Here is a 57,671-nt window from a genome sequence, read left to right on the forward strand (position 1 = left end):
TGGCGTTGATGGTCATCGAGGTGTTCATCTGCTCCAGGGGGATGTCCTGGAACAGCCGCCGCATGTCACCGAGGTGCGAGACCGGCACGCCGACCCGGCCGACCTCGCCGCGGGCGAGGATGTGGTCGGGGTCGTAGCCCGTCTGCGTCGGCAGGTCGAAGGCCACGGAGAGCCCTGTCTGCCCCTTGGCGAGGTTACGCCGGTACAACTCGTTGGACGCCTCGGCCGTGGAGTGGCCGGCGTACGTGCGCATGAGCCACGGCCGGTCCTTCACTCTTTGCCCCTGCTCGGACACCCTCTGCCCGTCGGCTGTCTGACGCTCTGTCATGGTGGACCTCAGACGTTCCGGAAGCGGTTGATGGCGTCGATGTGCTGGGCGCGCTTCTCGTTGTCGCGGACTCCCAGGCCCTCCTCGGGCGCCAGCGCGAGGACGCCGACCTTGCCCTGGTGGAGGTTGCGGTGCACGTCGTAGGCGGCCTGCCCGGTCTCCTCCAGGGAGTAGACCTTGGAGAGCGTCGGGTGGATCTTGCCCTTGGCGACGAGCCGGTTGGCCTCCCAGGCCTCGCGGTAGTTCGCGAAGTGCGAGCCGATGATCCGCTTCAGCGACATCCACAGGTAGCGGTTGTCGTACTCGTGCATGTAGCCCGAGGTCGAGGCGCAGGTGGTGATGGTGCCGCCCTTGCGGGTGACGTAGACCGAGGCGCCGAAGGTCTCGCGGCCGGGGTGCTCGAAGACGATGTCGATGTCCTCGCCGCCGGTGAACTCGCGGATGCGCTTGCCGAAGCGCTTCCACTCCTTCGGGTCCTGGGTGGTCTCGTCCTTCCAGAACTTGTAGCCCTCGGCGCTGCGGTCGATGATCGCCTCGGCGCCCATCGAGCGGCAGATGTCCGCCTTCTGCTCGCTGGAGACGACACAGATCGGGTTGGCGCCGCCGGCGAGCGCGAACTGCGTGGCGTACGAGCCCAGTCCGCCGCTCGCGCCCCAGATCAGGACGTTGTCGCCCTGCTTCATGCCGGCGCCGTTGCGGGAGACCAGCTGCCGGTAGGCGGTGGAGTTCACCAGGCCCGGGGCGGCGGCCTCCTCCCAGCTCAGGTGGTCCGGCTTCGGCATCAGCTGGTTGGACTTGACGAGCGCGATCTCGGCGAGGCCGCCGAAGTTGGTCTCGAAGCCCCAGATGCGCTGCTCGGGGTCGAGCATCGTGTCGTTGTGGCCGTCGCTGGACTCCAGCTCGACGGACAGACAGTGCGCGACGACCTCGTCGCCGGGCTTCCAGGAGTTGACTCCCGGGCCGGTGCGCAGGACGACGCCCGCGAGGTCCGAACCGATGATGTGGTACGGGAGGTCGTGGCGCTTGCTGAGGTCGCTGAGCCGCCCGTAGCGCTCCAGGAAGCTGAAGGTCGACACCGGCTCGAAGATCGACGTCCAGACCGAGTTGTAGTTCACGGAGGACGCCATGACGGCGACCAGGGCCTCGCCCGGACCGAGCTCCGGCACCGGCACGTCGTCCAGGTGGATCGACTTGCGGGGGTCCTTGTCGCGGCTGCTGAGCCCGGCGAACATCTCCGTCTCGTCCTTGTGCACGGTGATCGCGCGGTAGGACTCGGGGAGCGGAAGAGCGGCGAAGTCGGCGGACGTGGCCGTCTGCGACTGAATCGCGTCCAGGATTTCCTTCACGGTGTTGCCTCCGGCGATACGCGTTCCGAGGGAGAAACGCTGAGGGGTACGTCGGTGCTGCTGCTGAGGGGTGTGCCGTCGGTCCGGCGGAGGTGGTGCTGTGGCAGCGCTGTGGTTGGCGCAGGAGGTTGCCTGTGACGCAGGCGTCCGGGCGCGCAGGCCATGGGGCTTGCGGGGACAGCCGGCGTACGCATGGTCTCTGCACGCCGGCCGCCCGGACTCCTTCAACGTATGGCACGCCGTGTCACCTGACAAGGCACGGAGTGCCAGAAGTTGCGCTCAGGTGAAATCTTTACGTAACACGTGAGCGATGATCGATCAGATCGGCAGGCAAAACGCTCAAAGCAGGGCACAAAAAACGCCGGACACGCTCGAAGCGAGCGTGTCCGGCGTGCGGTCGGAGAAAGGGGCCGTCCTCGGGTGGCCGGCCGCTACGACCGTTCCTTGAGGGCTTGTTCGATGGTGCGCATCACCTGGTCCAGCGGAGCGTCGACCCGGGCGACGGTCACCAGGACGTCCCCCTCGGTGAAGGACGAGGCCGGCGCCGTTCGCGGCGCGGTCTCCCGTCCCGCGCCGATCCCGGTGCCGAAGGTCTTGCGGACGATGGCGAAGGCGTGGTCCAGCTGGGACTCCACGTCGCCCTGGCCGCCGGCCCGCAGCCAGCGCCGCAGGACGTGGTTGTGGGCCGTGACCACGGCCGACGCGGCCACCTCCGCGAGCAGCGGATCGTCGTTGGCGTCGTCGTCGTGCGCGTGCTCGTCGAAGTGGCCGAGGAGGTAGCGGGTGAAGAGCCGCTCGTAGCGGGCCACCGAGGCGATCTCGGCCTCGCGCAGCGTCGGCACCTCGCGGGTCAGCTTGTAGCGCGAGACGGAGATCTCCGGCTGGGCCGCGTACATCCTCATGACTTCCTTGATGCCGCGGCACACGGTGTCGAGCGGATGCTCGTGCGCGGGGGCCGCGTTGAGCACCGCCTCGGCCCGGATCAAGGTGTCGTCGTGGTCGGGGAAGATCGCCTCTTCCTTGGAGCGGAAGTGGCGGAAGAACGTGCGGCGGGCCACGCCGGCCCGGGCCGCGATCTCGTCGACGGTGGTCGCCTCGTACCCCTTGGCGGCGAACAGCTCCATGGCCGCGGCCGCCAGTTCCCGGCGCATCTTGAGGCGTTGGGCCGCCGCGCGACTGCCCGCGGCGCTCTCCGGCGCGTCGGGCGTGGCTGGCGTGCGTGAGGACCTGGCGGGCTGGGGCATGCCCCGAACGTACTGCATGTGCGCAGGGGAGCGCGCATGTCCGGGGATCCCCCCGCCCGGGAAGGGCGGGGGGTGTCCGGCGTGGCCCAGCAGTCCGCCCCAGTCGGCGTCCTCCGCGAACCGGTCGCCCGTGTCCTCAGCGGCGGGCATATTCGCGGAAGCCGCGGCCCGTCTTGCGGCCGAGGCAGCCCGCGGCCACCAGGTGCTCCAGAAGCGGCGCGGGGGCGAGACCGGGGTCCCGGAACTCGCGGTGCAGGACCTTCTCGATGGCCAGCGAGACATCGAGCCCGACCACGTCGAGCAGCTCGAAGGGTCCCATCGGGTAGCCGCCGCCCAGCTTCATCGCCGCGTCGATGTCGTCCAGCGAGGCGTAGTGCTCCTGCACCATCTTGATCGCGTTGTTCAGGTACGGGAACAGCAGCGCGTTCACGATGAAGCCGGCCCGGTCACCGCAGTCCACCGGGTGCTTGCGGATCTTCGTGCAGACCTCGCGCACGGTGGCGTGCACGTCGTCCGCGGTCAGCACGGTCCGCACGACCTCGACGAGCTTCATCGCCGGGGCCGGGTTGAAGAAGTGCATGCCGATGACGTCCTGCGGGCGCGAGGTGGCGCGGGCGCAGGCGACGACCGGCAGCGAGGAGGTGGTGGTGGCGAGGATCGCGCCGGGCTTGCAGACCTTGTCGAACGTGCCGAACAGCTGCTGCTTGATCTCCAGGTCCTCGGCGACCGCCTCCAGCGCGAGGTCCACGTCCGCGAAGTCGTCGTAGCTGCCGGTCGGCGTGATCAGGTCCAGGGTCTTCGCCGCGGCCTCGGCCGTCATCCGGCCCTTGTCGACGGAACGGGCCAGCGACTTGCCGATCCGGGCCTTGGCCGTCTGCGCCTTCTCCTCCGTACGGGCGGCGAGGACGACCTCGTACCCGGCCTTCGCGAAGACCTCGGCGATCCCGGAGGCCATCGTGCCGGAGCCGGCCACACCCACCGAGCGGACCGTGCGTCCCTCCGCCAGGACGGCGCCCTCCAGCGGCGTCAGCGCGTCCCGCACGACGGCGTCGCTGCCCGGGGCCTCGTACGAGTAGAAGCCGCGGCCGGACTTGCGCCCGGTCAGGCCCGCCTCGCTGAGCTGCTTGAGGATGGGCGCGGGGGCGTGCAGGCGGTCGTGCGACTCGGAGTACATCGCCTCCAGGACGGTCCGCGCGGTGTCCACGCCGATCAGGTCAAGCAGCGCGAGCGGCCCCATGGGCAGTCCGCAGCCGAGCTTCATCGCCGCGTCGATGTCCTCGCGGGAGGCGTACTTCGCCTCGTACATCGCGGCGGCCTGGTTGAGGTAGCCGAAGAGCAGTCCGTCGGCGACGAAACCGGGGCGGTCGCCCACCGCGACCGGCTCCTTGCCGAGCTCCAGGGCCAGATCGGTCACCGCGGCCACGGCCGTCGGCGCGGTCAGCACCGAGGAGACGACCTCGACGAGCTTCATCGCGGGCGCCGGGTTGAAGAAGTGCAGGCCGAGGACGCGCTCGGGGTGGGCCGAGTCGGCCGCCAGACGGGTCACGGACAGCGCGTTGGTGCCCGTGGCGAGGATCGCCTCGGGGCGCACGACGGCGTCGAGCGCCCGGAAGACCTGCTGCTTGATGTCGTACGACTCCGGGGTCACCTCGATGACCAGATCGGCGTCGGCGGCGGCCGCGAGGTCGGTGAAGGTGCGGAAGCGGGCGAGGGCGTCGGTGCGCTCCGCGTCGCTCAGGTGCTCGCGGCGCACGGCGCGGGCGGTGGAGGCTTCGAGGGTGGCCACGGCCTGGGCGGCCGCGGCCTCGCTGATGTCGATGCCGATCACGTCACGGCCGGCCCGGACCAGGACCTCGGCGATGCCGGTGCCCATGGTGCCGAGGCCGACGACGGCGACGGTCTTCAGCGGGGACAGAGGGGTGTCGGACAGGGGAGTGGCCATCGCGGGACTCCAGAAATTGGTGACGACTGAGGAGCGCACGCGGGTACGCCGACAGGCGCACACCGTGCGGAGGTTGCGGGTGTTTCCGGGCTGACGAGCGCACACGCCCGGTGCCGTCCCCGAGCGCCGTCGAACGGGCGCCCATGGGGGTGAAAGCCGACCGGCCCTGTCCCGGAGCCATGCCGTACTGAGAGGTACCTGAAGTACCGAACCGACTGCTCTCACGGTGGCTGCGTCACCAGGCCACCGAGAGGTGAGACACGAGTGGGTAACTCGCTCGTCTGAGCTTAACCCGCCGGTAACGAGCGCGCCAGCCCCCGACTTTGTGATGTACGTCCCCGCACCTCACGGGCTTGCCTAAGCTCGGCCCCATGGACGAAGCGTTGCGATCACTCACGGAGCGTCTGCGCGCCGAGGCCGGGGCCGGATCCTCGGCGGCCTACGAACGTCTGGCGGGGACGGAGGATCCCGATGTGCTGGCCGCGGCGCTGACCGAGCCCGGACAGCCGCTCTGGGCGCGGGAGTTGGTCGCCTTCCGGCTCGGCACCGCGGGGGACCGGCGGGCCTTCGAGGCGCTCGTCCTGCTGCTCAACCACCGCGATCCGCAGCGCTGCGCGTCCGCCGCCCAGGCCCTGGCCCGGCTCGCCGACCCGCGCACCGCCCGCGCCGCCGCGGCACTCGCCACCAACGAACTGCGCGTCGCGTACGCGCTCCAGCCGGTACGGCTCCTGGTCGAACTGCGCGCGCCCGAGGCCGTGCCCGCGCTGATCACCACCCTGGAGCGCAGGCTGCGCCCGCACGACCCCTACCGCAAGGTCGCCCTCGCGTGCGCGGAAGGTCTCGGCGTCCTGGGCGACACCCGCGCGCGAGGGGTCCTGAACGAGGCACTGGCCCACCCGGCGCTCGCGGAGACGGCGGTGCGCGCGCTCAACCGGCTGGCCGGGGCCCACCGGGCCTAGAACGTGTCCGCCGCCCTAGGGTCTGCGGGCCGGGCCGCCGTTCGTGAGCACGCGCGCGTAGCGCAGCTCGGGCACCGCGACGCCGGCCACCTCGAAGGGCTCCTCGGCGCCGTCGGGGCCGAACCCGGCTCTCTCGTAGAAACGGCGGGCCGAGGTGTTCTCCTCCAGGACCCACAGCAGCATGCGCTCGTGTCCGGCGGCCGAGCAGCGGTCCACCGACTCCCGCAGCAGGGCCTGCCCGATCCCCTGGCCCAGCGCGTCCGGGTGGACATAGATGGCGTACAACTCGACGTCCCCGGAGCGGACTTCGGCGTCCCGGTGCGGGCCGTGGCAGGCCCAGCCGACCACCGATCCGGCGCGCTCCGCGACCAGGTTCACGACGGACCCGTCGTCCTGCCGGAGGCGGTCGCGCCGCCGCGCCGCGTCCTCGGCGACGCTGAGTCTGTCCAGATACGACTGCGGCATCAGGCCCCTGTACGCGGCCTGCCAGCCGCGCACCCGGATCTCCGCCACGCGCGCGCAGTCGGCGAGGGTCATCTCACGGACCCCCAGCCTGTCGGGGGCGGTCGTCGGCTCGTTCATGGGTCCATCGTGGACCATGGGTCCGACAACGCCCCCGACGGGCGTGCGTGCGGCGGAGGTTCAGCCCCGGTAGCCGAGCAGTCCGTGCAGCGTCGAACCCCGTGAGGAGGAGGACGCGGCCTTCGCCGTCAGCGGCTTCGGGTCGGGCAGCGTCTGGCACACCGCGTCGGCCTCACCGCTGCCGCGCGGCACGGTGCCGTCGGTCAGATAGGCGGCCAGGTACTTGTCCAGGCAGGCGTTGCCGCTCAGCGTGATGCCGTGGTTGCCGCCGCCCTGCTCGACCACCAGGCTGGATCCGCGCAGCTGGTGATGGACGTTCACCCCTCCCTCGTAGGGCGTGGCCGCGTCGTTCGTCGCCTGGAAGAGCAGCGTCGGCGGCAGGTGGCGGTTGGAGATGTCCACCGGCTGGAGCGAGTCCGTGGGCCAGAACGCGCACGGGGCGTTGTACCAGGCGTTGTTCCAGGCCATGAACGGCGCCTTGTCGTACACCGCCCAGGTGTCCCGGCGCCACCGGCGCCAGTCGCGCGGCCAGGACGCGTCACGGCACTGGACCGCCGTGTAGACGCTGTAGCCGTTGTCGCCCGACGCGTCGACGGCCCCGAAGTTCTCGTACGCCTCGACGAGCGCGTCCGAGTTCTTGTCGTTCGCATAGGACGCGAACGCCTCGGCGAGGTAGGGCCAGTAACCGTTGTAGTAGCCGCCCGGGATGAAGGTGTCCTCCAGCTCGGAGGCGCCCACCTTCTTCTGCGCGGGGTTCTTGGCGAGCGCCGCGCGCATCGCGTACCACTTGGACTCGACCACGGACGGGTCGGTGCCGAGCTTGTAGGCGGCGTTGTTCTTGGCGACCCACGCCAGGAACGCCAGATGGCGGTCGTTGAAGGCGTAGTCCTGGCCGATGTTGTCGTCGTACCACACGCCGTCGGGGTCGACGATGGAGTCGAGGACCAGTCTGCGGACCCGCTGCGGGTAGAGCTTGGCGTACACGGCTCCCAGGTAGGTGCCGTACGAGTACCCGAAGTAGTTGATCTTCTTGGCGCCCAGGGCGGCGCGGATCGCGTCCATGTCACGAACCGCGCTCACCGTGTCGAGGTACGGCAGCAGCTTCGCGTACTTCGTCCGGCACGCCTCGGCGAAGTCCTCGGCGCGGGCGAGGTTGGCCTTCTCGACGGCCCTGGAGCTCGGCACGGTGTCGGGACGGACCGGCTTGAAGTGGCCCGGCTTGCAGTCCAGCGCGGGCCTGCTCGCGCCGACCCCGCGCGGGTCGAAGCCGATGACGTCGTACTGCGCCGCCACGGCCTTGGGCAGCGCGGAGGCGACGAAGCCGGCCAGGGTGAGCCCGCTGCCGCCGGGCCCGCCCGGGTTCACCAGCAGCGGCCCCTGGAACGTCTTCGCGGTGTGCGGGACACGGGACAGGGCGAGGGTGATCCGCTCGCTGTAGGGGTTCGTATGGTCGAGCGGCACCTTCAGGGAGGCGCATTGGAGCGTCGGGTAATCGCTGGTGCCGCACTTCTTCCAGACGGGTTTCGCGGTCCGGGTGGTGCGCGGTGCGGCGGCGGGGCCGGTGCTCGCGTCGGCGGGGATCGAGGTGATCATCCCGGCCAGCACGACGGCCGCCCCGCACAGAGCGGCTGCGCGTTTTTTCACAAGGCCTCCCAGGACGGAGGATTCTGAGCCGTGCACGCCACGGCCTTCGCCGTATCGTGCCGGAGGGAGGTCCTGGACGAACGTGTTCCGGTGAGACTCGACCCGATTGGATGGCGGGATGCGCTCGGATGCCGTCATGGTCGCGTCCGGGTGACCTCAAGGATCCGGGGTTCCAGGGACGGTGCGCGACCGGCCTCCGTGACGGTCCGTCATCGGCCTTCAGAGCAGCGTCAGCTGGGTCGGACCGGGTGCGGCGGGCGCCGGTGCGGTCGCGGGCTCGGGGACCGTGATCCGGCGCGGCATCTCCGCGCGCGCGGGGCCGATCCCGTACTCCTGGGCCAGCTCGTGGACCTGACGGGTGATCCGGCGCTGATACCACTTCGGGGCGTACGCGCCCTCCGCGTACAGCCGTTCGTAGCGCCGTACGAGATGGGGGTGGTGGTGTTCCAGCCAGGCCATGAACCATTCGCGGGCGCCGGGCCGCAGATGCAGGACCAGTGGGGTCACCGACGTGGCCCCCGACGCCGCGACGGCCCGGACGGTGGCGCGCAGCTGGGCGGGGTGGTCGCCCAGGAAGGGAATCACCGGGGCCATCAGGACGCCGCAGCCTATGCCGTGGTCCGTCAGCGCCCGGACGACGTCCAGGCGGCGCTCCGGTGCCGGTGTGCCCGGCTCCACCGTGCGCCACAGCTCGGTGTCGGTGAAGCCGACGGACACCGATATCCCGACGTCGGTGACCTCGGACGCCTGCTTCAGCAGATCGAGGTCGCGCAGGACGAGCGTGCCCTTCGTCAGGATCGAGAAGGGGTTCGCGTGGTCGCGCAGGGCCGCGATGATGCCCGGCATGAGCCGGTAGCGGCCCTCGGCGCGCTGGTAGCAGTCGACGTTGGTGCCCATCGCGATGTGGTCGCCGTGCCAGCGGTACGAGGCGAGCTGGCGGCGCAGCAGTTCCGGCGCGTTGACCTTCACCACGATCTGCGAGTCGAATCCGAGTCCGGTGTCGAGGTCGAGATAGCTGTGCGTCTTGCGGGCGAAGCAGTACACGCAGGCGTGTGAGCAGCCTCGATAGGGGTTGACCGTCCACTCGAACGGCATGCGGGAGGCCCCCGGCACCCGGTTCACGATCGAGCGGGCCCGGATCTCGTGGAAGGTGATCCCTTTGAACTCGGGGGTGTCGAACGTCCTTGTCGTGACCGCGTCCGCGCCGAACAGGGCGGCGTCCCGGGCGGAGCTGTCGGCAACGTCCGCTGTCAGGTTCTCCCAGCGCATGGCGCCTCCTAGGTAGCACTGGAGAGAGAATAGAACACATGTTCCCTTGATCGTGCGAACTGTTTCCCGTGTCGCCCCGCCGGTGCCGCCCGCGCCTACGGGCACCCCGATTTGGGCGGCCGGGCCGCCGGGTGGTTGGCTGGCCGCACACCCCGAGGAACCAAGTGCTGGAGGAAGTGCCATGGCGCAGGTCGAGGCCACGACGGAGCGGGTCATCGCGGCGGACGCGGAAACGGTGTTCGACGCCCTCGCCGACTACGACGGCAGGCGGCCCGAACTGCTGCCCGAGCACTTCAGCGAGTACGAGGTGCGCGAGGGCGGCGACGGTGAGGGCACCCTCGTCCACTGGAAGCTCCAGGCCACCAGCAAGCGTGTCCGCGACTGCCTGCTCGAGGTGAGCGAGCCCACCGACGGCGAGCTCGTCGAGAAGGACCGCAACTCCTCCATGGTCACCACCTGGCGTGTCACCCCGGCCGGTGAGGGGAAGTCCCGCGTCGTGGTCACCAGCGTCTGGAACGGCGCCGGCGGCATCGGCGGCTTCTTCGAGCGGACCTTCGCGCCCAAGGGCCTCGGCCGCATCTACGACAGCCTGCTCGCCAACCTCGCGGCGCAGACCGAGAAGTGACCCCCGCTCCCCGGAGCGCGTGAGCGCCCGGGGACCCAGGTGCGGCCGTCGGATCGTCACTTGACGGCGGCGGCCGTCAAGAGGCCCCGCCCGAGGGCGTGTTGTGCCCTCACCGTTTCGGGTGGATCTCCGCCCGGTGTCGCACTATGCCGTAACTCGTCACGCTTGCCAGGAGTTGTCGCGATGGGCGGCAATTGTGCGGCAGGTGCGGCGAGGAGAGCGGACACGTGGGCGGGATCACTCTGGTGCAGGACGAACCGGCCCTCGCACCCGTGCGGGACCCCGCTCCCACGGCCCTCGAACCCCTCCGGCCGACTCCGCGGCAGGTGCGCCTGATCTTCTGCGGGCTGATCCCGGCCCTGCTCCTCGCCGCCCTCGAGCAGATGATCGTGGCCACCGCCCTCCCGAAGATCGTCGGAGAACTGCACGGCCTCGACCGGATGTCCTGGGCGATCACGGCCTATCTGCTCACCTCCACCGTCGCCCTCCCCGTCTACGGCAAGCTCGGCGACCTCTACGGCCGCAAGGGCGTCTTCCAGTTCGCCATCGCCGTCTTCGTCGTCGGCTCCGCGCTCGCCGGACGGGCCCGGACCATGGACCAGCTGATCGCCTTCCGCGCGGTCCAGGGACTCGGAGCCGGCGGCCTCATGATCGGCGTGCAGGCGATCATCGGGGACATCGTGCCGCCGCGCCGACGCGGCCGGTTCATGGGACTCATCGGCGCGGCCTTCGGCCTGGCCTCGGTCGCGGGACCCCTGCTGGGCGGCTACTTCACCGACCATCTGTCCTGGCGCTGGTGCTTCTACGTCAACGTGCCCTTCGGACTGCTCACCCTGGCCGTCGTCACCGTCGTGCTCAGGCTGCCCAGGCCCGCCGTCCGCGGACGGGTCGACGTCCTCGGCGTACTGCTTCTCGCCACCGCGTCGACCTGCCTTGTCCTGCTGACCAGTTGGGGCGGCACCGAGTACGCCTGGAGCTCGCGCGTCGTGCTCGCCCTGGCGGCCGGAACGCTCGCCGCCACGGCGCTCTTCCTCGTCGTCGAGCGCTTCGCGGTCGAACCCCTCATCCCGCTGCGGCTGTTCAGGGACCCCGTCTTCAACGTCACCGCACTCGTCGGCCTGGTCGTGGGAGCCGCGCTCTTCGGAGCCGCCGGATACCTCCCGACCTTCCTCCAGATGGCCGACGGCGCCGGAGCCACGGAGTCCGGGCTGCTGATGCTGCCCATGATGGGCGGCATCGTCGTCGCCTCCGTCGTCTCGGGCCAGGTGATCAGCCGTACCGGCCGCCACAAGGTCTTCCCGGTCCTCGGCTGCGCCCTCGCGGCCGTCGGCATGTGGCTGCTCTCCCGCCTCGACGCCGGCACACCCCGGCTGCACTACAGCGTCTGGATGGCGGTCCTCGGCGTCGGCATCGGCATGGTCATGCCGGTCCTGGTGGTCGCCGTGCAGAACTCCGTCAGGCCGGCCGACCTCGGCATCGCGACCAGCGCCAACACGTACTTCCGCCAGATCGGAGGCAGCGTCGGCGCCGCCGTCTTCGGCACGCTCTTCGCCCACCGGCTGGCCGACGCGCTCGCCGGCCGCCTCCACGGGCGCGCGGGCGGGGCGGCCCCGGACCCCGAGTCCATCACCCCACGGCTCGTCCACGCGATGCCCGCCGCCCTGCGCGACCGGTACATCGGCGCCTACGTCGACGCCATGCCGCGGATCTTCCTCTACCTCGTGCCGGTCCTCGTCCTCGGCCTGCTCATCGCCTGCTTCCTCAAGGAGAAACCCCTGGTGTCCCACGACGCATCCACCTCCGACCCGGAAGCCGCGCGCACGAACGACCGGGTCCCGCAGGCCCGTTCGGGACACTCGGCCGGCATTCCCGTCTGCGGCACGGTGCAGCACCCCGACGGCACCGCCGTGCCCTGCGCCGCGCTCACCCTCATCGACATCGGGGGACAGCAGATCGGACGGGGCGCCAGCGCGGTGGACGGCCGGTACGCGCTGTCCACGCCCGGATCCGGCTCGTACGTGCTGATCGCCGCGGCCGGGGGCCACCAGCCGCAGGCCGTCTCGGTGACGGTCGGCGAACGGCCCGTGGAACTCGACGTCGTGCTGGGCGGCGCGGGGCTGCTCACCGGCAGCGTGCTGACCGCCGACGGCACCCCCGTGCGCGAGGCCACCGTCACCCTGACCAACGCGCACGGCGAGGTGGTGGCCACCACCCGCAGCGGACGCGAGGGCGGTTACGTCATCACGGACCTGGTGGCGGGCGAGTACACCCTCGCCGCGGGCGCCCCCGCGTTCCGCCCGGCCGCGCTCCCGGTGACCGTCCAGGCGGCCCGCGAGACCCGCCAGGACGTCGAACTCGCCGGCGGCGCCGTGCTGCGCGGCACGGTCAGGGCGAGCGGCGGGCGGCCTGTGGAGGACGCCCGCGTGACGCTCCTGGACGCCGCCGGGAACGTGGTCGACACCCTCACCACCGGCCCGGACGGGACCTTCCGGTTCATCGACCTGTCGTCCGGCGAGTACACCGTCATCGCGGCGGGCTATCCGCCCGTCGCCACCGTGCTCCAGGTCGCCGGCGGCGACCGCACGGAACGCGACCTGCACGTGGGGCACGAGGACTGAGACGACACGGCGCCCGCGTGCCTGAGGCTGCGCGCGGGGTCAGTGCGCCGGAACCTGTGCGCGGAGTCTGTGCGCCGGAACCCGTGCGCGGGAGTCTGTGCGCCGGAGGCGCCCCCGTCGCGTTCAATTCCCGTGTTGCCGCACATCGTGACCGGCCACCGCCGTACGGTGGTGGGGGCGGCACAGATCTTGCGGAGCCGTGGGGAGAGAGGGCCTGGGCCATGGACCGTGGCACCGAACCGGGCACGGCCGCCGGAGCCGGGGACGGCGCGGCGGGGCACACCGCCCACGGCCGCATCCCGCTGGCCGTGGTGGTCGTGGACCGCGACGGGCTCGTCTCGCACTGGAGCAGCGGCGCACGGCGGCTGTTCGGCGTCGCCAAGGAAGAGGCACTGGGCCGACAGGCGGTGGACCTGCTGCCCGTCTCCGGTGCCTTTCCCGAGGCCGCGGACGCCGTCCCCTTCGGCAGCCGCGCCACGTACGACGGACTCGGGCCCGGCCTGGAGTCCTCGCTTGACGGACGGCTCTCCTATCCCGCCGCCGGACGCGCCCGGCTCGGCGCGGCCGGTCCCCGCCGGATCGACGTCCTGTGGTGGGCCTACCCGCTCGTCGGCCCCGGCCCGGAGCGCCTGCTCGTGCTCGCCGCCGACGCGGCCGCGATGCGGCACGAGGACGACGACGTCTCCTTCGAACGCATCGCGCCGGGCTTCGCGCTGCACACCGACTTCCCCGGCGCCGAGGAACTGGCCCGCGGGCTCCCCGACATCCTGCCCAGCATGAGTGTCGGCGAGAGCGCCCGCATCGTCGCCCAGGTGCTGGAACTGGGCTACCCCGTGCTGGAGTTCAGCCAGAACGACCGGGTGCCCGTCACCCCCGACTGGGGCGTGCCCCGGCGCGCGGAACGCACGGCGCGCCGCGAACGGGCGCTCCGCACGGCCGTGTCCGGCGCTCCCGGGCCGCATGACCTCCCGGACGACGAGCGCGAGGCCATCGAGTACGTGGCGGTGCGGGAGCGCCTGGAGTTCCTGAACGAGGTCAGCGGGCGCATCGGGACCTCCCTCGACCTGTCGCGGACCATCCAGGAGGTCAGCCGGGCCGTCGTGCCCCGCTTCACGGACGTGGCCGGCACCTATCTACGCGAACAGGTCGTCGCCGGTGAGGGCTTCCCCGAAGGCGTCCCCGACACGACCACGATGTGGCACCGGGTCGCCCTGGAGCACACGGACGAGCCGGGCCGCTGGGACGACGTCGTGCCGGTCGGCGAGGCCATGCCCTTCCCCGCGCACACACCGTTCTTCCAGTGCATGACCACCGGCGAGCCCGTCCTCGTGCCGCGCATCAGCGAGCCGATGGGGCACATGATCGCCGCGCAGTTCGAGAAGCGCGACATCAGGCCGCTCATCACCCACCGCTCCATGCTGGTCGTGCCCCTCAAGGCCCGTCAGGTCGTGCTCGGGTTCATGATCCTGCTCCGCCATCCCGAGCGCGTCGAGTTCAACGACATGGACCGGGCCACCGGCGCCGAACTGGCCGCCCGCGCGGGCCTGGTGCTCGACAACGCGCGCATGTACACCTATCAGGAGAGCGTCGCCGAGACGCTCCAGGACAGCATGCTGCCGACCATCGAACCCCGCATGGCCGGCTGCGACATCGCCACCCGCTATCTACCGGGAACGCTCCTCGGGCGCGTCGGCGGCGACTGGTTCGACGCGGTGAAACTCCCCGGCTCGCGCACCGCCCTGGTCGTCGGGGACGTCATGGGCCACGGCCTCAACTCGGCAGCGATGATGGGCCAGTTGCGCACCGCCGTCCAGACCATGGCGGCACTGGACCTGCCGCCCGCCCAACTGCTGCGCAACCTGGACGACCTCGCCCAGCGCCTGGGCGACGGCTACCTCGCGACCTGTCTGTACGCCGTGTACGACCCGATCGCCGGACTGCTGCACCTGGCCAACGCGGGCCACATCCCGCCGGTCCTGGTCCGCGCGGCGGACGGCCGAAGCGAGCTGCTCGACCTGCCGACCGGAGCTCCCATCGGGGTCGGCGGAGTGCCCTTCGAGGCGATCCGGGTCCGGGTGGAGCCGGGCGACCGGCTGGTGATGTGCACCGACGGACTGGTCGAGGTGCGCGGCGAGGACATCGGTGTCGGCCTCGCCACCCTGTGCGAGTCCGCGGCCCACCCGGCCGCCTCCATGGACCAGGCCTGCGACACCATCATCCGCGCGCTCAACACACGCGGCGGACGCAAGGACGACGTCGCCCTGCTGATGGCCCGCCTGAACGGGATCGAGCCGGAGGCCGTCGCCGAATGGAGCCTGAGGCTCGATCCGGCCGAGGCCGGCCGGGCGCGGGCCGTGGTCCGTGAGCAGCTGCACGCGTGGGGTCTGACGGGCCTCGCGGACAACGCGGAGCTGATGGTCGGCGAGCTCGTCACCAACGTCGTACGCCATGCGCACACCCGCGGGATCGGGCTGCGGCTCGTGCGCGGCGACACCCTGCTGTGCGAGGTGGACGACGACGACCACACCCTCCCGATCCTGCTCAGCGCGGGTCCCGGCGACGAGTTCGGACGCGGACTGCGGATCGTCAGCGTGCTGTCCCGCGCATGGGGTGCCAGCCGCACCGGCGCGGGCAAGACCGCGTGGTTCGAACTGACGCTCCCGCGCGGCTGATCCGTTCGTCCCGCGCCGGCGCGGCGGAGCGAGCCCGGCGCACGAAGGGGTACGGGGTTCGAATGAGCCGTGAAGGTATGCGCCGGCCGCTTGTCGCCGCACTCCGGGCGCGGTAGACCGATCAGGCCCGCCGGGTCCCGGCGGGCGCGGTCGCGACCCCGGGGAGCGGGCATGAGCGTGAGCAGTCGGTACAGAGGAGCCTGGGAGGGCTTCTGGAGCGAGGCCCCCGACGGACCGGGCGGGGTCCTCTGGGACGCCGAACCCGCCCTCACGGCCGCGGTCCACCTCGCCCACTTCGAGCCGCACCTGACGGCGCCCGATCTGCCCCTGGTGGACGTCGGCTGCGGCAACGGCACCCAGACCCGGTTCCTGGCCGACCGGTTTCCGCGAGTCATCGGTACCGACCTCGTGGCCGCCGCGCTCGATCACGCCCGCGCCGCCGACCCGGCCGGGCAGGCCGGGTACCGGCTGCTCGACGCGGCGGACAAGACCGAGACCGAGGCGCTGCACGCGGAGCTGGGCGACGCCAACGTCTATATGCGGGGCGTGCTCCACCAGTCCGAGCCGGACGACCGGCAGCCGCTGGCGGACGGACTGGCCACCCTGGTGGGCGACCGGGGCCGGGTCTTCCTCGTTGAGCTCGCCGAAGCCGCCGGTTCCGTCCTGCGCGCGATGGCCCAGAGCCCGGACGGCCCTCCGGCCAAGCTGGCCCCGGTGTTCCGGCACGGCATCGCCCCGGGCGAGGTCGAGGACGCGGCGGTCCCCGAGCATCTGCGCCAGGCGGGCCTGACGATTCTCGCGAGCGGCGAACTCCCGCTCTTCACGACCGAGCACACGCCCGACGGCACCCTCATCGAACTTCCCTCGCGGTGGCTGGTGGCCGGCCGCCCCGGGTGACTCAGCCGGTCCGGCCCGGCAGGAGTTGTCCACAGGCTCTGCCGGGTCCGGGCCGAAGCGCGTACGGTTTCGGCATGAAGATCCTCATCAGCGCCGACATGGAAGGCGCCACGGGTGTGACCTGGCCGGCCGACGTGTTGCCGGGGACTCCCCAGTGGGAGCGGTGCCGCGCGCTGTTCACCTCGGACGTGAACGCGGCGGTGCTCGGCTTCTTCGACGGCGGCGCCGAAGAGGTGCTGATCAACGAAGCCCACTGGACCATGCGGAACCTCCTCCTCGAACGGCTCGACGAGAGAGCCGAGATGCTCACCGGGCGGCACAAGGCGCTGTCCATGGTCGAGGGCGTGCAGCACGGGGACGTGGACGGCGTCGCGTTCGTCGGCTATCACGCGGGAGCGGGCATGGAGGGCGTCCTCGCCCACACCTATCTCGCGAACTCCGTCACCGGCGTGTGGGTCAATGACGTACGGGCCAGCGAAGGCCTGCTCAACGCCCATGTCGTCGCCGAGTACGGCGTGCCGGTCGTGCTGGTCACCGGTGACGACGTGGCCTGCGAGGACGCGCTGGGATATGCGCCCGAGGCGCTGAAGGTCGCCGTGAAGGACCATGTCTCGCGGTACGCGGCCGTGTGTCGCACCCCGGCCAGGACCGCCGCGGACATCCGGGCCGCGGCCAAGGAGGCCGCGGCGCTGGCGGTGCGGCACGAGCCGGTGGCCGGCGGGCCGTTCACCATCGCCCTGGAGTTCGACGCCGAGCACCTGGCCATGGCCGCCACCGTCGTGCCGGGGGTCGCACGGACCGGCGAGCGGAAGATCGCGTACACCAGCGACACGATGTACGAGGGGATTCGGACCTTCAAGGCGGTCACCACGATCGCCTCGGCCGCCGTGGAGGAGCAGTATGGCTGACGAACGGGCACTCGACGAGGTCGTCCGGTTCACCTCCGACCTCATCCGGATCGACACGACCAACCGGGGCGGCGGGGACTGCCAGGAGCGCCCGGCCGCCGAGTACGCTGCCGCGCGGCTGGCCGAAGCGGGCCTGGAGCCCACCCTCCTGGAGCGCACCAGAGGCCGTACGAACGTCGTGGCCCGGCTGGAGGGCACCGATCCGACCGCCGACGCACTGCTCGTCCACGGTCACCTGGACGTGGTGCCCGCCCAGGCCGCGGACTGGAGCGTCCCCCCGTTCTCCGGGGAGATCCGCGACGGGGTCGTCTGGGGACGCGGCGCGGTCGACATGAAGAACATGGACGCGATGATCCTCTCCGTCGTCCGCTCCTGGGCGCGTGAAGGGGTACGGCCCCGGCGCGACCTCGTCATCGCCTTCACCGCCGACGAGGAGGCGAGCGCCGAGGACGGCTCGGGCTTCCTGGCGGACGAGCATCCCGGACTCTTCGAGGGCTGCACCGAGGGCATCAGCGAGTCGGGGGCGTTCACCTTCCACGACGGCAGCGGACGGCAGCTGTATCCGATCGCGGCGGGGGAGCGCGGCACCGGCTGGCTCAAGCTCACCGCGCGGGGACGGGCGGGTCACGGCTCCAAGGTGAACCGGAGCAACGCGGTGACCCGGCTGGCCGCCGCGGTCACCCGCATCGGCGCCCACGAGTGGCCGCTGCGCATCACCCCGACCGTGCGGGCCGCCCTGACCGAACTCGCGGCCCTGTACGGCGTGGACGGCGGCCTGGACGACGTGGACGCCCTGCTCGGCAAGCTGGGCCCGGCCGCCTCCCTCGTCGAGGCGACCGTCCGCAACAGCGCCAACCCGACGATGCTCAGCGCCGGTTACAAGATCAACGTGATTCCCGGAGAGGCCGTCGCGTACGTGGACGGCCGGTATCTGCCGGGCGGCGAGGACGAGTTCCGTACGACCATGGACCGGCTCACCGGTCCGGACGTGAAGTGGGAGTTCCACCACCACGAGGTCGCGCTCCAGGCGCCCCTGGACTCGCCGACGTACACGCGGATGCGCGCGGCCGTCGAGGAGTTCGCGCCCGAGGGCCATGTCGTCCCCTACTGCATGTCGGGCGGCACGGACGCCAAGCAGTTCTCCCGCCTCGGCATCACCGGCTACGGCTTCTCGCCGCTCAGGCTCCCGGAGGGCTTCGACTACCAGGCGATGTTCCACGGAGTCGACGAGCGCGTCCCGGTCGAGGCGCTCCACTTCGGCGTCCGGGTCCTCGACCGCTTCCTGCGCACGGCCTAGGGGGACGAGATGCAGACCACGCCGTACGGCTCATGGCCCTCGCCGATCGGCGCACGGCTCGCCGCCGCGCACGACGGCCATCCCGAGTTCGTCGGATTCGTCGGCGACGAGGCCTGGTGGACCGAACCCCGGCCGGCCGAGGGCGGGCGGCGCACGCTGATCCGGCGGACGGCCGACGGCACCGAGGAATCGGTGCTCCCGGCCCCCTGGAACGTGCGCAGCCGCGTCATGGAGTACGGAGGCAGCCCCTGGGCGGGAGTCATGCGCCCCGAAGGCCCGCTGATCGTCTTCGTCGACTTCGCCGACCAGCGCCTCCACCGCTGCGAACCCGGAGGCGAACCGCGCCCGCTGACCCCGCTCTCGGCGGTGGGCGGCGGGCTGCGCTGGGTCGATCCGCAACTGCGGCCCGAGCGCGGCGAGGTCTGGTGCGTCATGGAGGAGTTCACCGGGGACGGATCCACCGATGTGCGCCGGGCCCTCGTCGCGGTCCCGCTGGACGGATCGGCGGCACAGGACCGGGACGCCGTGCGCGAACTGTCCGACGGCAGGCACCGGTTCGTCACCGGGCCCCGGCTCTCGCACGACGGCCGGCAGGCGGTCTGGCTCGCCTGGGACCATCCGCGCATGCCCTGGGACGGCACCGAGGTGATCCTCGCGGACGTCACCGCGCACGGCACGCTGTCCGCCCCGAGGACCGTCGCGGGAGGCCCGGAGGAGTCCGTCGCGCAGGCCGACTGGGCGGCCGACGGCACGCTGCTCCTCGTCAGCGACCGCAGCGGCTGGTGGAACCTGCACCGGCTCGGCGCGGACGGCGAGGCGGTCGCCGTCTGCCCGCGCGAGGAGGAGTTCGGCGGCCCCCTCTGGAAAGTGGGGCTCCGGTGGTTCGCGCCGCTGGACAGCGGCCTGATCGCCGTCGTGCACGGACGGGGTGCCTCCGTGCTCGGGATACTGGACCCCGAGACCGGGGAAGTCGTCGACACGGCGGGCCCCTGGACCGAGTTCGGGGCGACGCTCGCCGTGCACGGCAGCAGGGTCGTCGGCGTCGGAGCCAGCCCCCGCAGCGCCGCCGAGGTCGTCGAACTCGACGCCCGCACCGGGCGGGCCCGGGTGATCGGCGCCGCGCACGACGACCCGGTGGACCCCGCGTACTACCCGGAACCCCAGATCCGCACCTTCGAGGGCCCCGCCGGACGCGAGGTCCACGCGCACATCTACCCGCCGCACCACCCCGGCCATGTGGGCCGCGCGGACGAACTCCCGCCGTACGTCGTCTGGGTCCACGGCGGCCCCACCAGCAGGTCGGCGCTCGTCCTCGACCTGGAGATCGCCTACTTCACCTCCCGGGGCATCGGTGTGGCCCAGGTCAACTACGGCGGATCGACCGGCCACGGACGGGAGTACCGCGCGTTGCTGCGGGAGCAGTGGGGTGTCGTCGACGTCGAGGACTGCGCGGCCGTCGCGCTCGCGCTCGCCGACGAGGGCACGGCCGATCGGCGGCGGCTCGCGATCCGGGGCGGCAGCGCGGGAGGCTGGACCACGGCGGCCTCGCTGGCCACCACCGATGTCTACGCCTGCGGCACGATCAGCTATCCCGTCATCGACCTCACCGAATGGGCCTCGGGCGAGACCCACGACTTCGAGTCGCGGTATCTGGAATCGCTCATCGGGCCGATCGCCGAGGTGCCGGCCCGGTACACGGAGCGGTCGCCGTCCACGCACGCCGACCGGATCACCGCGCCCTTCCTCCTCCTCCAGGGACTCGACGACGCCGTCTGCCCGCCGGCGCAGTGCGAGCGCTTCCTGGCCCGCGTCGAGGAGCAGGGCCGTCGTGTCCCGCACGCCTATCTCGCCTTCGAAGGGGAGGGGCACGGCTTCCGGCGCGCCGAGACGATGGAACGCGCCCTGGAGGCCGAACTCTCCCTGTACGCCCAGGTCCTCGGTCTGGAACCGCCGGGCATTCCCACCCTGGAGCTGTCCGAGTGAAGCGCCGCGCGGCCGGGCACGCGAACCGGGCACCTCACCCCGGAAGACGGGCACCTGAACACCGGCACCCGAACCACCAGCACGTGAACCACCAGCACGTGAACCACCAGCATCTGGAGCACCACGAGTGACCCGAACGACCGCATCGATCACCGAACTGACCCGGCCCGCGCGGCTCGTCGCAGGGGCCAGGGTGGCGGTCGTCGCGCCCAGCGGACCCGTCCCCGAGGAGCGGCTCGAAGCCGGTCTCGACATCCTGCGCGGCTGGGACCTCGACCCCGTCGTGGCCCCCCATGTCCTCGACCGGCACGAGGAGTTCGCCTACCTCGCGGGAACGGACGCCGACCGGGCCGCGGACTTCCAGGCGGCCTGGTGCGACCCGGACGTGGCCGCGGTGCTGTGCGCCCGCGGCGGGTACGGCGCCCAGCGCATGATCGACCTGCTCGACTGGGACGCCGTCCGGGCCGCGGGCCCCAAGGTCTTCGTCGGCTTCAGCGACATCACCGCGCTGCACGAGGCGTTCGCCACGCGGGTGGGGCTCGCGACCCTGCACGGGCCGATGGTGTCGGCCGTCGGCTTCCTGAAGAACACCCAGGCGCAGGAGCATCTGCGGGCGACCCTCTTCGAACCCGAATCGGTGCGGACCATCGCCTCCGGCGGGGCCACCGCGCTCGTGCCGGGGAAGGCCCGTGGGGTCACGCTCGGAGGCTGCGTCAGCCTGCTGGCCGCCGAACTCGGCACACCCCACGCCCGCGCCGGTGCCCGTGGCGGACTGCTCATGATCGAGGACGTCGGCGAGGAGGCGTACCGGCTGGACCGGATCCTGACGCAACTGCTGCGCGGCGGCTGGCTCGACGGAGTGGCCGGGATCGCGCTCGGCTCCTGGGCGGACTGCGGACCGTACGACAAGCTCCGCGCGGTGTTCGCCGACCGGCTCGGCGCGCTCGGCGTCCCCGTCGTCGAGCACCTCGGGTTCGGGCACGCGGAGGGGTCGCTGACGGTCCCGTTCGGTGTCAGGGCCGAGCTCGACGCGGACGCCGGCACACTCACCCTGGACGAGCCCGCGCTGCTCTGACCGCGAGCGCACCGGCGCCGGGCCCGTGCTCGCGTAGGGTGATCGAATGCCTGAGAACGTCGGCCTTCTCGCGAAGGGCCCCCGTGTGGCCCTTCGCCCCTTCACCCTCGACGACGGCGCGGAGTTCACCGCGCGGGCCAGGGAGAGCCGGAGCCTGCACCACCCCTGGCTCTTCCCGCCCGCCGACCAGGGCGCCTACGCGGTCTACGCCGGGCGGCTCATCGAGGACCCGACGAAGGCCGGGTTCCTCGTCTGCGAGCGGGACGGCGGAGGCATCGCCGGCTTCATCAACATCAACAACATCGTCCACGGCGGCTTCCTGTGCGGTGCCCTCGGCTACGGCGCCTTCGCGCACGCGGCGGGACGCGGACTGATGACCGAGGCCCTCGGCCTCGTCGTGCGGTACGCCTTCGGGGAACTGGGCCTGCACCGGCTGGAGATCAACGCGCAGCCCGCCAACGCGGGGTCGGTCGCGCTCGCCCGTGCCTGCGGCTTCCGGCTCGAAGGCTTCTCGCCGGCCTTCATCCACATCGACGGCGCCTGGCGGGACCACGAGCGGTGGGCGATCACGACGGAGATGATCAAGCCCCGCTGACGGGGGCCCGCCGGCTCCCGGAGACGTCCCGGCGCCTTTGCGCAATCCTGACCCGATTCAGGTGAGCGGACACCCTGGTCAGCAGGCCGATGAGCATGTTCCATGGTCATCGTGACGACGATCCGACGTGACGTACTGGCCCTCCCCGCCGCGGAACTGGGCCCGAGCAACCCGCTGCCGCCCCTGCGGACCCTCGACGAGATGCACCGTATCGACGACCGCGACCGCGTCGGCCTGCCGGGCGACATGGCCCGGCAGATCGGATACGAGCCGCTGCGCAGCGTGCTGCCCGAGCGCATACGGGACGGGTACGAACGAGAACGGCCGCCGCGTGAACTCGACACGATAGTGATCGAGAACGACCGGCTGTGCGCCACCGTGCTGCCCGGATACGGCGGCCGTGTCGTCTCGCTCTTCCACAAACCCACCGAGACGGAACTGCTCTACACCAACCCGGTGCTCCAGCCGGCCTGCTTCGCGCTCAACGGCGCCTGGTTCTCCGGCGGCATCGAGTGGAACATCGGGGCCACCGGACACACCACCCTGTCCTGCTCACCCGTCCACGCCGCCCGCGTCCCCGCCCCGGACGGCGGCGAGATGCTGCGCCTGTGGGAGTGGGAACGGCTGCGCGACCTCCCCTTCCAGGTCGATCTGTGGCTGCCGGACGGCTCCGACTTCCTGTACGTCGGTGTCCGCGTCCGCAACCCGCACGAGAAGGCCGCCCCGCTGTACTGGTGGTCCAACATCGCGGTCCCCGAGGAGCGCAGGGTGCTCGCCCCGGCCGAGGAGGCCTGGCACTTCGGCTACGAGCGACGCCTGCGCCGGGTGCCCGTGCCCGCGTACGACGGGACGGACCGGACGTACCCGCTCAACAGCACGTTCCCCGCCGACTACTTCTACGAGGTGCCCGACGGACGGCGCCGCTGGATCGCCGCGGTCGACGACGCGGGCGAGGGCCTGGTCCAGACGTCCACCGACGTCCTGCGCGGCCGCAAGCTCTTCGTGTGGGGCGCGGGGCCCGGCGGGCGGCGCTGGCAGGAATGGCTCACCGAACCGGGGACCGGCGGGTACTGCGAGATCCAGGCCGGACTCGCCCGCACCCAGCTCGAACACGTATGCCTCGAAGCCGAGAGCGACGTGTCCTGGCTGGAGGCGTACGGGCCGCTGACCGTGAGCGCGCGGAGCGCGCACGGGGCGGACTGGGAGGCCGCGCGGACGGAGGCCGAGGGCCGGCTGGAGAGCGCCCTGTCCCGGGACGCGGTCGACGCGGCGTACGAGGCCTGGCTGCCGCACGCCGACACCGCGCCCGGCGAGGTCCTCGCCGTCGGATCCGGCTGGGGAGCGCTCGAAGTGCTGCGCGCCGCCCATAAGTTGCCCGGTACGCCCTTCGAGGAGAGCACGCTCGGGGACGATCAGGAGCCGTGGCGGGAACTGCTGCGCTCCGGCGCGTTCCCGGAGCCCCGGCGGGTCGGGCCGCCCGGCGAGACACTGGTGGCCGCGCACTGGCGCGACATGCTGGAGACGGCACCCGCCGCACCGATCGCCGAGTACCACCTCGGAGTCGCCCAGTGGCATGCGGGGGATGTGGCCCAGGCCGTGCGCAGTTGGGAGCGGGCGCTCGAACTCGCTCCCTCGCTCTGGCCGTTGCTGCGCTGCCTCGCCGTCGCCGACCAGGAGGCCGGCAACGACGAGCGTGCCGCCGACCGTTACGCCGAGGCCTTCGACGACCTGTGCCGGGAGCGGCGCGACGACGGGCAGCGGTGGACCGCGGTGACGGCCGCGCTCGGCCGCGAGGCCGTCGAGGCGCTGCTGAAGGCCCGCCGTCCGGAGCAGGCGCGTGCCGTGTGGGAGCGGCTGCACCCCGCGACCCGCGAGCGGGGACGGTTCCGTCTCGTCGAGGCCGAACTGCTGCTCGCCGAGGGCAGGCGCGAGGACGCGCGGGCGGTCTTCGACGCGGGCTTCGAGGTCGCCGACCTGCGCGAGGGGGCCGAGACCATCGACCGGTTGTGGTCCCGGCTGAGTGACGAGCCGCTGCCTGCGCGCTACGACTTCCGCATGCGGCCACCGTCCACGCCCTGAACCGGGGCTGTCCGTTCCCGGGCTGACGCGTGAAACGCCGGGTGCGCCGGTGTTTGGGACCCCGGCTCAGGGGGACGCGGAAAGCCCGTACGGCGGGCGGGAACCGGCCCCTCCGCGTCGACGGGAGGGGCCGGAGCACCGAGCTGTCCGAAAACCGCCGGACAAAGGGAAGGACCATGATGAACAGTCGCCATCTCATCGATCTGGCCCAGCAACTGCGCGTCGACAGTGTCCGGGCGGCCGACGCTGCGGGCTCGGGCCATCCGACCTCGTCCATGTCCGCCGCCGACCTCATGGCGGTCCTGCTGGCCAACCACACGCGCTACGACTTCGAACGCCCCCGGCATCCCGGCAACGACCGTTTCGTCCTCTCCAAGGGACACGCGTCACCCCTCCTGTACGCCGCGTACAAGGCGGCCGGCGCCCTGAACGAGGCCGAGCTGCTCACTTTCCGCAAGGCGGGCAGCCGACTCGAAGGCCACCCCACCCCCCGGCGGCTCCCGTGGGTGGAGACCGCCACCGGATCGCTCGGCCAGGGACTGCCCGTCGGGGTCGGCATCGCGCTCGCCGGAAAGCGGCTCGATCACACCGGCTACCGCGTCCGGGTCCTGTGCGGCGACAGCGAACTCGCCGAGGGCTCCGTGTGGGAGGCCGCCGAGCACGCGGGCTACGAGCACCTGGACAACCTGACCGCGATCGTCGACGTCAACCGCCTGGGCCAGCGCGGCCCGACCCGGCACGGACACGACCTCGACGCGTACGCCCGCAGGTTCGCGGCGTTCGGCTGGCACACCGTGGAGGTCGACGGACACGACGTGGACGCCATCGACCGCGCCTTCCTGGAGGCGGACTCCACCGAGGGACGGCCCACCGTGATCCTCGCCCGCACCCTCAAGGGCAAGGGCGTGGCCTCGGTCCAGGACCGCGAGGGCCTGCACGGCAAGCCGCTGCCCGACGCCGAAGCGGCGATCGCCGAACTCGGCGGTGTGCACGACCGCCGGGTGGAGGTCCAGCAGCCGCCCGCCGCCAGGACACTGCACGCCGTACGCTCCGGACACCTCGACCTGCCGCGGTACGAGACCGGTGACCAGGTCGCCACCCGCGACGCCTTCGGAAAGGCGCTCGCCGCGCTCGGCGACGCCCGCGACGACGTCGTCGCCCTGGACGGCGAGGTCGGCGACTCGACCCGCGCCGAGCTCTTCGCCAAGCACCATCCCGAGCGCTACTTCGAGTGCTACATCGCCGAGCAGCAGCTCGTCGCCACCGCCGTCGGCATGGCCGTACGCGGCTGGGTCCCGTACGCCACGACGTTCGCGGCCTTCCTCACCCGGGCCCACGACTTCATCCGCATGGCCTCCGTCAGCGGTGCGGGCATCAACCTCGTCGGGTCCCACGCGGGTGTCTCCATCGGACAGGACGGGCCCTCGCAGATGGGTCTCGAGGACCTGGCGATGTTCCGGTCCGTGTACGGCTCGACCGTGCTCTACCCGTGCGACGCCAACCAGACGGCGAAGCTCGTCGCCGCGACGGCGGGCCTGGAGGGCGTCCGCTACCTGCGCACCTCCCGCGGTGACACCCCCGTCATCTACAGCGCCACCGAGGAGTTCCCGGTGGGCGGCAGCAAGGTGCTGCGCGCCTCCGCCGACGACCGGCTCACGCTCGTCGCCGCGGGCGTCACCGTCCACGAGGCGCTGGCCGCCGCGGAGGCGCTCGACCGCGAGGGCATCCAGGCACGGGTGATCGACCTCTACTCGGTCAAGCCCGTGGACCGCGCGACCCTGCGCGAGGCCGCCGAGGAGACCGGCTGCCTGGTCACGGTGGAGGACCACCGGGAGGAGGGCGGAATCGGGGACGCGGTGCTCGACGCCTTCACCGACGGCCGGCCCGTGCCCCGCCTGGTGCGTCTGGCCGTCCGGACGATGCCCGGCTCCGCGAGCCCGGAGGAGCAACTGCGGGCGGCGGGCATCGACGCCGAGTCGATCGCGGCGGCGGGCCGTCTGCTGGTCGAGACGGCCATGGTGCGCTGACCGGAGCACCGAGGGCACCATGGTCAGTACGCCATGGGGGGTGCATGTGGAAGCGCGGGAGGAGATCCATGAGCGTTCTGCGCTACGTCTACGCGATCTGCCGCCCCTTCTCGGCGGCACTGTCGGCCGAGCTCACCGGGGTCGGGGGCGTTCCGCCCAAACTGCTGCGCCACGGCGACCTGGTCGCCGTGGTCGGCGCGGTCCCGGAGCGGGAGTTCGCCGCGGAACCGCTGCGCCGCCGGCTGGAGGACGTCCCCTGGCTGGAGGCGACGGCCCGCGCCCACCAGGGAGTCGTCGACGCGCTCACCGCCGTCACCAGCCCGCTGCCGCTCCGGCTCGCCACGGTGCTCCGGGACGACAGCGGCGTACGCGTGATGATGGACGAACGCAGGGAGGATTTCCTGCGGACCCTCGACCGGCTCGACGGACGAGTGGAATGGGACGTGAGCGTGTATGCGGCGTCCACGGAGGACACCGCGAGATCAGGCGTTTCCGGGAACTTCGCGGACGTATTCACGCGCAGGCTGCACGACACGCTTTCCGAGTGTGCCGAGGAGAACCGGCTGCTGACGTCGCGCGGCCGGGAGACCTCTCCCGAGACTTCTCCCGGGGGTTCTGGAGAAGAGGGTGAGAAAATTTTCGACGCGGCCTATCTGGTGCCACGCGCGGACTCGGGGGAATTCGTGGCACGGGTGAACGGAAAGGTGGGGGAGGAGTCCGGAATGCGGGTGGAGCTCACCGGACCGTGGGCCGCCTACTCCTTCACGAGGTCGACGGGCCTCACCGGGTTCACCGGTCTCACGAGCGGCACGGACCGCAGGGGCTGAGCGCGCGGAGCGCGGCCGGGGGGTCCAAGAATTCCTTGGACCCCCCGGCCGCGCAAAGCCGTCTCTTCCCCGGGTCTTCCCGGAGTCTCCCTGAAGAGGGAGGGCTACCACCTGTACCAGCGGCCGCGGCTCCCGGAAGCGTTCGTGCCGCGCACCAGGAATCCGAGCAGCCACAGGACGATGACCACCAACGCTATCCACCACAGAATCTTCAACGCGAATCCGGCGCCGAAGAGAATCAGCGCGAGCAACAGAACCAGCAGAATGGGAACCATAGTTTGTGACCTCCTGCGTTCCTGGTTGCCCGATATCGCGGGATCACGCTTCCTTTCGGCAGAGAATTTCTCCGTGCAGGACGGAGAACCAGCCGTCCTCCTCCCGCCCCCACCGCCGCCAGGCGTCCGACACCGCCCGCAGCCGCTCCGGGGTCGCGTGACCTCCCTCCGTGGCCCGCTCCGCGTACGCCGAGGCCAGCGTGCGGTCGGCCCACAGGCCGCTCCACCACTTCCGCTCGTCCTCGGTGGCGAAGGTCCAGGTGCTCGACGTGCACGTGAGGTCCCGGATCCCGGCAGCCCGTGCCCATGACTTCAGCCGGCGGCCGGCGTCGGGCTCGCCCCCGTTGGCGCGGGCGACGCGCAGATACAGGTCCAGCCAGTCGTCCATGCCCGGCGTGGCCGGATACCAGGTCATGGACGAGTAGTCCGCGTCCCGGACGGCGATGAGCCCGCCGGGCTTGGTGACCCGGCGCATCTCGCGCAGCGCCTGCACCGGATCGCCCACGTGCTGGAGCACCTGGTGGGCGTGCACGACGCAGAACGTGTCGTCCGGGTAGTCCAGCGCGTGGACGTCGGCGACCGCGAACTCGACGTTGTCCAGACCGCGTTCGGCGGCCGTCCAGCGGGCCTGGTCCAGGATGCCGGGTGCGTGGTCGACGCCGGTGACCCGGCCGTCCGGCACCCGTGCGGCCAGGTCCGCGGTGATGGTGCCCGGTCCGCAGCCGATGTCGAGGATCCGCATGTGCGGCTTCAGCGAGTCGAGCAGGTAGGCCGCCGAGTTGGCGGCCGTGCGCCAGGTGTGCGAGCGGAGCACCGACTCGTGGTGGCCGTGGGTGTAGACGGCGGTCTCCTGCGACTTCGACTGCGACATGACCGGTCCCCTTCTCGTCGTACGGGATTCGCCGGACGGGCACGCACTCCCTGAGGCGATGTCATCACCGTACGCGGTCATGTCGAATTGTGAGACCCGCGTCTTGCCATATGGACGCGGCGGTCGTGGAGATGTGCGCCTACCGCTCCGGGCGGTGCGCGGGGAGCGGGCGGTAGACGGTCAGCGCCTCAGGGCTCTTGCGCAGGGTCACCTCGCCTCTCACCTCGGTGACCTCTCCGTCGTAGGCCAGCAGCGTTCCTGGCGCCACGCCCTCGACGCGCAGACGGCCCAGCCGTACGGCCGCGTGGGCGGGGGAGCGGGTGAGGGGCCCCGCGAAGGCGGCGGCCAGCAGCCGCAGGGCGGGATGGCTGCCGCCGTGCACGACCCGCACGTCGAGACGGCCGTCCGCGAGGTCGAAGCGGCGGGCCGGAGCCAGGCCCATGCGGTGGTAGGTGCCGTTGCCCGCGAACAGAAGCCACAACGGGTGGCTGCGGCCCCCGAGTTCGGCCCGCAGCGGATGACGGTCGGCGCGCAGCACCCGCAGGGCGCCCAGCACTCCAGCCGGCCAACTGCCGATCGTCTTGGACCAGTTCTCCCGCTCGCGCACCAGCTCCGGATAGATGCCCAGGCTGCACGTGTTGAGGAAGATGCCGCTCTTGCCGCCGGACGCGAACCGGCCCACGTCCACCTGGACCGCCTCGCCTTCCCGCAGCGCGCGGACGAGATCGCGTTCGCCCTCCACCCCGAGGTCGTGGGCGAAGTGGTTGAGCGTGCCGCCGGGGAGGACGGCGAGCGGAAGCCCGTGGCGCAGGGCCACCTCGGCCGCGGTGTTCACCGTGCCGTCGCCGCCGCACACGCCCAGCACCCGTGCGCGGGCCGCCGCCTTCTCCAACTCCTCCCGCACGGCGTGGGGTTCGCACTCCACGATCTCCGCCCGCGGCAAGGCGCCGGCCAGCGCGCCGACCCGTTCCGCCGTGCCCGAGGCCGTGTTGGCCACCATGACCAGACCCTCGCCCTCGCTCTCGGCCAGCGCGGGTGCGTCGGTGCGCGGCCTCCCGGGCGGGGTCAGCTGGTCCCTGGTGGGCACCAGCGCGCGCACGGCGTACGCGGCGCCGACACCCAGGGCCGCGCCGACCACGACATCGCTCGGGAAGTGGACGCCGGTGTAGACGCGCGACAGCGCGACGGCCCCGGCGAGCGGTGCGACGGCCGCGCCCCAGCCGCGGGACTCCAGGGCCACCCCGGCGGCGAAGGCGGCGGCCGAGGCCGCGTGCCCCGACGGGAACGACGTGGTGATCGGCTGCCGCTTCAGCTGCCGGACCGCGGGGACCGGGCCCAGGCCGGGGCGGCTGCGGCGCACCGAGCGCTTGCCGAGGGTGTTGATCGTGGCGGAGGCCAGGGCCAGCGAGGCGACACCCCGCGCGGCCGCCCGGCGGGCCCTCGGGGTGCGGCTCGCCGCCACGGCCGCGGCCGTGGCGAACCACAGGACACCGTGGTTCGCGCTCCGGCTCAGCCGTGGCAGCACCGGGTCGCCGCCCGGCCAGTGCCGGGCCGCGACCGCCTCGAAGAGCCGGCAGTCGAGGGCGAGCAGGCGGTCCCGAAGGGCGTGGCGGCCCGGTACGAGGGCGGTCAGGTCGACATCCGGGGTCGTGGTCATGCGGGTCCGTCTACCCCGGATCAGACACTTCCCGCCCCCGCACCCGGGCCCGGCGCCGCCCGCCGCTCCTGCCCGGCCTCCGCTCCCGGGCTCACCGTCGCCCGCCGGTTGCCCCGCCCCGGGTCTCGGTCGCCTGCCCGTCCGGTGCCGTCTCCGGCTCACCGTCGCCCGTCCGTCCCATGCGGCCTCCGGCCACACCCCGCCTGCCCGCCCCGCCCCTCGGTCGCATACCCGTTTGCCCAGATCCCCCGCTCCCCGGAGAATGCCTGCCCATGGGACATCTCGAAGCCGCACATCTTGAGTACTACCTTCCCGACGGGAGGGCGCTGCTCGGCGATGTGTCGTTTCGGGTGGGGGAAGGGGCCGTCGTCGCCCTGGTCGGGCCGAACGGCGCCGGCAAGACGACCCTGCTGCGGCTGCTCTCGGGGGAGATCAAGCCGCACGGCGGGACCGTGAACGTGAGCGGCGGGCTCGGCGTGATGCGCCAGTTCGTGGGCTCCGTACGCGACGAGACGACCGTGCGCGAGCTGCTCGTCTCCGTGGCCCCGCCCCGTATCCGCGAGGCGGCGAAGGCCGTGGACGCGGCCGAGCACGCGATGATGACCGTGGACGACGAGGCGTCACAGCTCCACTACGCGCAGGCGCTGTCCGACTGGGCCGAGGTCCGCGGATACGAGGCCGAGACCCTCTGGGACATGTGCACGACGGCCGCCCTCGGCGTCCCCTACGAGAAGGCCCAGTGGCGCCTGGTCCGGACCCTGTCCGGAGGTGAGCAGAAGCGCCTGGTACTGGAGGCGCTGCTGCGCGGCACCGACGAGGTGCTGCTCCTGGACGAGCCGGACAACTACCTCGACGTGCCCGGCAAGCGCTGGCTGGAGGAGCGGCTCAAGGAGACCCGCAAGACCGTCCTGTTCGTCTCCCACGACCGCGAACTCCTCGCCCGCGGCGCCCAGAAGATCATCAGTGTCGAGCCGGGACCGGCCGGCGCGGACGCCTGGGTGCACGGCGCCGGATTCGCGACCTATCACGAGGCCAGGCGGGAGCGGTTCGCGCGCTTCGAGGAACTGCGCAGGCGCTGGGACGAGAAGCACGCGCAGCTCAAGAAGCTGGTGCTGAACCTCCGTCAGGCGGCCGCCGTCAGCCATGAGATGGCCTCGCGGTACGCGGCGGCGCAGACCCGGCTGCGCAAGTTCGAGGAGGTCGGACCGCCGCCGGAGCCGCCGCGCGAGCAGGACATCAAGATGCGGCTGCACGGCGGCCGCACCGGCGTGCGGGCCGTGACCTGCAAGGGACTTGAGCTCACCGGGCTGATGAAGCCCTTCGACCTGGAGATCTTCTACGGCGAGCGCGTCGCCGTCCTCGGCTCCAACGGCTCGGGCAAGTCCCACTTCCTGCGGCTGCTCGCGGGCGGGGACGTCGCGCACACCGGCGAGTGGAAGCTCGGCGCCCGTGTCGTCGCGGGCCACTTCGCGCAGACGCACGCCCACCCCGAACTGGAGGGCCGTGCGCTCCTGGACATCCTGTGGACCGAGCACGCGCAGGACCGCGGTGCGGCGATGTCGAGGCTGCGCCGCTACGAGCTGACCGCCCAGGCCGAGCAGCGCTTCGAGAAGCTGTCGGGCGGCCAGCAGGCACGTTTCCAGATCCTGCTCCTGGAGCTGGAGGGCTCGACGGCCCTGCTCCTGGACGAGCCGACCGACAACCTCGACCTGGAGTCCGCGGAGGCGCTCCAGGAAGGCCTGGAGGCCTACGAGGGGACGGTCCTGTCGGTCACCCACGACCGTTGGTTCGCCCGCTCCTTCGACCGCTACCTCGTCTTCGGCTCCGACGGCCGGGTACGGGAGACGCGGGAGCCGGTGTGGGACGAACGCCGCGTCGAGCGGGAGCGGTAGCCGGGCGTCGGCGGTGTCCGGACCGGAGCGGTGGCCGGGCGTCGGCGCGGGTCCTCCCCGGTGAGGGCGGCGGCCAGGTTCCGGAGAGGCCCGGCACCCCGGATGTTCGTAGAGTGGAGGGAGTGGGTCTCGATCCATGGCTCCCTCCCGGGCGCCCCTCGGGGCAGCGACTGCCCGGGGCGGGTGCACGGACCGCACCGACGGCCACGACGAGCGGGGTAGCACCATGACCGGAGTCGACCCGGGCCGACTGGACGACCAGCAGCTCATGAAAGAGCTGGAGGCCATCCACCGCACCCGCCACGACACGCTGTTGCACGGCTCGAACGACGCGCTGCACACCCACAACGTGCGCATGGCCCAGCTGGAGGGCGAGTATCTGCGCCGCCACCCGCGCCGGCCCGTGACGTCGGGCCGCACCCGCGACGGCGCCCGGGAGCGCGGAGCCGCGGGGGTGCCGCCGGCATGAACGAGCCGCAATCGATCCTGGCCCGGCAGGCCGAGGCACTGGAGCTCTTCGGCCGACGGGTCCACGCGATCCACGACGACCAGTGGGAGGCTCCCACGCCGTGCGCCGCCTGGAGCGTGCGCGATCTCGTGGGGCACCTCGTCTCCGAGCAGGCCTGGGTGCCCGCGCTGGTCCGGGACGGCGCGTCCGTCGACGCGGTCGGCGACAGCCTGGACGGTGATCTGCTCGGCCCCGACCCCGTCGCCGCCTGGGAGGCCGCGGCCGAGGCCTCCCGAACGGTGTTCGCCGAACCCGGCGCGCTCGACCGCACGGTCCATCTCTCGTTCGGAGACATGCCGGCCGGCGACTACTGCGCGCAGCTGGTCACCGATCTGACGGTCCACAGCTGGGATCTGTCCCGGGCCATCGGGGCCGACGAACGACTCCCCGGCGACCTCCTGTCGTTCGCGGTCCGCGAGGTCACCCCGCACGCGGCGGAACTGGAGCGGACCGGGCTGTTCGCGCCCGCGGAGGAGCCACCGCCCGGCGCCGACGTCCAGACGAAACTGCTCTGTCTGGTCGGACGCAGGCCCTGACCCGGACCCCGGCGTGACGTGACGTTCCGGCGGCTAGGAGAATCGGAGGGTGTTTGCCCCGCATGGCGGGGGGCAGACGCAGTTGCAGTGCTTCGGACAGGAGGCACGTCCGTGGGAGCGGCCATCCGCGCCCTGGATGTACTCGTCCGGAACACGAGTGCGTTCCCACGATGACTGCCCATCACCCCGGCATCATCAAGGGAGTTGCGACGCACCATGCGAACTCGAGCGAGCGCGACGCACCATCCGCACGACGACGCCCCGGACACCGGGGAGGCATTCCGCAGGCTCGCCTCGCTTCCTCCGGGCGAGCGGCGCGAGGCACTCCGGGCGGAGATCGTCGAGTCCTGGCTGCCGATGGCCGACCGGCTCGCGGGCCGCTTCCGCAGCCGCGGCGAGAACTACGAGGATCTGCGCCAGGTCGCGGCGCTCGGGCTGGTCAAGGCCGTCGACCGGTACGACCCCGAGCTCGGCAACGCCTTCGAGAGCTACGCGGTGCCGACGATCACCGGCGAGATCAAGCGCCACTTCCGTGACCACATGTGGACCCTGCACGTGCCGCGCCGGGTCCAGGACCTGCGCAACCGGGTCCGCTGCGCCGGACAGGACCTGTCCCAGACCATCCCGGGGCGCCGGCCCACGGTCACCGAGCTGGCCGAGCACGCCCGGATGAGCGAGGACGACGTCCGGACGGGCCTTGAGGCCCTGGAGAGCTTCAGCGCGCTCTCCCTGGACGCCGAACTGCCGGGCGGCGAGGACGGCTACTCCCTGAGCGACGCCCTCGGCTCGCCCGACCCGGCCCTCGACACCGTCATCGACCGCGAGGCCGTCAAACCCCGGCTCCAGGCCCTGCCCGAGAGGGAACGGGCCATCCTCTACATGCGGTTCTTCAGCGACATGACCCAGAGCCGCATCGCCGACGAGCTGGGCATCTCCCAGATGCATGTCTCGCGTCTCATCAACCGCTGCTGCGACCGCCTGCGCGAACAGATCACGCGCGACGCGGCCTGAGAGGGCGACGCGGTCGACGGGCGGCACCTGGCCCGCGCGGGACGGCTCCGGCCGGGCGGCGGACGGCGCCATGGCCCGCGTGGGGTGGCACCGGTCCGGTGACGGGCGATACCCGGCCCGCGCGGGACGGCTCCGGCCGGGCGAAGGGCGGTATCCACCCCGTGAAGCGCGGCGCCCGGCTCGGCCGGGATGTCACCCGCTCGGGCCCCCGCTGTCCCGCGAATGGTGCCCGGCCGTTCGCGCCCAGCGGTACGGGGGGCTCTGATGGCTCCGAGGGACACGACGGCCGTGGCTCTCGGACCGCAGCCCGCCGAAGGAGCCTCGCTCATGCGCCGTACCGCCCGAGTCCTGTACGCCACCGCCCTGGCCGGCGCCGCTCTCGGCGCCGCCGCGTCGGGCGCGGTCGCGGATCCGGCCGCGGACGTCAGTCCTGGCTCCGTCGAACCCGGCGGCACCATCACCGTCACGGTCAGCTGCGACGCGATCGGAGGGACCCCACCGGACTCCATCGACGCCAGCTCCCAGGGGTTCCAGGAGGGCAAGGTCCAGCTGCACCGCGTCGACGGCGCGGGAGCGGGCGCGGCGGGCGCCGCCTCGTACAGCGGCAGTGCCCATATCGCGTCCGGCGGCCCGGACCAGGGCGGCGGCTCCGCGGGCCAGGGATCCGACGCGGGGCGCGGCTTCGACGAGGTGAGCCCCGGCACCCTCGACTCGGGCGACTCGGGCACTTCCGACGCCTCCGACGCCAAGAACTCCGACGCCGGTGCGCCTGCCACCGCCGGTGCGCCCGCCGGTGCCGGTGCCGCCGCGGTGAGCCCCGCCGCCGGGAGCTCGAACACCTCGGTGCCCGACGCCCAGGCACCCGTTCCCGGCGCCGCGGACCCCGCGGTCCCCGACCCGCTGATCCCCGGCGCCGACGGTCAGGACACGGTCGGTCCCGACACGGTGGGCCCGGACGGGACCGGCCCCGACGACCTGGGCCCGGACGCGGTCGGGCCCGACACGGTTCCCGACACCGTGGGCCCGGGAGCCGTGGGCCCCGACACCACGGTTCCCGGCACGGTGGGCCCCGACAGGGCCGGCCCCGACGCGCTGCTCCCCGACACGGGGGGCGCCGACGGACGGTGGAACGTCGGCGGGTTCTGTCCCGCGCCCCCGGGCGGCCAGGGCAAGCAGTGGAGCGCCTCGTACGCCGTGGCCCGCGGCGCACCGGCGACGCACGGCCCCGCCGACGGGACCGGCTCCGGCACCGGCGCGGGGGAGCGTCCGCCCACGGTCCAGCGTGGCGTACGGGCCGGCGAGGGCGGTGTGTTCACCGACTCGGTGCCTGCCCTGGTCGCCGGCGGGGCGCTGATCGCCGCGGCGATGGGCACGGCCGCGTACCACCTGCACAGACTGCGCCGACGGCGCGCCTGACGGAGGGCGGCTCGACCACGGTGGACGGCACGACGGACGGCGAGGTGACCGGCGTACGCCCGGGAGCGGGAGCGGATTCGGGAGCGAGCCAGGGACGACGTGCCTCCGGACGCTGAGCGGCTCACCGGACGAGCGGCCCCCGTACGAGGGGACGAGGACACCGGAGCCGTACGGGCGGACGGGCTCCGGGACAGGGAACAGCGGTATCCACGGTGCGGAGGCAGATATGCGGCGGACGGACCCGGAGAGCCACGGACCGCTCCGCTACGGTCCGCCCCTGCCCGACCAGGGCCTGCCCGTGCTGCCGGAGCTCCGGTCGGTGCTGGCCGCCGCCGCGGGCCGCCCCGAGGCCGAGCCGTGCGGCGGCGGCCCCGTCCTCCTCGACGCCGCCAGCGGCTACTGGACCCGCCGCGGACTGCGCGCCGCACCCGACCGGGTGGCGGCCGCCCCCGGAGCCGCCGCGCTGCTGCTGGCGCTGACCGGAGCGGTCGGCGGCGACCTCCTCGTGCCCCGCCCGTGCGCCGCCTGGTGGGCGCCGCAGGCACGTCTGCTGGGCAGATCCGTGTTCCATGTGGCGACGCCCGCCGAGTGTGGCGGCGTCCCGGACTCCTCCGCCCTCCTGGAGACCGTCCGCAGGGTCCGTGCGGAGGGCGGCGACCCGCGGCTGCTGCTGCTGTCCGTCGCCGACGACCCGACGGCCACCGTCGCGCCGCCCGAGGTGGTGCACGAGGCCGTGGAGGCCGCGGCGGACGAGGGCCTGCACATCGTCAGCGACGAGACCTGGCGCGACACCCTGCACCAGCCGCGAGACACCGTGCTGGTCAGCCCCGCCGAGATGCTTCCCGGCGACGTCACCGTGATCACCGATCTCGCGGGCGCCTTCCTGCCGCAGGGCTGGCCGGCCGCCGTCGCCCGCTTCCCCGACAACGACGCGGGCGCCTCGCTGCGTTCCCGTGTCCTCGACGTGCTCACCGTGCTCGGAGCGCGCGTCGCCGAACCGGTGGCCGCCGCTGCCGCGTACGCGCTCGGCGAGCCCGCCGCGATCACCGAACGGCTCACCGCCGCCGTGCGTCTGCACGCGCTTGTGGCCGACGCCGCCCACCGCGCGGTGAGTACGACGGGGGCCGTCGTACGCCCTCCGCGGGCCGGCCGGCACCTGTACGTCGACCTCGGCCCGCTTCGCTCCGCCCTCGGCGCGCAGGGCGTCGGCGACGCACAGGACCTGGAGGACTGGCTCTCCGCCCGGCTCGGCATGCCCGCGCCGGGCGGACACCGCTTCGGCGACGACCTCGCCGCGCTGCGGGTCCGCCTCGGCACCGGGCCGCTGCTCGGCTCCACGGACGAGGAGCGGGAGGAATCGCTCACCTCTCCCTCGCCACTGGAACTGCCGTATGTGCACCGCGCGTTGACCCGGTTGGAGTCGGTCTTCGACGATCTCCGCGACGACGCTCGGCGACGGGAGCCCCCGCGATGACGCAGCAGTCCGAGTCGACCACCACGAGCACGACGCCCCGGTCCACCGGCGATCCCGCGCCCCCGGCCGCCCCGGCTCCCGGGCACCCGGCCGTTCTCACCCCACCACCCCTCGCCGGCCCCCAACCCCTCGCCGGCCCCGACCCGTTCGCCGCCCCCCGACCGCTCGGCGAGCGGCGCGTCTGGCCCCGCTCCTTCGTGGACCGGCTGACCGCGCCGCTGCCGGGGCTGCGGGCCTTCGCGCGGCTCGCCCGCGAAGGCGCGCCGCGACCGCGGGCCGAAGGGCTCGCCGAGATCCCGCTGCTCCCCTTCGAGCCGGGACCGCTGCCGGGCGCGGACACGGGGACGGTGGCCGTCTCCTGGGCGGGGCACGCGAGTTGGGTGATCAGGATCGGCGGGCTCACCGTCCTCACCGACCCGGTCTGGTCCCGCCGGATCGTGGGAACCCCGGCACGGATCACCCCGGTGGGCGTGGCCTGGAGCGCGCTCCCGCACGTGGACGCGGTCGTCATCAGTCACAACCACTACGACCATCTGGACGCGCCGACGCTGCGCCGACTCCCGCGTGACACACCGGTGTTCGTACCGGCCGGCCTCGGACGCTGGTTCAGGCGCCGCCGGTTCAGCCGCGTCACCGAGCTCGACTGGTGGGAGGCGGCCCGACTCGACGGCGTCCGCTTCGACTTCGTCCCCGCCCACCACTGGTCCAAGCGCACCCTCACCGACACCTGCCGCTCCCTGTGGGGCGGCTGGGTGCTCACGGCACCCGAGGGCCGGCGAGTGTACTTCGCGGGCGACACCGGCTACGGCCACTGGTTCACCCGCATCGGGCAACGGCATCCCGGGATCGACCTCGCCCTCCTGCCCATCGGCGCCTACGACCCCCGCTGGTGGCTCAGGGATGTGCACTGCGACCCGGAGGAGGCCGTGCAGGCGGCCGTCGACCTGCGCGCGCGGTGGATGGCCCCGATGCACTGGGGCACGTTCGTGCTCTCCGCCGAACCGGTCCTCGAACCCCTGCGGCGGGTGCGGGCCGCCTGGGAACGGGCGGGCCTGGCCCGGGAGAACCTGTGGGATCTGGCGGTGGGAGCCTCCCGGGTACTGGAGTGACCACGCCTCGGCCGCGGCTGGGCACAGGCGGCGAGCGTCCCTTCGTACGGGCCGACGGCCCCGTCCCTACGAGGGCTCGCGCGGGCGGAACCTGCGCCACACACCCGGCGCCACACTGATCGCGACGGTCAGGGCCACCGCCGCCACCACACCCTCCCAGGGCTCGGGGAAGAGCGAGCCGCCGAGGATGCCGATGATCTGGTAGGTCGCCGCCCAGGCCAGACAGGCCGGGACGTCCCCGCGGGCGAAGACACGCAGCGGCATCTTCGCCAGCAGACAGGCCAGCATCACCGGAATGCGGCCCGCCGGAACGAGCCGGGACAGGACGAGAACGGCGATGCCGTGGTCGGCCAGCTTCCGCTGCGCCTGGGCGAGCCTGTCCTCGGGGGCGCGTTCCCTGATCGCCTCCAGCCAGCGCGACCCGTTCTTCGAGCCCATACCGCGCCGCCCCAGCGCGTACAGCGACATGTCGCCGAGGAACGCGGCGACCGACGACACCACGAACACCGCCATCAGCGCGAAGGGCGAGGTCTGGTGGAAGGCCACCACCGCCGCCGAACTCACCACCGCGCCCGTCGGCACCACCGGCACCAGCGCGCCGATCAGCACCAGAAGGAACAGCGACGGATAGCCGATCGCCTGCTGCGTGGACTCCGGCGGGACGGTCGGCGGCGTGGTGGACATCAGGACCGAGGGAACCACCGCCCCCGCGGCGGACCAGGAGATCACCGCGCGGCCTCCGGACGCACGCTCTCGCCGTGCCGCAGCAGATGCACCGCCACCTGCGGCGCGCGTTCGGCGGCGAGGCGCACGAACTCCTCACCCGGCGCGTGGAATTCATAGGGGCGCACGGCATCCATCCCGATGGGCCAGAACGTGCCGTAGTGCACCGGCACAGCGCTGCGCGGACGCAGCGCCGCGAGCGCCTCGGCGGCGCGCCCCGCGTCCAGATGCCCCTCCCCGAGATACGGACCCCAGCCGCCCACCGGCAGCAGCGCCACGTCGACCGGCCCGACCTCCTCGGCCATCGACGCGAACAGCCCCGTGTCCCCGGCGAAGTACGTCCGCGCCTCGCCCTCGATCACATACCCGACGGCGGGGGAGCGGTGCGGTCCGATCGGCAGCCGGCGTCCGTCGTGCCGTGCCGGAACCGTGCGTACGGCCAGGTCACCGACCTGGGTGCGGTCCCCGGGCGCGACCTCGGTGAGCCGCAGATGGTCCAGCTTGCGCAGTCCCGGCACCGAGCGCGGGGCGCCGCGCGGCACGAGCAGCCGGGTGCCCGGGGCCAGCCGCGCCAGCGAGGGAAGGTGCAGATGGTCGGCGTGCAGATGGGAGACCAGCGCGACATCGGCGACCGCCGCCGAGGGAGGGGGCGGCGCCCCGCGCCTGCGCCGCAGATGCGCGAGCCGGCGCGCGAAGAGGGGATCGGTGAGCACGCGTGTCCCGGAGTCCTCCAGCGTGCAGGTGGCGTGCCCCCACCAGGTGATCTCCACCGGCACCTCTTTGCCTCCTTCGCACGACTCCCCCCGACCCTACGGGCAGGAGTAGGGTCTGCGGCGAAACCAGGAGGTGAGGGGGACACCATGGGAGACGCACGCGGTGCCTCCGGCGCGCACGCCCTCACACGCTCGCACGAGCGCAACGGCCCCGCGCCGCACTCTCCCGCGCTCCGCGTCATGGCGATCGCGAGCCTGACGCCTCTGGAGGAGCTCGACGAGGACCCCTTCCTCGTCGACTCCCGCAGCCAGTACGCGATGTGCTCCCGCTGGGCCGCCGAGCACGGCCATGTCGTCACCCGGGAACTCCTCGTGCGCGGGCTGCGTCCCGACCACCGCAGTCTGTGGGCGGATGTCGAGGCCGGTCTCGTGGACCTGTTCGTCGCGCCCAGCCACCGGGTGCTGGAGCGCGCCCTCGCCTCGGTGGAGGAGTTCACCGCCGAATGCGCCCGCCGCGGGGTCCGCGTCGAGACCGTGGGCACGGCCGAACCGTCGTACGACGCCCAGATGAAGGCCAGCGTCCACCGCCGTCTGTCGATGCCGACGGCCGGATACGACGGCCGCTGATCCCTTCCCCGGTCGCGTCCCGGCGAAGGGCCACGGGGAAGCCCGCTGCGGGACTTCTCGCGGCTTTTGGGGACTTCCGGGGATCTCCGGCCGTTGTGACAGGGTGGGAGCAGGCCGCGCGGACCGGGCGGGCCGGGACGTGAGGTGGACTGGGCGTGGACAAGGGACGGTGGCGGCGCCTCGCCGGGGCGGCCGGACGCAGCATCACGGTGTGGGCCGTGTCCACGGTCACGATGCTCGTCCTCGCCGGTGTGCTGCCCGACTTCCGGCTCCAGTCGCCGAGCGGGGACAGCGCGACCCGGATCGCCGTCACCGCCGCGGCCGGCGCGGGGGTCTTCGGCCTCCTCTCGGCGCTGGTGTGGCCCCTGCTCGTGCGGACGCTGCTGCTCGTCCCCGCCTTCGTGCTCGGCCTGCTCGTCTTCTTCCTGAACGGCTCGCTGCTGCTGATCGCCCTGCGGCTCAACCCCTCCGGGCACGGTGACGCGGCCCCCGAGACCGCCGTGGTCGTGGCCGCCGTCATGTCGGCCGTCGCCTCGGCCACCGGCGCCGCCCTCGCCGTACGGGACGACGACGCGTACGGGCGCCGGCTCTACCGCCTCGCCGACCGGCGCCGCAGACGCGCGGCCGGGCGGCCCGGCCCCTCGACCCCCGGCGTGGTCTTCCTCCAGCTCGACGGCGTCGGGCACGACGTGCTGCGGGAGGCGATCGGCGGGGGTCTGATGCCGACGGCCGCCCGATGGCTCGACGGGCCCCGCCCCACCCACCGGCTCACCCCGTGGAGAACCGACTGGTCGAGCCAGACCGGCGCCAGCCAGCTCGGCATCCTGCACGGCACCAACCACGACGTCCCGGCGTTCCGCTGGTACGAGAAGGACACCCGGGAGGTCATGGTCTGCAACCGGCCCACCAGCGCCGCCGAACTCCAGCGGCGGGCCGTCGCGTACACCGGAGACGGGGGCCTGCTCACGGTCGACGGCGCGAGCCGTGGCAACCTCTTCGGCGGCGGTGCCGACGAGCTCGCCCTCGTGCTGTCCGTGGCCGCGCGCAGGGGACGGGACACCCGCTCACGGGCGGGGTACTTCGCGTACTTCTCCGACCCGGCCAACGCCGTCCGTACGGCGATGTCCTTCGTCGCCGAGGTCTTCAGGGAGGCGGGCCAGTCCACCCGGGCCCGGCTCCAGCGGCGGCGGCCCCGGGTCGGACGGGGCGGGCTGTACCCGTTCGTGCGCGCCTTCGCGACCGTCGTCGAGCGGGACGTCGTGGTCGCCGCGGTCATCGGCGACATGCTCGCCGGGCGCAACGCGGTCTACGCGGATCTGGTCGCCTACGACGAGGTGGCCCACCACTCCGGACCGCGCAGCCGGGACGCCGAGCGGATCCTGGAGCGGCTGGACCGCTCGCTCGCCCTGATCGAGAAGGTCGCCGAGCACGCCCCGCGGCCGTACCGGATCGTCGTGCTCTCCGACCACGGCCAGAGTCCGGGAGAGACCTTCCTGAGCCGCTACGGTCTCAGCCTCGCCAACCTGGTCCGGGCGGGCTGCGGGCTGCCCGTGCCCCGCAAGGCCCGGCGTACCCACAGCGGCGCCGAGGCCCGGACCGCCGTCCGCGCCGCCCTGCGCAGACCGGTCGAGGAGCGCGAGGAACGGAACGGACCGGTGCCGCACGGCTCCGAACCCCTGGTCCTGGCCTCCGGCAACCTCGGTCTCGTCTCCTTCCCCGACGTCCCGCACCGGATGAGCCGGGAGGAGATCGACCGGCGTCATCCCGCGTTGCTGTCCATGCTCGCCGACCACCCCGGCGTGGGCTTCCTCCTGGTGCGCAGCGAGGAGCACGGCGGACTCGTGCTCGGCGCGCACGGAGCCGAGGCGCCGGTGGACCGGCTCGACGACGAACACCCGGGCCCCCTGGCCGACTTCGGCCCCGGCGCCGCCGCCGCGGTGCGGCGCACGCACTCGTTCCCGCACACCGCCGACATCATGGTCAACTCCTGGTACGACCCCGGGGAGGGCGAAGTCCTCGCCTTCGAGGAGCAGATCGGCTCGCACGGCGGCCTCGGCGGAGCCCAGGGGCACCCCTTCCTCCTCTCCCCGATGACCCTCTCCGCACCGGCCGGCGCGGACAGGGAACCCTCGGGCCGTGAGACCGCTCTCGTCGGCGCGGAACGGGTGCACGAGGTGCTGCGGCGCTGGCTGGGCGAGTGCGACGGCCCCCAAGTCCCGCTGCCGGCCCGCCCGGACGAACAGGCGGCCTGAACGGCGGCTCCGCCCGCGGGCGGGACACCGGGGATGAGCGGCGGCCGCCGACGGTGACGGGCCAGGGCTCGGCGAGGCCACGGGACGAGGTCGTGCACGCCGGAAAATGGGAGGCGTCGGCCGGACCGCCGCGCCCACACTGTGGGCATCGCACGCCGCGCCTTTGCACGCCGCGCTCTCGCACGCGTGCCCACCCGCGCCACCTCCACCGCACCCACCGCTCTCCCACCCCTTTCCCCCCTCTCGCACCTTCGAGGAGTCCGCCTGTGCAGGCAGCCGTCACCGTCACTCCCTCCCGTGTCCCCGAACTGCTGCTCGGTCTCGCCACCGTGCGGCCGGTCTTCCTCTGGGGCGCCCCCGGCATCGGAAAGTCCTCCCTGGTCAGGGAGTTCGCCGAATCGCTCGGGCTGGAGTGCGTGAGTCTGCTGGGCACACAACTGGCGCCCGAGGACCTGATCGGCGTGCCGCAGATCCGCGACGGGCGCTCCGTCTTCTGCCCGCCGCAGGCCATCGCCCGCGACGAGCCGTACTGCCTCTTCCTGGACGAGCTGAACGCGGCGACCCCCGATGTGCAGAAGGCCTTCTACTCGCTGATCCTGGACCGCCGCATCGGCGACTACGAGCTGCCGAAGGGGTCCATCGTGATCGGCGCGGGCAACCGCTCGACGGACAACGCGCTGGCCCGTCCCATCGCCTCGGCCCTGGTCAACCGCCTCACCCACGTCCATCTGGAGGCCTCTCCGAAGGACTGGCTCGCCTGGGCCGCCGCGAACGACATCCACCCCTGGGTGCTCGACCACCTCACCGACCGCCCCGACCACCTGTGGTCCAAGCCGCCGAAGACCGAGGCGCCCTTCTCCACGCCGCGCTCCTGGCACATGCTCTCCGACGCGCTGGGCTCCTTCGGCGACGCGGTCGACGAACAGACCCTGAAGGTGATCGCCCACGGCACGCTGACGCCCGCTCACGCGGTCGCGTTCTGCGGCTACGTCAAGATCGTGCGCAGCCGCTTCGGCATCGAGGCCATCCTCAAGGGCGACGCACGCTGGCCCTCCCGCATGGAGGACCGCGACCTTCTCCACTACCTGGCGGAGTCCTTCCGCGGCCGGCTGGTCAAGGAACTCCCCGCCGGCCGGGACCACATCCCGGCGAGCGTCCGGCAGACCGCCTACCGGGCCAAGTCCCTGCTCGTCCAGCTCGCCGAGATATCCGTCGAGGTCGCCCAGAGCGTCATCGCCTCGGACGCCGACGGCAATCCCGTCCTGCCCGCGTGGTTCCTGGTGGAGGCGGCCCGGGACATGCCGCGTCTGGTGGAGGCGCGGCGGTGAGCCGTTCCCGTGGACCCGGAGCCGAGACCAAGCCCGATCCGGCCGCCGAGGCGTTCGCCGAGGGGATGCGGCTGGCCCGGGCCAGCCCGGCGCTGGACGCCGTCGGTTTCCGGGTCTGCCGGGAGGACACCTGCCACCGGGCTCCCCGGAACGGGCTGGTGACCGTCGACTCCGACGGGACCCTGCACGTCCACCCCACCCGCCGCGCCGAACCCGCCGCCTGGGCCTGGGCCCTGGCGCACGCCGTCATCCATCTGGGCTTCGGCCACGTCCCCGCCGCGGCCGGGACGCGCGAGCAGCCGGACCGCTTCGACCTCGCCGCCCGCTGCGTCGTGGTGAACCGCTTCCTGCTCGGCTTCTCGCCCGGTCCGGCCCCCGAGGACCTCCCGGCCGCCTACCCTGAGGGCGACGAGGAACGGCTCGCCGCGGTCTGGCGCCGCGACGGCATCCCGCCCTGGTACGAGCACTGCGGCACGGCGGGCGGCGACCCGGACCAACTGCTCGTGCCCTGGAGCGTCTGGAACGGCACCACGCCCCCCGACTGGCAGGTTGCCTTCGCCCACGGACTGACCCGCACGATGTCCGCCGCCATGGACGTGGCGGGCGGCAGGCGCCACTCCATGAGCGAGCGACCCGTCCCGCTCCGGCCCTGGGAACGGGCACTGAGCTGGTTCGTCTCCTCCTACCCGCTGCTCGGCGGCCTCGCGGCGGGCATCACCCTCGTCGCCGACGCCGAACTCGCCCGCGCCCACGGCATCTCCGTCGCCGCCGTGGACACCGGGGCGGCCGAGATCTACATCAACCCGCTCCGCCGGTTCAGCGACGAGGAATGGCGTTTCGTCCTCGCCCACGAGATGCTGCACGCCGCCCTGCGCCACGGTGACCGCTGCGGCGCCCGGGACCCGTACCTCTTCAACGTCGCCGCCGACTACGTGATCAACGGCTGGCTGTGCGAGATGCAGGTCGGCACGATGCCCGAGGGGCTGCTGCACGACCCCGGGCTGACGGGCCTGTCCGCCGAGGAGGTGTACGAGCGGATCGCCGGCGATCTGCGCCGCAAGCGGCGCCTCGCCACGCTGCGCGGCAAGGGAACGGGCGACATCCTCGGCGGACCCCTCGGCTCCCCGCGCGACTACGTCGACCTCGACGAGTTCTACCGGCGCGGCCTGGCCCAGGGCCTGGATCTGCACCAGCGGCAGGAGCGCGGGTTCCTGCCCGGCGGACTGGTCGAGGAGATCCGCGCGCTCAGCCACCCGCCGCTGCCCTGGGACGCCCGACTCGCCCGCTGGTTCGACGAGTTCGTGCCCCGGCCCGAGCCCCTGCGGTCGTACGCGCGTCCCTCCCGCCGGCAGGCGGCCACCCCGGACATCCCACGCGCCGGCCGCTGGTTCCCACCCGAGGAGATCGCCCGCTGCACCTTCGGCGTCGTGCTCGACACCTCCGCCTCCATGGACCGCACCCTGCTCGGCAAGGCGCTGGGCGCGATCGCCTCGTACGCGGAGGCCCGCGACGTACCGGCCGCCCGGGTCGTGTTCTGCGACGCGGCCCCGCACGACGCCGGCTATCTGCCCGTCGCCGAGATCGCCGGACGCGTACGGGTGCACGGGCGCGGCGGCACCGTCCTGCAACCGGGCGTCGATCTGCTGCACCGCGCCGACGACTTCCCGCCGGGAGCGCCCGTTCTGGTGATCACGGACGGACACTGCGACGTGCTGTGGGTACGCCGTGAGCACGCCTATCTGGTGCCGCACGGAGCACGCCTGCCGTTCACCGCGCGCGGACCGGTCTTCCGGGTGACCTGAGCGCCCACCGCCGTGCCCCGCGGCGCCCGCCGACGAAATCCCGGACATGCTCCGGCAGGTCGCCGCCCGAACCGTGGGGTGCACCGGGCCCAGGTGTGATCGGATGGGAGACACGGACCCCGGCAACGGGACCACACCCGAAAGGACTCATCGTGGCAACCACGCGCACCGCACACACCGTGTGGGAAGGCAACCTGCTCGAGGGCAACGGCGTCGTCACCTTCGACTCCTCCGGTGCCATCGCCGACCAGCCGGTCACCTGGGCCTCGCGCGCCCAGGACGCGAACGGGAAGACCAGCCCCGAGGAACTGATCGCGGCCGCCCACTCCAGCTGCTTCTCCATGGCGCTGTCGCACGCCCTCGCGGGTGCCGGGACGCCTCCCACCAAGCTCCTCACCAACGCCGACGTCACCTTCCAGCCCGGCGAGGGCATCACCGGCATCCACCTCACCGTCGAGGGCACGGTGCCGGGCCTCGACAACGACGGCTTCGTCGCGGCGGCCGAGGACGCCAAGAAGAACTGCCCGGTCAGCCAGGCCCTGACGGGTACGACGATCACCCTGTCGGCGAAGCTCGCCTGACGTTCCTCCACCGATGCCGCGCCCTGCCCGTTGGGGCGCGGCATCGGCGTGTCCGCGTCCCTCCGCCGTCCGCGCCATTGACAAGAGGCACCACACGTTTTGTGCTTGATGGCGGGCAGGAGCCGTGGCGGAAGGGGACGGACATGGCACGTGCGGTCGGGATCGACCTCGGTACGACGAACTCGGTGGTGGCCGTCCTGGAGGGCGGTGAGGCGACGGTGGTCGCCAACGCCGAGGGAGCGCGCACCACGCCCTCGGTGGTCGCCTTCGCCAAGAACGGCGAGGTGCTGGTCGGCGAGGTCGCCAAACGGCAGGCCGTGACGAACGTGGAGCGCACCGCGCGGTCCGTGAAGCGGTACATGGGCGATGTCAACTGGCGCTTTCCCGAGAAGGGCAGCGTCGACGGCACCCGCTACCGCGCCCAGGAACTGTCCGCGCGGGTGCTCCAGAAACTGAAGCGGGACGCCGAGGCCTATCTCGGACAGGACGTCACGGACGCCGTGATCACCGTGCCCGCCTACTTCGACGACGCGCAGCGCCAGGCCACCAAGGAGGCGGGCGAGATCGCGGGTCTGAAGGTCTTACGGATCATCAACGAACCGACCGCCGCGGCCCTGGCGTACGGGCTCGACCGCGGGGAGGAGCAGACCGTCCTCGTGTTCGACCTCGGCGGCGGCACGTTCGACGTCTCGCTCCTGGAGATCGGCGACGGGGTCATCGAGGTCAAGGCGACCAACGGTGACACCCGGCTCGGCGGGGACGACTGGGACCAGCGGGTCGTCGAGCACCTCGCCCAGCGCTTCAAGGCCGCGCACGGCATCGACCTCGGACACGACAAGATGGCGCTGCAACGGCTGCGCGAGGGTGCCGAGAAGGCCAAGATCGAGCTGTCCTCGTCCACCGAGACCACCGTCAACCTTCCCTACATCACCGCCACCGCCCAGGGGCCACTGCACCTCGACGAGAAACTGACACGCGCTCAGTTCCAGGAGCTGACGGCCGACTTGCTCGACCGTTGCAGGACCCCCTTCCACCAGGCCGTCAAGGACGCCGGAGTGAAACTGTCGGCCGTCGACCATGTCGTCCTGGTCGGCGGATCCACCCGGATGCCCGCCGTCACCGAACTGGTGAAGGAACTCACCGGCAAGGACCCGCACAAGGGCGTCAACCCCGACGAGGTCGTGGCCCTCGGCGCCGGACTCCAGGCCGGGGTGATCCGCGGCGACGTGAAGGACGTCCTGCTCCTCGACGTCACCCCGCTGTCCCTCGGCATCGAGACCAAGGGCGGCATCATGACCACGCTCATCGACCGCAACACCACGATTCCCACCCGGCGTTCGGAGATCTTCACGACGGCCGCCGACAACCAGCCCTCGGTCGGCATCCAGGTCTACCAGGGCGAACGCGAGATCGCCGCGTACAACAAGAAGCTCGGGGTCTTCGATCTCACCGGGCTGCCGCCCGCGCCGCGCGGAGTCCCCCAGATCGAGGTCGCGTTCGACATCGACGCCAACGGGATCACCCATGTCTCGGCGAAGGACCTGGCCACGGGGCGCGAGCAGAAGATGACCGTGACCGGCGGTTCCGCGCTGCCCAAGAACGACATCGACCGCATGGTGCGCGAGGCCGAGAGTTACGCGGAGGAGGACCGGCGCAACCGGGAGGCGGCCGAGACCCGCAACCACGGCGAACAACTCGTCTACCAGACCGAGAAGTTCGTCCGGGACAACGACGACCGGGTCCCCGCCGACACCAAGGACGCGGTCGCCTCGGCGACCGGTGAGCTGAAGCAGCTCCTGGAGGACTCCTCCACCGACACCGCCGCCCTGCGCGGCGCCATCGAGAAACTGGCCACCGTCAGCCAGCAGATGGGTCAGGCCATGTACGCCCAGGCCCGACAGGGGCCGGCCCCGCACGACGGCCCCCCCACCGAGCCGGCCGACGGGCACGCCCCGGGCGAGGAGGACGTCGTGGTCGACGCGGAGATCGTGGACGACGAACGCGAAGGCGGCGCCCAAGGACCGGCCGGGACCAACGGGGGCACGCACTAGCGGGCGCCGGAGGTCCGTTCAGTAGCGCTCGCGGAACTCCCGGAGGATCGCCTTGGTGCGCTCCGCGGAGGCGGCGTGGGCCGACATGCGGTCCAGCACCTCCAGATGCAGGGCCACCTCCGCACGCGCGTCGAGGTACAGGGCGCCGGTCACGTACTCGCTGTAGACGATGTCCGGCAGCTCTCGCTCGGCGAAGCGGAACAGGGCGAAGGACGTGTACGTCCCCGGGTGCGGGCCGGCCGCGAACTCGGCGACCTGGAGCGTGACGTGATCGAGGTCGACCCATTCGAGGAGCCGGTCGATCTGGTCGCGCATGACCTCGCCCCTGGTGCTCACCGGACGGCGCAGGGCCGTCTCGTCCATGATCACCCAGAGGTGGGGAGGGTTCTCGCGGGTGAGCAGCGCCTGCCGCTTCATGCGCAGGGCCACGTGCCGGTCGATGGCGTCGGCGCTCGTCTGCCCGACCGTCCCGGCCTCCATCACGGACCGCGCGTACTCCTCGGTCTGCAACAGCCCCGGCACGAAGTGCGGTTCGTAGCTGCGGATCAGCCGGGCCGCGCCCTCCAGGCTGACGTGCATGCTGAACCAGTCCGGCAGCACGTCGTGGAACCGCTGCCACCAGCCGGGTTCGTTCGCCTCCTCGGCCAGCGCCACGAAGGTCTCGGCCTCGGCGTCGTCGACCCCGTACGTCGTCAACAGGACCTGTACGTAAGGGATTTTGAGAGCGACCTCGGCCGTCTCCATCCGCCGCACGGTCGTCGGCGCGACCCGCAGGACACGCGCCGCCTCCTCCCGCTTCAGGCCCGCGGCCTCCCGAAGCTCCTGGAGCCGTCGGCCCAGGACCACCTGCCCCACCGTGGGTGCCGGCCGCCGCTCACTCACGCCACGCCTCCCCACGCGCCGAAGTATGCGTGCAGTGTGCCATGTCCGCGCCGAGCCATCACGATCGCAGTGAATGGAGGTACTTTCCCGTGGCCGGGTCGGCGGGGAGGAACGTCTCGATGGCCAGCTCGGCGACGGTCACGTCCATCGGGGTGTTGAACGTCGAGATGGACGAGACGAACGACAGCACCCGGCCCTCGTGCTCGATGCGCATCGGGAGCGCGAAGTGGGCGACGGGGGAGTGCGGTTCGTCGTCCTCCGCCTCCGCGTCCCGGTCCGGGACCGGATACGCCGCCACCTCCTCGTACAGCGCGCGCAGCGGTTCCGAACGGCTCAGCGCGATCTGCCGGTCCATCTGGGCGAGCAGATGCCCGCGCCAGGCCCGCAGATTGCGGATGCGCGGCGCCAGGCCCTCCGGATGCAGGGTCAGCCGCATCGCGTTCAGGGGCGGCGCGAGGAGCCGCTCGGGGACACCGTCGAGGAGCATGGCGATGCCGCGGTTCGCGGCGAGGACGTCGTACGTCGCGTCCACCACCAGCGCGGGATACGGCATGTAGCCCTGGATCAGCCGCTCCACGCCCTCGCGCAGTGCGTCCATCGACGGGTCGTCGAGCGGGGTCTGCGCATAGCGTGGGGCGTAACCGGCCGCGAGCAGCAGCGTGTTGCGCTCCCGTACCGGTACGTCGAGGTGCTCGGCCAGCCGTAGCACCATCTCCTCGCTCGGCCGGGATCGTCCCGTCTCGACGAAACTGATGTGCCGGGCCGAGGAGTCCGCCCGCAGCGCCAGCTCCAGCTGGCTCACCCGCCGCCGCTCCCGCCAGGCGCGCAGCAGCGGGCCGACACCCTTGACGGCGTGGGCACTTGGGACGCCGGCGGGGCCGGGCCGGTCGATGCTCATACGACGACCGTAGCCGAGGAGCGGGACCAGGATCGCTTCATGATCTCGACTGCCGCGCTACGGTGCCGGCCGCCGGAGCACCCGAGCGCGGTGTCCGAGTCCGCCTCGGGCTCACCGACTCCGCGGTCCCGCTCACCGAGGTTGCCGAGTCCGCCTCCGCCTCAGCGACGTCTCCGAGTCCGCCCCCGCCTCCGATTCACCGACGTCTCCGAGTCCACCGTCCGGCTCACCGAGGTCGCCGACGACGGCGTCCGGCTCATCCGGGCCGCCGACGAGGGGCGTCCGGCGACGCACCCGCCCCCACCCGGCCCGGCATCCTGCGCAACACGCGGACACGGCCCCCACACAACACGCGGCCCGGTGACCGGCGGGGCCCCGCCCGGCCCGCGCAGGTCAGCCGCCCTGCCGCGTGCGCCCTGCCGGGGGATGCCGACTGTGGCACGCTGGGCGAAGGGCTGCTCCGGCCGCCCTTCGCCGCCGGTCCGACAGCCCCGCTTCCCACGCGGACCGTGGCCCCGCAGCCCCACCCGCCGTACGAAGGGATCACGTCCATGGCCGTCGAAGCGCTGGAGCCCGCACAGATCGAGGAGCGGCTGGCGCAGCTGCCCGGCTGGTCGGTGGACGGCGACCGGCTCGCCCGTACCTACCGGCTCGGCACGCACTTCGCGGCGACCGCGTTGGTCGTGCACATCGCCCAGGTGCAGGAGGAACTCGACCACCACTCCGACCTGACCCTCGGCTACAACACGGTCTCCCTCACCGTGAACACCCACAGCGTCGGCGGCGCCGTCACCGCGCTCGACTTCGACCTCGCCCGCAGGGTGGAGGAACTCGCGCCGGCGCACGGGGCGAGCTGACCGCGGTGCTGGACTACGACAAGGAAGCGGACCGGTACGACGCGACGCGGGGCGGCGAGCCACGGGCCGTCTCCGCTGCCGCCGCCCTGCTGGCACTGGTCCCCGAGGGCGCCCGGGATTTGCTCGACCTGGCCTGCGGCACCGGCATCGTGACGAGCAGGCTGGCCGCCGCGCGGCCGGGGCTGCGGGTGACGGGAGCGGACGCGGCCCGCGGCATGACCCTGCGGGCGGCGGAGCGACTGCCGGGATCCGTCGTCCGCGCCGACGCCCGCCGACTCCCCTTCCCCGCGGGCTCGTTCGACGTCGTGTGCGCCGTCTGGCTGCTTCAACTGCTGGACGACGCGCGCCCTGTCGTCGCCGAGGCGGCGCGCGTCCTGCGTCCGGGCGGTGTGTTCGTCACCACCGTCGACAAGGCCGCAGCCCACCGGGTCGGCAGCGACATCGACGCGTTGACCGCGCACTGCCTCGCCGAACACGCCGAGGACGGGACCGAGCGCGTCACGGCGTACGCCGCCGAGCACGGCCTGGTCTCCAGCGGTACGGCGATCTTCCGCGGCCACGGCCAGGGCCGTACCCCGCGTCGCGTGGCCCAGTACATCCGCAGCGGCCGGCTCTACGCGGCCGGCGGCCCCCGGCTGGCCGAGCGCGTCGAGACCCTCCCGGGCCCCGATGTCCCCCGCCGAGAACCGGACTTCACCCTGCGGTCCTTCCTCAAGCGGTGAACCGGGGCCGCGCCGGGCGGGCCGCATCATCCCCGTTTGGGTGAAACCCGGACGATATGCGGGACCGCTCTTCGCACCGCCGCTAGCGTCCGGGATCTCGACACCGTGTCACCCCGGGGGATCCATGCGCCGCGCCGTCACCGCCCTGTTCGCCGCCGCCGGGCTCGCGCTCGTCGGCTGCTCCGGTCCCGGTGGCGACAGCGGGACCGGAGGGCCGGCCGCCGTGACGCCATCCTCCGCGGCCGCCGCCGAACGGGCCCACCAGGCGTGCGTGAACGCCTGGGTCGGGGTCATGTCCGCCGACGGCTACGACCCCGGCGGCGGCTTCGACTCCCCGCCCGGCGAGTGCGAGCGGCTGCCGGATCAGCTGAAGATGTTCACGGAAGCCGAGCTGGAGCACGCCAACCGGAACCGGAAGGCCGTGGACGCCTGTGTCGCGGATCCCTCCTGCACGGCGTGGCAGCCGTCGACACCCTGACGGTTCCCGGTCCCACGACCGACCGGTCGGGCCCCCTCACCGGTCTCGGGGAGGGCCCGATGGTGAGCGCGGCGGCGATCAGCTGTAGGTCCAGCGCCATCCGCCGGACCGGTACGCGCAGGTGATCCGGGTGCCGCCGGCGGTGGTCGTACCGGCGCCGTGATCGCTGTTGCGGCAGTACTGGCCCGCCGAGTAGCAGTTGCCGGCGTTGGACGTGATCGAGCAGGTGCCGACGCTGGTCCTGCCGCCGCCACCGCTGCTGCCCCCGGAGCCGCTGTTCGAGGCGGCCCGCGCGGTGACGGTGACCTTCACCTTGACCGTCTTCGTCGCGGTCACCGTCGGCGCCGGTTCGGGTTCCGCGGTCACCGTGGCGGTCGCGGTCGCGGTCGCGGTCGCGGTCGCGGTCGCCGTCGCGGTGACGGTCACGGTGGGCCGCACCGAGGCGGCCGCGATCTTCGTGGTGCCGCTCTTCTGGTCGCCGCCGTCACTGCCGCAGGCGGTGACCCCGAAGAGGACCGCGAACGCGATCGCCGGCAGCGCCCAGCTTTTGCGTGCCCAGCGCGTTCTCCTCGGCGCCGGAGCGGATCCGGGTATCACGGATGGCCGCTCGATCTCGTGCGGCGGCCGACTGTACGACATGGTCCCCCCAAGGGATGGTTCGTGTGGGGTGACGATATCTGCTGATGTGAAGAATGTGTGAGTGATCGGTGAAGCCGCCGCATGCGCCTTGTCCGGGTCGACGGAGAAGGCGTGTTGGCCGGGCGGTCCTCAGTGCGGTGAGGGACCGCCCGGCCGGTGGCCCTGCCGTCAGGGACAGGGCCGCGTACCCGGAGCCACAGCGGGGACTATTCGAGAAGCTCCGCGTACGAACCCATGGCGAGGGCGATGTCCGCCTGCGCCCAGAAGCGGTGGTACGTGAAGGAGGGCGCGGCGCCGCCCGCCAGATAGGCCTGGATCTTCGACCAGGCCGGATCGTTCTTGTAGAAGGACCGCAGCGAGGCGAACGTGGACGACGAGTTGATCGCGTCGCCGTTCGGCATCGTGCCGGTGAAGCTGCTCGGCACGTACACGCTGTCGTCGAAGCGGTTGTAGTCGGCGCGGGTCTCCGGGACGGCTATGCCCAGACCGTCCTGGTAGTTGTTCCACATGCCGTCCAGAAGCGCCTTCGCCGTCGTCTTCGCCTGGGTGTTGCCGGACTTGGCGGCGTAGTACGACAGGGTCTTGGCGTACGCGGCGGCCACCCCGACGTCGTTCGTGTAGTCGGCGACGGTGACGTGAAGTCCGCTGTTGGTGCCGGGACTCGACGCGTTCCAGGTGTCCGGGGCGCCGGACCACTGGAGGGTGGAGGGGATCTGGTAAGTGCCGTCCGGGTTGATCGTGGTCTTGGACAGTGCCCAGGCGACCCACTTGTCGAGGACCGCCTTGGCGCTCGTGTTCCCCGTCTGCTGGTAGTACTCGGCGACCCGCTCCATGGACCACGCCTGGAAGCCGAACCACTGGTTGGACGGCGGGTCGTGGTACACCGGCTGCTGGTCGTAGTACATGCCGTAGAAGGTCGGCGTCCCCGTGGGTGGTGTCGCGTAGCGGCCCGCCCAGCTGTTGGTCGCGCCGCCCGCGATGGCGCCCTCGCTCGACTGGAGCCAGCGGTAGAACTCCAGTTGCCGCGTCAGCGAGGTGCCCCAGTCCGAGGCTCCCGTCGCCGACTTGGGCTTCAGATCGGCGTTGGTGCTGAGCGCGTAGGCGGCCAGCGGGTTCTGGTAGCCGCCGTGGACGTGGCTGGAACCGATGCGCCAGGCCCAGCCGGCCGAGGTGTCGTTCGCGCCGCCCCAGGCGTAGTACCAGGAGATCAGATAGTCCGAGGCGTCCTTGCCCGTGCCCGCGGGGCAGGTCGTCGGGCCGACGCAATTGCCTATTTTCTTGAAGTACTTGTCGTACATGGCGTAGCGCAGATAGTCGCCCATCTTCGCCGCCTTGCCGACGGTCGCCGACACGTCGGCGCTCCTGCCCTGGGCCTTGGCCCACACATCGGCCCAGTAGGCGGCCTGCACCGCACGCGCGTCGGCGTCCGGGGCGTCCGTGTACTTCCACTGCTTCGCGTACGAGGAGTCCCCGGTGAAGAGGTCCAGGTAGCCGTTCTTTCCGCCGTACTTGAAGGAGTCGCAGGTCGGCTGAGGCACCGTCTCCCACACCGACTCCTGCGCACCGCGCTGGAAGGTGTTGATGTACGAAGGACCCGTGGCGGTGGGACCGGCCTCGCACTTGCCGGGCTCGTCGCCGTAGCCGTAGGTGTTGTCCACGTCCTGGAGCCAGTGCATGCCGTACACGTCGTCCGTGCCGTACGCGCTCTTCAGCTCGGCGGCGATCGGGTCCGTGCCGACGGAGACACCGGTGTCGAGCTTGGCCGGGTACTCGTTGGGGGTGTCCAGCTCGGGCGCGTAGGTGGCCGGTTTGGACGCGTTGTAGAACGAGTTGGTCGGCTGGTCGGCGTGCGTGGGGATCATGTACGTCTCCATGGTCGTCCACGCGGCGTTGAACTTCGACCAGTCGCCGGTGACCTTCCCGTACATCGCCTGGAGCCAGATCAGATAGCTGTAGGCCTCGGACGTCGTCTCATGGCCCTGGTCCGGCGCCTCGACGATCAGCGTCTCCACCGAGTGGTACGGGATGCCCTCGGGGGAGAAGTAGCCGTTCGCCGGGTTGGTGATTTTGCCGTAGAGATCCAGGAATCTGGCGTCGTACGCCTTCGTCGCGGCCAGTTCCGTGACGGTGACCGTGGCCTTGGCCTGACCGGTCGCCGAGGCCGTGAAGGTCGCGGACCCGGTGCCCGAGGCGTCGGCGGTGATCGTCACCGTCTGGGCGGTGTTCCAGTTGGACGGCGTGAACGTCAGACTCGAACCGCCGGTCACGGACAGCCCGGTGTTGCCGTCCGTCCGGGCCACCGCCACCGTCACATTGGCGCTCGGCTGGGTCGACAGCTTGACCGCGAACGTCCCCGACTTGCCCTGCTGGACGCCGAGTTGGGTCGGTGAGGCGACGATCGCCGGCCCCGCGGCGACCGTGATGCCGACCGGGGTGGAGTCCGCCGACGCGCCCAGGCTGTCGTAGGCCTTGGCCACGATGGAGTGAGAGCCGACGGCCAGCCCGGACGCCGACAGCGTGTACGGCGAGCTGGTGTCGGTGCCGAGCAGGGTCGTGTCGTCGTAGAACTCGACCTTGGAGACGGTCGCCCCGTCGGCCGCCGCCGCGGTCGCGGCCAGCGGGACGGAGTCGCCCTGCGTGTAGACGGCACCCGCCGTCGGACTGGTGAGCACGGTGATCGGCGGCTGGTGCGCGCCGGTGCAGTTGGTGCCGTTGACGGCGTAGGACGCGGGGGCGGTGTTGGTGCCGCTGTAGGTGAACTGCGCGCCCGCGGTCACCGCGGTCCCCGCGGTGATCGTGCCGTTCCAGGCGGCGTTCCTCACGGTGACCGTCTTGCCGGACTGCGACCAGGTCCCGTTCCAGCCGTTGGTGAGGGCCTGGTTGCCCGTGTAGGCGTAGGTCAGGGTCCAGCCGTTGATGGCGTCGGTACCCCGGTTGGTGATCGTCAGATCCGCCGTGAAGCCGGAGCCCCAGTCGTTGGTCTTGTAGTCGACGCTGCACTGAACGGTGGCCGCTTGTGCGGGAGTCGTACCGGTCGCCAGTGTCGTCAGCGGGAGGGCGAGTGCTGCGATCACGGCTGTCCATAGGCGCCGTGACCTGCGACGGCGTCTCCATCGAGGGCTGGGATCCATGGTGCTGGTTCCTCCTTGCGGCTCGGAGAATGGGGGGAGGAGCAACAAGCCTTGAACCAGTGGGAGCGCTCCCATAGTGGAGAAAGGGGTGTGGACGGTCAAGGTGCTTGAAGAGTCGAAATGATTCGACAGATCAACTGTGCAACTGCCCTGGGCAATGGCGGCACTTGGCGCTAGCTTCATCCGCACCAGTGGGAGCGGTTCCATCAGTCGACGCGTCCGTCACGGCGTGCCAGAGCTGCAAGGAGTCGCTTCATGCGTCACCCCCCGCGTTTGTCTCTCCTCGTCATCGGCGCCGCCGTCGCCCTCGTGGGCACGGCCGTCGCGCCGGTCGTCACGGCCTCGGGAGCAACTCCCGCGTGCACGGTGGAGTATTCGGTCACCGGCCAGTGGGACGCCGGCTTCCAGGGCGCCGTGACCATCACCAACAACATGGCCACACTGAGCAGTTGGAGCCTCGGCTTCGATTTTCCGAACGGTCAGAAGGTCACCCAGGGCTGGAACGCCAAGTGGTCCCAGTCCGGTACGACGGTCACCGCGTCCAACGAGAGCTGGAACGGCTCGCTGGCGAGCGGCGCGAGCGTCAGCGCCGGGTTCCTCGGCTCCTGGTCGGGAGGCAACGCGGTGCCGACGGCCTTCCGGCTGAACGGCACCACCTGCAACGTGGACACCCAGCCGACGCCCACTCCCACCCCCACGCCCACCCCGACCGACCCGCCGTCGACCGGTGGCGCGGCGCCGAAGCTGCACGTCTCGGGCAACAAGCTGGTCGACTCCGCCGGAGCCGGCCGCAGGCTGCTCGGCGTCAACCGCTCCGGTGGCGAGTTCATGTGCGTCCAGGGCTACGGCTTCTTCGACGGTCCCGTCGACGACGCCTCCGTCAAGGCGATCGCCGACTGGAAGGCCGACACGGTCCGCATCCCGCTGAACGAGGAGTGCTGGCTGGGCCTCGCCAACATCAAACCGGAGTACGCCGGCGCCAACTACATCGCCGCCGTCAAGGGGCTGGTGGCCAGGGTCGAGGCGCACGGCATGACCCCGGTGCTCGATCTGCACTGGACGTACGGGCAGTACACCGGCAACTCGGCGGGCTGCTCCGACGTGCACGCCACCTGCCAGAAGCCGATGCCCGACGCGCAGTACACCCCGTCCTTCTGGTCCTCGGTCGCGAGCACCTTCGAGGACGACCAGGCCGTCGCGTTCGACCTGTTCAACGAGCCCTACCCGGACCGTGCGACCTCCACGGCCACCCCGGCGTGGACCTGCTGGCGCGACGGCGGCACCTGCCCCGGCATCTCCTACCAGGTCGCCGGGATGCAGTCCCTGGTCGACGCGGTACGCGGCACCGGCGCCAAGAACGTGATCCTGGCCGGCGGGCTCGCGTACTCCAACGACCTGAGCCAGTGGCTGACGTACAAACCCAGTGACCCCACGGGCAATCTCGTCGCCGCCTACCACGTCTACAACTTCAACACCTGCGCGAGCGAGAGCTGCTGGAATTCGACCCTCGCTCCCGTCGCCGCCCAAGTCCCCCTGGTGGCGGGCGAGATCGGGGAGAACACCTGCTCCCACTCCTTCGTCGACACCGTCATGAAGTGGTTCGACGACCGGGGGCTCTCGTACCTCGGCTGGACCTGGAACACCTGGGACTGCTCCTCGGGCCCGTCGCTGATCTCGAACTACGACGGAACCCCGACCTCCTACGGCATCGGGTTGCGCGACCATCTGCGCGCCCTCGCCGGCTAGGCGACCGCGCGCGATCCGCCAGGGGCCGGATCAGTCCTTCCCCAGCCCCTGGCGGATCGCGAACTCCACCGCCGAGTAGTCCCCGTCGGCCCGCTCCAGTTCGAGCGGGACCGCCGGGTGCAGCGGCGGCTGCGCGATGAAGCGCGGCCGGCTCCCGTGATGGGGCTGCGCCGCGTGCACCAGGAACGGATGACACAGATACACGTCGCCGGGCCGGCCGGTGGCGTACGCGACCGGCCGGTGCTCCGACGCCTCGACCAGGCTCGGGGCGAGGTCCAGACCCGAGACGCCCTCCTCCCCGTACGGTTCGAGGAGCGGCGGCACGTCCAGGTGCGAGCCGACCCGGATCCGGGTCGGCGCGTCCTGTGGCCCCACCTCGGTGAACAGGAAGAGCATCAGCAGGGCGCGATCCCTGGAGCGCAGATTCGTGTGGTACCAGTTCGCGCCGTCGGGCAGATAGCTTCCCTCGATGTGCCAGCCCGCGTCGTCCGGCTCCTCGGCGTGCGGGAAGCGCAGCGGGAAACTCCCCAGCGAGTAGCGCGGCTCCCAGCGGCCCTCACCGAGCAGCAGGTCGA

47 protein-coding genes (2 of these 47 cut by a window edge) are annotated in these 57,671 nt (G+C 72.2%); 30 read left to right on the forward strand and 17 right to left on the reverse strand.

Going from position 1 to position 57,671, the window contains the following annotated elements; translation table 11 throughout:
- The 4 genes from ACZ4AA_RS24170 to ACZ4AA_RS24185 form a co-directional block, all read right to left on the reverse strand.
- A protein-coding gene (locus ACZ4AA_RS24170) for a protein meaA (protein WP_467606318.1) crosses the window boundary here: on the reverse strand, positions 1–328 show its beginning. 1,742 nt of this gene lie to the left of the window's left edge; the window shows 328 of its 2,070 coding nt (coding positions 1–328); the start codon lies at positions 326–328; its stop codon lies off the left edge, out of view.
- A gap of 8 nt (positions 329–336) precedes the next feature.
- Entirely contained in the window at positions 337–1,674 is a 1,338-nt protein-coding gene (ccrA, locus tag ACZ4AA_RS24175) for a crotonyl-CoA carboxylase/reductase (RefSeq protein ID WP_467606321.1), read from the reverse strand.
- Positions 1,675–2,105: 431 nt separating this feature from the next.
- Positions 2,106–2,918 (reverse strand): TetR family transcriptional regulator, encoded by an 813-nt coding sequence (locus ACZ4AA_RS24180; RefSeq protein WP_467606324.1) that lies wholly within the window; start codon positions 2,916–2,918, stop codon positions 2,106–2,108.
- A gap of 136 nt (positions 2,919–3,054) precedes the next feature.
- A complete protein-coding gene (locus tag ACZ4AA_RS24185) occupies positions 3,055–4,860 on the reverse strand; it encodes a 3-hydroxyacyl-CoA dehydrogenase family protein (RefSeq protein ID WP_467606328.1) in 1,806 nt (601 codons plus the stop codon).
- Positions 4,861–5,231: 371 nt separating this feature from the next.
- Between ACZ4AA_RS24185 and ACZ4AA_RS24190 the strand changes: the two genes are divergently transcribed.
- Positions 5,232–5,819, forward strand: coding sequence for an adenylosuccinate lyase (locus tag ACZ4AA_RS24190; protein WP_467606332.1), 588 nt, complete (start codon positions 5,232–5,234; stop codon positions 5,817–5,819).
- A gap of 15 nt (positions 5,820–5,834) precedes the next feature.
- Here the strand turns inward: ACZ4AA_RS24190 and ACZ4AA_RS24195 are convergent, their stop codons facing one another.
- The 3 genes from ACZ4AA_RS24195 to ACZ4AA_RS24205 form a co-directional block, all read right to left on the reverse strand.
- Complete coding sequence (locus ACZ4AA_RS24195) at positions 5,835–6,401, reverse strand: GNAT family N-acetyltransferase (protein WP_467606334.1); 567 nt, start codon at positions 6,399–6,401, stop codon at positions 5,835–5,837.
- Between the two features lie 60 nt (positions 6,402–6,461).
- Positions 6,462–8,045, reverse strand: a complete 1,584-nt coding sequence (locus tag ACZ4AA_RS24200; RefSeq protein WP_467606338.1) for an alpha/beta hydrolase — start codon at positions 8,043–8,045, stop codon at positions 6,462–6,464.
- 219 nt (positions 8,046–8,264) lie between these two features.
- Entirely contained in the window at positions 8,265–9,314 is a 1,050-nt protein-coding gene (locus ACZ4AA_RS24205; RefSeq protein WP_467606342.1) for an Rv2578c family radical SAM protein, read from the reverse strand.
- Between the two features lie 181 nt (positions 9,315–9,495).
- On the opposite strand from ACZ4AA_RS24205, the gene ACZ4AA_RS24210 reads away from it, so the two are divergent.
- The 12 genes from ACZ4AA_RS24210 (at position 9,496) to ACZ4AA_RS24265 (ending at position 26,917) form a co-directional block, all read left to right on the forward strand.
- Positions 9,496–9,939, forward strand: coding sequence for an SRPBCC family protein (locus ACZ4AA_RS24210; RefSeq protein WP_467606344.1), 444 nt, complete (start codon positions 9,496–9,498; stop codon positions 9,937–9,939).
- 227 nt (positions 9,940–10,166) lie between these two features.
- The gene (locus ACZ4AA_RS24215; protein ID WP_467606348.1) at positions 10,167–12,557 is read left to right on the forward strand and encodes an MFS transporter; all 2,391 of its coding nucleotides are present in this window, start codon (positions 10,167–10,169) and stop codon (positions 12,555–12,557) included.
- 221 nt (positions 12,558–12,778) lie between these two features.
- Positions 12,779–15,229, forward strand: coding sequence for an ATP-binding SpoIIE family protein phosphatase (locus ACZ4AA_RS24220; RefSeq protein ID WP_467606352.1), 2,451 nt, complete (start codon positions 12,779–12,781; stop codon positions 15,227–15,229).
- A 171-nt stretch (positions 15,230–15,400) separates the two neighbouring features.
- Complete coding sequence (locus ACZ4AA_RS24225) at positions 15,401–16,126, forward strand: methyltransferase domain-containing protein (protein ID WP_467606355.1); 726 nt, start codon at positions 15,401–15,403, stop codon at positions 16,124–16,126.
- Between the two features lie 74 nt (positions 16,127–16,200).
- Complete coding sequence (locus tag ACZ4AA_RS24230) at positions 16,201–17,034, forward strand: M55 family metallopeptidase (RefSeq protein ID WP_467606360.1); 834 nt, start codon at positions 16,201–16,203, stop codon at positions 17,032–17,034.
- Complete coding sequence (locus tag ACZ4AA_RS24235) at positions 17,027–18,331, forward strand: M20/M25/M40 family metallo-hydrolase (RefSeq protein WP_467606364.1); 1,305 nt, start codon at positions 17,027–17,029, stop codon at positions 18,329–18,331. The genes ACZ4AA_RS24230 and ACZ4AA_RS24235 overlap by 8 nt, the downstream gene beginning before the upstream one ends.
- Before the next feature lie 9 nt (positions 18,332–18,340).
- The gene (locus ACZ4AA_RS24240; protein ID WP_467606370.1) at positions 18,341–20,314 is read left to right on the forward strand and encodes a S9 family peptidase; all 1,974 of its coding nucleotides are present in this window, start codon (positions 18,341–18,343) and stop codon (positions 20,312–20,314) included.
- Positions 20,315–20,462: 148 nt separating this feature from the next.
- A complete protein-coding gene (locus ACZ4AA_RS24245; RefSeq protein WP_467606639.1) occupies positions 20,463–21,389 on the forward strand; it encodes a S66 peptidase family protein in 927 nt (308 codons plus the stop codon).
- A 46-nt stretch (positions 21,390–21,435) separates the two neighbouring features.
- Entirely contained in the window at positions 21,436–21,984 is a 549-nt protein-coding gene (locus ACZ4AA_RS24250; protein WP_467606375.1) for a GNAT family N-acetyltransferase, read from the forward strand.
- A 102-nt stretch (positions 21,985–22,086) separates the two neighbouring features.
- Positions 22,087–24,063 carry a DUF5107 domain-containing protein gene (locus ACZ4AA_RS24255; protein WP_467606378.1) on the forward strand — a complete coding sequence of 659 codons (1,977 nt, stop codon included), beginning with the start codon at positions 22,087–22,089 and terminating at the stop codon, positions 24,061–24,063.
- Between the two features lie 179 nt (positions 24,064–24,242).
- Complete coding sequence (locus tag ACZ4AA_RS24260; RefSeq protein WP_467606642.1) at positions 24,243–26,090, forward strand: transketolase; 1,848 nt, start codon at positions 24,243–24,245, stop codon at positions 26,088–26,090.
- A gap of 68 nt (positions 26,091–26,158) precedes the next feature.
- The gene (locus tag ACZ4AA_RS24265; RefSeq protein WP_467606382.1) at positions 26,159–26,917 is read left to right on the forward strand and encodes a GvpL/GvpF family gas vesicle protein; all 759 of its coding nucleotides are present in this window, start codon (positions 26,159–26,161) and stop codon (positions 26,915–26,917) included.
- A 104-nt stretch (positions 26,918–27,021) separates the two neighbouring features.
- Here the strand turns inward: ACZ4AA_RS24265 and ACZ4AA_RS24270 are convergent, their stop codons facing one another.
- The 3 genes from ACZ4AA_RS24270 to ACZ4AA_RS24280 all read right to left on the reverse strand — a co-directional run bounded on the left by ACZ4AA_RS24270 (position 27,022) and on the right by ACZ4AA_RS24280 (position 29,720).
- Positions 27,022–27,192, reverse strand: coding sequence for a hydrophobic protein (locus ACZ4AA_RS24270; protein ID WP_355978636.1), 171 nt, complete (start codon positions 27,190–27,192; stop codon positions 27,022–27,024).
- A gap of 43 nt (positions 27,193–27,235) precedes the next feature.
- Positions 27,236–28,063: a methyltransferase domain-containing protein gene (locus tag ACZ4AA_RS24275; RefSeq protein ID WP_467606387.1), complete on the reverse strand. Its 828-nt coding sequence runs from the start codon at positions 28,061–28,063 to the stop codon at positions 27,236–27,238.
- A gap of 139 nt (positions 28,064–28,202) precedes the next feature.
- The gene (locus ACZ4AA_RS24280) at positions 28,203–29,720 is read right to left on the reverse strand and encodes a phosphatase PAP2 family protein (RefSeq protein ID WP_467606390.1); all 1,518 of its coding nucleotides are present in this window, start codon (positions 29,718–29,720) and stop codon (positions 28,203–28,205) included.
- A 272-nt stretch (positions 29,721–29,992) separates the two neighbouring features.
- Here ACZ4AA_RS24280 and ACZ4AA_RS24285 point away from each other — a divergent pair, with 272 nt between their 5' ends.
- The 7 genes from ACZ4AA_RS24285 to ACZ4AA_RS24315 all read left to right on the forward strand — a co-directional run bounded on the left by ACZ4AA_RS24285 (position 29,993) and on the right by ACZ4AA_RS24315 (position 37,666).
- Complete coding sequence (locus ACZ4AA_RS24285) at positions 29,993–31,612, forward strand: ABC-F family ATP-binding cassette domain-containing protein (protein WP_467606393.1); 1,620 nt, start codon at positions 29,993–29,995, stop codon at positions 31,610–31,612.
- A 226-nt stretch (positions 31,613–31,838) separates the two neighbouring features.
- Positions 31,839–32,081 (forward strand): DUF6158 family protein, encoded by a 243-nt coding sequence (locus ACZ4AA_RS24290; RefSeq protein WP_467606397.1) that lies wholly within the window; start codon positions 31,839–31,841, stop codon positions 32,079–32,081.
- Complete coding sequence (locus ACZ4AA_RS24295) at positions 32,078–32,656, forward strand: TIGR03086 family metal-binding protein (protein ID WP_467606402.1); 579 nt, start codon at positions 32,078–32,080, stop codon at positions 32,654–32,656. The genes ACZ4AA_RS24290 and ACZ4AA_RS24295 overlap by 4 nt, the downstream gene beginning before the upstream one ends.
- 216 nt (positions 32,657–32,872) lie before the next feature.
- Positions 32,873–33,667 (forward strand): RNA polymerase sigma factor SigF, encoded by a 795-nt coding sequence (locus ACZ4AA_RS24300; RefSeq protein WP_467606406.1) that lies wholly within the window; start codon positions 32,873–32,875, stop codon positions 33,665–33,667.
- Between the two features lie 327 nt (positions 33,668–33,994).
- Positions 33,995–35,083: a hypothetical protein gene (locus tag ACZ4AA_RS24305; protein ID WP_467606412.1), complete on the forward strand. Its 1,089-nt coding sequence runs from the start codon at positions 33,995–33,997 to the stop codon at positions 35,081–35,083.
- Positions 35,084–35,309: 226 nt separating this feature from the next.
- On the forward strand, positions 35,310–36,557 hold the full coding sequence (locus ACZ4AA_RS24310; RefSeq protein ID WP_467606417.1) for an aminotransferase class I/II-fold pyridoxal phosphate-dependent enzyme: 1,248 nt from the start codon (positions 35,310–35,312) through the stop codon (positions 36,555–36,557).
- Positions 36,554–37,666 carry an MBL fold metallo-hydrolase gene (locus ACZ4AA_RS24315; RefSeq protein WP_467606419.1) on the forward strand — a complete coding sequence of 371 codons (1,113 nt, stop codon included), beginning with the start codon at positions 36,554–36,556 and terminating at the stop codon, positions 37,664–37,666. Before ACZ4AA_RS24310 ends, ACZ4AA_RS24315 begins: the two co-directional genes overlap by 4 nt.
- A gap of 66 nt (positions 37,667–37,732) precedes the next feature.
- On the opposite strand, the gene ACZ4AA_RS24320 is transcribed toward ACZ4AA_RS24315, so the two are convergent.
- Together ACZ4AA_RS24320 and ACZ4AA_RS24325 are read right to left on the reverse strand one after the other, a co-directional pair.
- Entirely contained in the window at positions 37,733–38,350 is a 618-nt protein-coding gene (locus ACZ4AA_RS24320) for a DedA family protein (protein ID WP_467606645.1), read from the reverse strand.
- A gap of 41 nt (positions 38,351–38,391) precedes the next feature.
- On the reverse strand, positions 38,392–39,165 hold the full coding sequence (locus ACZ4AA_RS24325) for an MBL fold metallo-hydrolase (protein ID WP_467606423.1): 774 nt from the start codon (positions 39,163–39,165) through the stop codon (positions 38,392–38,394).
- A gap of 84 nt (positions 39,166–39,249) precedes the next feature.
- Between ACZ4AA_RS24325 and ACZ4AA_RS24330 the strand changes: the two genes are divergently transcribed.
- From ACZ4AA_RS24330 to dnaK, 6 genes are all read left to right on the forward strand, one after another.
- A complete protein-coding gene (locus tag ACZ4AA_RS24330) occupies positions 39,250–39,729 on the forward strand; it encodes a hypothetical protein (RefSeq protein WP_467606427.1) in 480 nt (159 codons plus the stop codon).
- A 155-nt stretch (positions 39,730–39,884) separates the two neighbouring features.
- Positions 39,885–41,981 (forward strand): phage holin family protein, encoded by a 2,097-nt coding sequence (locus ACZ4AA_RS24335; protein ID WP_467606432.1) that lies wholly within the window; start codon positions 39,885–39,887, stop codon positions 41,979–41,981.
- A 266-nt stretch (positions 41,982–42,247) separates the two neighbouring features.
- Positions 42,248–43,309 (forward strand): ATP-binding protein, encoded by a 1,062-nt coding sequence (locus tag ACZ4AA_RS24340; protein WP_467606436.1) that lies wholly within the window; start codon positions 42,248–42,250, stop codon positions 43,307–43,309.
- A gap of 65 nt (positions 43,310–43,374) precedes the next feature.
- Entirely contained in the window at positions 43,375–45,111 is a 1,737-nt protein-coding gene (locus ACZ4AA_RS24345) for a vWA domain-containing protein (RefSeq protein WP_467606649.1), read from the forward strand.
- 152 nt (positions 45,112–45,263) lie between these two features.
- Positions 45,264–45,692 (forward strand): OsmC family protein, encoded by a 429-nt coding sequence (locus tag ACZ4AA_RS24350; RefSeq protein WP_467606440.1) that lies wholly within the window; start codon positions 45,264–45,266, stop codon positions 45,690–45,692.
- Between the two features lie 143 nt (positions 45,693–45,835).
- Complete coding sequence (gene dnaK, locus ACZ4AA_RS24355; protein WP_467606442.1) at positions 45,836–47,743, forward strand: molecular chaperone DnaK; 1,908 nt, start codon at positions 45,836–45,838, stop codon at positions 47,741–47,743.
- An 18-nt stretch (positions 47,744–47,761) separates the two neighbouring features.
- Here the strand turns inward: dnaK and ACZ4AA_RS24360 are convergent, their stop codons facing one another.
- Positions 47,762–48,625 (reverse strand): helix-turn-helix domain-containing protein, encoded by an 864-nt coding sequence (locus tag ACZ4AA_RS24360; RefSeq protein ID WP_467606445.1) that lies wholly within the window; start codon positions 48,623–48,625, stop codon positions 47,762–47,764.
- A gap of 58 nt (positions 48,626–48,683) precedes the next feature.
- A complete protein-coding gene (locus ACZ4AA_RS24365) occupies positions 48,684–49,523 on the reverse strand; it encodes a helix-turn-helix domain-containing protein (RefSeq protein ID WP_467606448.1) in 840 nt (279 codons plus the stop codon).
- A gap of 551 nt (positions 49,524–50,074) precedes the next feature.
- Between ACZ4AA_RS24365 and ACZ4AA_RS24370 the strand changes: the two genes are divergently transcribed.
- From ACZ4AA_RS24370 to ACZ4AA_RS24380, 3 genes are all read left to right on the forward strand, one after another.
- Entirely contained in the window at positions 50,075–50,380 is a 306-nt protein-coding gene (locus tag ACZ4AA_RS24370; protein ID WP_467606451.1) for a 4a-hydroxytetrahydrobiopterin dehydratase, read from the forward strand.
- Positions 50,381–50,385: 5 nt separating this feature from the next.
- On the forward strand, positions 50,386–51,102 hold the full coding sequence (locus tag ACZ4AA_RS24375; protein ID WP_467606453.1) for a class I SAM-dependent methyltransferase: 717 nt from the start codon (positions 50,386–50,388) through the stop codon (positions 51,100–51,102).
- A 124-nt stretch (positions 51,103–51,226) separates the two neighbouring features.
- Positions 51,227–51,580 (forward strand): hypothetical protein, encoded by a 354-nt coding sequence (locus tag ACZ4AA_RS24380; protein ID WP_467606455.1) that lies wholly within the window; start codon positions 51,227–51,229, stop codon positions 51,578–51,580.
- Positions 51,581–51,658: 78 nt separating this feature from the next.
- On the opposite strand, the gene ACZ4AA_RS24385 is transcribed toward ACZ4AA_RS24380, so the two are convergent.
- Together ACZ4AA_RS24385 and ACZ4AA_RS24390 are read right to left on the reverse strand one after the other, a co-directional pair.
- Entirely contained in the window at positions 51,659–52,219 is a 561-nt protein-coding gene (locus ACZ4AA_RS24385; protein ID WP_467606458.1) for a hypothetical protein, read from the reverse strand.
- A 206-nt stretch (positions 52,220–52,425) separates the two neighbouring features.
- Positions 52,426–55,350, reverse strand: coding sequence for a glycoside hydrolase family 48 protein (locus tag ACZ4AA_RS24390; protein WP_467606461.1), 2,925 nt, complete (start codon positions 55,348–55,350; stop codon positions 52,426–52,428).
- A gap of 255 nt (positions 55,351–55,605) precedes the next feature.
- On the opposite strand from ACZ4AA_RS24390, the gene ACZ4AA_RS24395 reads away from it, so the two are divergent.
- Complete coding sequence (locus ACZ4AA_RS24395; protein WP_467606465.1) at positions 55,606–57,096, forward strand: cellulose binding domain-containing protein; 1,491 nt, start codon at positions 55,606–55,608, stop codon at positions 57,094–57,096.
- Between the two features lie 30 nt (positions 57,097–57,126).
- On the opposite strand, the gene ACZ4AA_RS24400 is transcribed toward ACZ4AA_RS24395, so the two are convergent.
- A protein-coding gene (locus ACZ4AA_RS24400; RefSeq protein WP_467606468.1) for a phytanoyl-CoA dioxygenase family protein crosses the window boundary here: on the reverse strand, positions 57,127–57,671 show its 3' portion. 223 nt of this gene lie beyond the right edge of the window; only the last 545 of its 768 coding nucleotides appear in the window; its start codon lies beyond the right edge, outside the window; the stop codon is at positions 57,127–57,129.

Source organism: Streptomyces sp. NPDC024698, from assembly GCF_055559015.1.

What these genes read in the sequence shown, in the direction of transcription:
- ACZ4AA_RS24330 (WP_467606427.1), top strand. Translation starts at nt 39,250, where the DNA reads ATGGGAGACGCACGCGGTGCCTCCGGCGCGCACGCCCTCACACGCTCG.
- ACZ4AA_RS24345 (WP_467606649.1), top strand. Translation starts at nt 43,375, where the DNA reads ATGCGGCTGGCCCGGGCCAGCCCGGCGCTGGACGCCGTCGGTTTCCGG.
- ACZ4AA_RS24320 (WP_467606645.1), bottom strand. Translation starts at nt 38,350, where the DNA reads ATGTCCACCACGCCGCCGACCGTCCCGCCGGAGTCCACGCAGCAGGCG.
- ACZ4AA_RS24240 (WP_467606370.1), top strand. Translation starts at nt 18,341, where the DNA reads ATGCAGACCACGCCGTACGGCTCATGGCCCTCGCCGATCGGCGCACGG.
- ACZ4AA_RS24205 (WP_467606342.1), bottom strand. Translation starts at nt 9,314, where the DNA reads ATGCGCTGGGAGAACCTGACAGCGGACGTTGCCGACAGCTCCGCCCGG.
- ACZ4AA_RS24195 (WP_467606334.1), bottom strand. Translation starts at nt 6,401, where the DNA reads ATGAACGAGCCGACGACCGCCCCCGACAGGCTGGGGGTCCGTGAGATG.
- ACZ4AA_RS24265 (WP_467606382.1), top strand. Translation starts at nt 26,159, where the DNA reads ATGAGCGTTCTGCGCTACGTCTACGCGATCTGCCGCCCCTTCTCGGCG.
- ACZ4AA_RS24275 (WP_467606387.1), bottom strand. Translation starts at nt 28,063, where the DNA reads ATGTCGCAGTCGAAGTCGCAGGAGACCGCCGTCTACACCCACGGCCAC.
- ACZ4AA_RS24260 (WP_467606642.1), top strand. Translation starts at nt 24,243, where the DNA reads ATGAACAGTCGCCATCTCATCGATCTGGCCCAGCAACTGCGCGTCGAC.
- ACZ4AA_RS24305 (WP_467606412.1), top strand. Translation starts at nt 33,995, where the DNA reads ATGCGCCGTACCGCCCGAGTCCTGTACGCCACCGCCCTGGCCGGCGCC.
- ACZ4AA_RS24270 (WP_355978636.1), bottom strand. Translation starts at nt 27,192, where the DNA reads ATGGTTCCCATTCTGCTGGTTCTGTTGCTCGCGCTGATTCTCTTCGGC.
- ACZ4AA_RS24285 (WP_467606393.1), top strand. Translation starts at nt 29,993, where the DNA reads ATGGGACATCTCGAAGCCGCACATCTTGAGTACTACCTTCCCGACGGG.
- ACZ4AA_RS24255 (WP_467606378.1), top strand. Translation starts at nt 22,087, where the DNA reads ATGGTCATCGTGACGACGATCCGACGTGACGTACTGGCCCTCCCCGCC.
- ACZ4AA_RS24230 (WP_467606360.1), top strand. Translation starts at nt 16,201, where the DNA reads ATGAAGATCCTCATCAGCGCCGACATGGAAGGCGCCACGGGTGTGACC.
- ACZ4AA_RS24280 (WP_467606390.1), bottom strand. Translation starts at nt 29,720, where the DNA reads ATGACCACGACCCCGGATGTCGACCTGACCGCCCTCGTACCGGGCCGC.
- ACZ4AA_RS24390 (WP_467606461.1), bottom strand. Translation starts at nt 55,350, where the DNA reads ATGGATCCCAGCCCTCGATGGAGACGCCGTCGCAGGTCACGGCGCCTA.
- ACZ4AA_RS24290 (WP_467606397.1), top strand. Translation starts at nt 31,839, where the DNA reads ATGACCGGAGTCGACCCGGGCCGACTGGACGACCAGCAGCTCATGAAA.
- ACZ4AA_RS24180 (WP_467606324.1), bottom strand. Translation starts at nt 2,918, where the DNA reads ATGCCCCAGCCCGCCAGGTCCTCACGCACGCCAGCCACGCCCGACGCG.
- dnaK (WP_467606442.1), top strand. Translation starts at nt 45,836, where the DNA reads ATGGCACGTGCGGTCGGGATCGACCTCGGTACGACGAACTCGGTGGTG.
- ACZ4AA_RS24370 (WP_467606451.1), top strand. Translation starts at nt 50,075, where the DNA reads ATGGCCGTCGAAGCGCTGGAGCCCGCACAGATCGAGGAGCGGCTGGCG.
- ACZ4AA_RS24250 (WP_467606375.1), top strand. Translation starts at nt 21,436, where the DNA reads ATGCCTGAGAACGTCGGCCTTCTCGCGAAGGGCCCCCGTGTGGCCCTT.
- ACZ4AA_RS24385 (WP_467606458.1), bottom strand. Translation starts at nt 52,219, where the DNA reads ATGTCGTACAGTCGGCCGCCGCACGAGATCGAGCGGCCATCCGTGATA.
- ACZ4AA_RS24190 (WP_467606332.1), top strand. Translation starts at nt 5,232, where the DNA reads ATGGACGAAGCGTTGCGATCACTCACGGAGCGTCTGCGCGCCGAGGCC.
- ACZ4AA_RS24295 (WP_467606402.1), top strand. Translation starts at nt 32,078, where the DNA reads ATGAACGAGCCGCAATCGATCCTGGCCCGGCAGGCCGAGGCACTGGAG.
- ACZ4AA_RS24225 (WP_467606355.1), top strand. Translation starts at nt 15,401, where the DNA reads ATGAGCGTGAGCAGTCGGTACAGAGGAGCCTGGGAGGGCTTCTGGAGC.
- ACZ4AA_RS24235 (WP_467606364.1), top strand. Translation starts at nt 17,027, where the DNA reads ATGGCTGACGAACGGGCACTCGACGAGGTCGTCCGGTTCACCTCCGAC.
- ACZ4AA_RS24210 (WP_467606344.1), top strand. Translation starts at nt 9,496, where the DNA reads ATGGCGCAGGTCGAGGCCACGACGGAGCGGGTCATCGCGGCGGACGCG.
- ACZ4AA_RS24185 (WP_467606328.1), bottom strand. Translation starts at nt 4,860, where the DNA reads ATGGCCACTCCCCTGTCCGACACCCCTCTGTCCCCGCTGAAGACCGTC.
- ACZ4AA_RS24365 (WP_467606448.1), bottom strand. Translation starts at nt 49,523, where the DNA reads ATGAGCATCGACCGGCCCGGCCCCGCCGGCGTCCCAAGTGCCCACGCC.
- ACZ4AA_RS24220 (WP_467606352.1), top strand. Translation starts at nt 12,779, where the DNA reads ATGGACCGTGGCACCGAACCGGGCACGGCCGCCGGAGCCGGGGACGGC.
- ACZ4AA_RS24310 (WP_467606417.1), top strand. Translation starts at nt 35,310, where the DNA reads ATGCGGCGGACGGACCCGGAGAGCCACGGACCGCTCCGCTACGGTCCG.
- ACZ4AA_RS24380 (WP_467606455.1), top strand. Translation starts at nt 51,227, where the DNA reads ATGCGCCGCGCCGTCACCGCCCTGTTCGCCGCCGCCGGGCTCGCGCTC.
- ACZ4AA_RS24315 (WP_467606419.1), top strand. Translation starts at nt 36,554, where the DNA reads ATGACGCAGCAGTCCGAGTCGACCACCACGAGCACGACGCCCCGGTCC.
- ACZ4AA_RS24300 (WP_467606406.1), top strand. Translation starts at nt 32,873, where the DNA reads ATGCGAACTCGAGCGAGCGCGACGCACCATCCGCACGACGACGCCCCG.
- ACZ4AA_RS24395 (WP_467606465.1), top strand. Translation starts at nt 55,606, where the DNA reads ATGCGTCACCCCCCGCGTTTGTCTCTCCTCGTCATCGGCGCCGCCGTC.